The 40863-nt window shown below is 44.3% G+C and carries 42 protein-coding genes and 1 tRNA gene (1 of these 43 cut by a window edge); 21 read left to right on the forward strand and 22 right to left on the reverse strand.

Features of this window, described 5'->3' with window-relative positions:
- The 17 genes from GMES_RS19795 to GMES_RS22895 form a co-directional block, all read right to left on the reverse strand.
- A protein-coding gene (locus tag GMES_RS19795; protein WP_006994591.1) for a hypothetical protein crosses the window boundary here: on the reverse strand, positions 1-198 show its 5' portion. 87 nt of this gene lie to the left of the window's left edge; the window shows 198 of its 285 coding nt (coding positions 1-198); it begins with the start codon at positions 196-198; its stop codon lies beyond the left edge, outside the window.
- Between the two features lie 96 nt (positions 199-294).
- Entirely contained in the window at positions 295-1224 is a 930-nt protein-coding gene (locus GMES_RS19800) for a peptidylprolyl isomerase (RefSeq protein ID WP_052013439.1), read from the reverse strand.
- Positions 1225-1321: 97 nt separating this feature from the next.
- A complete protein-coding gene (gene lipA / locus GMES_RS19805) occupies positions 1322-2284 on the reverse strand; it encodes a lipoyl synthase (protein ID WP_006994594.1) in 963 nt (320 codons plus the stop codon).
- Positions 2277-2930 carry a lipoyl(octanoyl) transferase LipB gene (gene lipB, locus GMES_RS19810; RefSeq protein ID WP_006994595.1) on the reverse strand — a complete coding sequence of 218 codons (654 nt, stop codon included), beginning with the start codon at positions 2928-2930 and terminating at the stop codon, positions 2277-2279. The genes lipA and lipB overlap by 8 nt, the downstream gene beginning before the upstream one ends.
- 59 nt (positions 2931-2989) lie before the next feature.
- Positions 2990-3256 (reverse strand): DUF493 family protein YbeD, encoded by a 267-nt coding sequence (gene ybeD, locus GMES_RS19815; protein WP_202807752.1) that lies wholly within the window; start codon positions 3254-3256, stop codon positions 2990-2992.
- A 17-nt stretch (positions 3257-3273) separates the two neighbouring features.
- Entirely contained in the window at positions 3274-4446 is a 1173-nt protein-coding gene (locus GMES_RS19820; RefSeq protein WP_006994597.1) for a serine hydrolase, read from the reverse strand.
- A gap of 182 nt (positions 4447-4628) precedes the next feature.
- Positions 4629-5594, reverse strand: coding sequence for a septal ring lytic transglycosylase RlpA family protein (locus GMES_RS19825; protein WP_006994599.1), 966 nt, complete (start codon positions 5592-5594; stop codon positions 4629-4631).
- Positions 5584-6702 carry a lytic murein transglycosylase B gene (mltB, locus tag GMES_RS19830; RefSeq protein ID WP_052013440.1) on the reverse strand — a complete coding sequence of 373 codons (1119 nt, stop codon included), beginning with the start codon at positions 6700-6702 and terminating at the stop codon, positions 5584-5586. The genes GMES_RS19825 and mltB overlap by 11 nt, the downstream gene beginning before the upstream one ends.
- A 50-nt stretch (positions 6703-6752) precedes the next feature.
- Complete coding sequence (gene rodA, locus GMES_RS19835) at positions 6753-7877, reverse strand: rod shape-determining protein RodA (protein ID WP_006994602.1); 1125 nt, start codon at positions 7875-7877, stop codon at positions 6753-6755.
- A gap of 15 nt (positions 7878-7892) precedes the next feature.
- Entirely contained in the window at positions 7893-9824 is a 1932-nt protein-coding gene (gene mrdA, locus GMES_RS19840; RefSeq protein WP_006994603.1) for a penicillin-binding protein 2, read from the reverse strand.
- Between the two features lie 2 nt (positions 9825-9826).
- A complete protein-coding gene (gene rlmH, locus GMES_RS19845) occupies positions 9827-10297 on the reverse strand; it encodes a 23S rRNA (pseudouridine(1915)-N(3))-methyltransferase RlmH (RefSeq protein WP_006994604.1) in 471 nt (156 codons plus the stop codon).
- A 46-nt stretch (positions 10298-10343) separates the two neighbouring features.
- A complete protein-coding gene (rsfS, locus tag GMES_RS19850) occupies positions 10344-10661 on the reverse strand; it encodes a ribosome silencing factor (protein ID WP_006994605.1) in 318 nt (105 codons plus the stop codon).
- 38 nt (positions 10662-10699) lie between these two features.
- Complete coding sequence (nadD, locus tag GMES_RS19855) at positions 10700-11359, reverse strand: nicotinate-nucleotide adenylyltransferase (RefSeq protein WP_006994606.1); 660 nt, start codon at positions 11357-11359, stop codon at positions 10700-10702.
- On the reverse strand, positions 11356-12378 hold the full coding sequence (gene holA / locus GMES_RS19860) for a DNA polymerase III subunit delta (RefSeq protein ID WP_006994607.1): 1023 nt from the start codon (positions 12376-12378) through the stop codon (positions 11356-11358). The genes nadD and holA overlap by 4 nt, the downstream gene beginning before the upstream one ends.
- Positions 12378-12899 (reverse strand): LPS-assembly lipoprotein LptE, encoded by a 522-nt coding sequence (locus GMES_RS19865; RefSeq protein ID WP_006994608.1) that lies wholly within the window; start codon positions 12897-12899, stop codon positions 12378-12380. Before GMES_RS19865 ends, holA begins: the two co-directional genes overlap by 1 nt.
- Before the next feature lie 15 nt (positions 12900-12914).
- Entirely contained in the window at positions 12915-15527 is a 2613-nt protein-coding gene (leuS, locus tag GMES_RS19870) for a leucine--tRNA ligase (RefSeq protein WP_006994609.1), read from the reverse strand.
- A gap of 186 nt (positions 15528-15713) precedes the next feature.
- Entirely contained in the window at positions 15714-16016 is a 303-nt protein-coding gene (locus GMES_RS22895; protein WP_226990349.1) for a hypothetical protein, read from the reverse strand.
- Between the two features lie 356 nt (positions 16017-16372).
- On the opposite strand from GMES_RS22895, the gene GMES_RS19880 reads away from it, so the two are divergent.
- Together GMES_RS19880 and GMES_RS19885 are read left to right on the forward strand one after the other, a co-directional pair.
- Positions 16373-18760, forward strand: a complete 2388-nt coding sequence (locus GMES_RS19880; RefSeq protein ID WP_006994611.1) for a Lon protease family protein — start codon at positions 16373-16375, stop codon at positions 18758-18760.
- Positions 18761-18846: 86 nt separating this feature from the next.
- Complete coding sequence (locus GMES_RS19885) at positions 18847-19338, forward strand: FKBP-type peptidyl-prolyl cis-trans isomerase (protein ID WP_006994612.1); 492 nt, start codon at positions 18847-18849, stop codon at positions 19336-19338.
- Positions 19339-19453: 115 nt separating this feature from the next.
- On the opposite strand, the gene yhbY is transcribed toward GMES_RS19885, so the two are convergent.
- Positions 19454-19750: a ribosome assembly RNA-binding protein YhbY gene (gene yhbY, locus GMES_RS19890; RefSeq protein ID WP_006994613.1), complete on the reverse strand. Its 297-nt coding sequence runs from the start codon at positions 19748-19750 to the stop codon at positions 19454-19456.
- A gap of 95 nt (positions 19751-19845) precedes the next feature.
- Here yhbY and rlmE point away from each other — a divergent pair, with 95 nt between their 5' ends.
- From rlmE to rplS, 12 genes are all read left to right on the forward strand, one after another.
- Complete coding sequence (rlmE, locus tag GMES_RS19895; protein ID WP_006994614.1) at positions 19846-20475, forward strand: 23S rRNA (uridine(2552)-2'-O)-methyltransferase RlmE; 630 nt, start codon at positions 19846-19848, stop codon at positions 20473-20475.
- Positions 20476-20527: 52 nt separating this feature from the next.
- Positions 20528-22498 carry an ATP-dependent zinc metalloprotease FtsH gene (ftsH, locus tag GMES_RS19900; protein ID WP_039987870.1) on the forward strand — a complete coding sequence of 657 codons (1971 nt, stop codon included), beginning with the start codon at positions 20528-20530 and terminating at the stop codon, positions 22496-22498.
- 85 nt (positions 22499-22583) lie between these two features.
- On the forward strand, positions 22584-23417 hold the full coding sequence (folP, locus tag GMES_RS19905; RefSeq protein WP_006994616.1) for a dihydropteroate synthase: 834 nt from the start codon (positions 22584-22586) through the stop codon (positions 23415-23417).
- Positions 23410-24753, forward strand: a complete 1344-nt coding sequence (glmM, locus tag GMES_RS19910) for a phosphoglucosamine mutase (RefSeq protein WP_006994617.1) — start codon at positions 23410-23412, stop codon at positions 24751-24753. Before folP ends, glmM begins: the two co-directional genes overlap by 8 nt.
- Before the next feature lie 128 nt (positions 24754-24881).
- A complete protein-coding gene (gene tpiA, locus GMES_RS19915) occupies positions 24882-25631 on the forward strand; it encodes a triose-phosphate isomerase (RefSeq protein WP_006994618.1) in 750 nt (249 codons plus the stop codon).
- 9 nt (positions 25632-25640) lie between these two features.
- Complete coding sequence (gene secG, locus GMES_RS19920) at positions 25641-26012, forward strand: preprotein translocase subunit SecG (RefSeq protein ID WP_033187421.1); 372 nt, start codon at positions 25641-25643, stop codon at positions 26010-26012.
- Between the two features lie 12 nt (positions 26013-26024).
- A tRNA-Leu gene (locus tag GMES_RS19925) sits at positions 26025-26109 on the forward strand.
- 101 nt (positions 26110-26210) lie between these two features.
- Positions 26211-27383 (forward strand): ABC transporter ATP-binding protein, encoded by a 1173-nt coding sequence (locus GMES_RS19930; RefSeq protein ID WP_033187595.1) that lies wholly within the window; start codon positions 26211-26213, stop codon positions 27381-27383.
- Positions 27384-27873: 490 nt separating this feature from the next.
- Complete coding sequence (gene rpsP, locus GMES_RS19935; RefSeq protein ID WP_006994621.1) at positions 27874-28125, forward strand: 30S ribosomal protein S16; 252 nt, start codon at positions 27874-27876, stop codon at positions 28123-28125.
- Between the two features lie 30 nt (positions 28126-28155).
- Complete coding sequence (rimM, locus tag GMES_RS19940) at positions 28156-28686, forward strand: ribosome maturation factor RimM (RefSeq protein WP_006994622.1); 531 nt, start codon at positions 28156-28158, stop codon at positions 28684-28686.
- Complete coding sequence (trmD, locus tag GMES_RS19945; RefSeq protein WP_006994623.1) at positions 28686-29483, forward strand: tRNA (guanosine(37)-N1)-methyltransferase TrmD; 798 nt, start codon at positions 28686-28688, stop codon at positions 29481-29483. The genes rimM and trmD overlap by 1 nt, the downstream gene beginning before the upstream one ends.
- Positions 29476-29835, forward strand: a complete 360-nt coding sequence (gene rplS / locus GMES_RS19950) for a 50S ribosomal protein L19 (protein WP_006994624.1) — start codon at positions 29476-29478, stop codon at positions 29833-29835. The genes trmD and rplS overlap by 8 nt, the downstream gene beginning before the upstream one ends.
- Positions 29836-29903: 68 nt before the next feature.
- On the opposite strand, the gene GMES_RS19955 is transcribed toward rplS, so the two are convergent.
- Positions 29904-30287, reverse strand: coding sequence for a VOC family protein (locus GMES_RS19955; RefSeq protein ID WP_006994625.1), 384 nt, complete (start codon positions 30285-30287; stop codon positions 29904-29906).
- Positions 30288-30377: 90 nt separating this feature from the next.
- Between GMES_RS19955 and soxR the strand changes: the two genes are divergently transcribed.
- The 4 genes from soxR (at position 30378) to GMES_RS19975 (ending at position 33419) form a co-directional block, all read left to right on the forward strand.
- A complete protein-coding gene (soxR, locus tag GMES_RS19960; RefSeq protein ID WP_006994626.1) occupies positions 30378-30833 on the forward strand; it encodes a redox-sensitive transcriptional activator SoxR in 456 nt (151 codons plus the stop codon).
- Positions 30834-30943: 110 nt separating this feature from the next.
- Positions 30944-31855: a 23S rRNA (adenine(1618)-N(6))-methyltransferase RlmF gene (rlmF, locus tag GMES_RS19965; protein ID WP_039987882.1), complete on the forward strand. Its 912-nt coding sequence runs from the start codon at positions 30944-30946 to the stop codon at positions 31853-31855.
- Positions 31856-32047: 192 nt separating this feature from the next.
- Complete coding sequence (locus tag GMES_RS19970) at positions 32048-32638, forward strand: sugar O-acetyltransferase (protein ID WP_006994628.1); 591 nt, start codon at positions 32048-32050, stop codon at positions 32636-32638.
- A 10-nt stretch (positions 32639-32648) separates the two neighbouring features.
- A complete protein-coding gene (locus GMES_RS19975) occupies positions 32649-33419 on the forward strand; it encodes a DNA-J related domain-containing protein (RefSeq protein WP_226990350.1) in 771 nt (256 codons plus the stop codon).
- Positions 33420-33480: 61 nt separating this feature from the next.
- Here GMES_RS19975 and GMES_RS19980 read toward each other — a convergent pair whose 3' ends face one another.
- Positions 33481-35709 (reverse strand): M3 family metallopeptidase, encoded by a 2229-nt coding sequence (locus GMES_RS19980; RefSeq protein ID WP_006994630.1) that lies wholly within the window; start codon positions 35707-35709, stop codon positions 33481-33483.
- A gap of 433 nt (positions 35710-36142) precedes the next feature.
- Between GMES_RS19980 and GMES_RS19985 the strand changes: the two genes are divergently transcribed.
- The 3 genes from GMES_RS19985 to GMES_RS19995 are packed head-to-tail and all read left to right on the forward strand — an operon-like array spanning position 36143 to position 39074.
- Positions 36143-37234, forward strand: coding sequence for a 3-deoxy-7-phosphoheptulonate synthase (locus GMES_RS19985; protein WP_006994631.1), 1092 nt, complete (start codon positions 36143-36145; stop codon positions 37232-37234).
- 11 nt (positions 37235-37245) lie between these two features.
- Positions 37246-38373 carry a bifunctional chorismate mutase/prephenate dehydrogenase gene (gene tyrA / locus GMES_RS19990; RefSeq protein WP_006994632.1) on the forward strand — a complete coding sequence of 376 codons (1128 nt, stop codon included), beginning with the start codon at positions 37246-37248 and terminating at the stop codon, positions 38371-38373.
- Positions 38374-38402: 29 nt separating this feature from the next.
- A complete protein-coding gene (locus GMES_RS19995; protein WP_006994633.1) occupies positions 38403-39074 on the forward strand; it encodes a YoaK family protein in 672 nt (223 codons plus the stop codon).
- Between the two features lie 51 nt (positions 39075-39125).
- Here the strand turns inward: GMES_RS19995 and pheA are convergent, their stop codons facing one another.
- Entirely contained in the window at positions 39126-40325 is a 1200-nt protein-coding gene (gene pheA, locus GMES_RS20000; protein ID WP_006994634.1) for a prephenate dehydratase, read from the reverse strand.
- Positions 40326-40533: 208 nt separating this feature from the next.
- Positions 40534-40863 (reverse strand): response regulator (locus GMES_RS20005; protein ID WP_039987872.1); only part of this gene is annotated, 330 nt, incomplete at its 5' end.

A 40863-nucleotide genomic window follows, 5' to 3' on the forward strand; every position in this document is an offset into this window, starting at 1 on the left:
TTCATCTTTGCGAATATCGTTGTCGCTACTGAAACTCTCCGTCATTGGCTGGGCATCTTCTTGCTCTATAAAGCTCACTTCCACTTTACTTGCTAGCGCACTGGTTTCGCCAAAATATTGAATACTGATCATAGGGTATCCGTGAAAGCCACGTTTGACCCGCTTTTCGATACGTTTTTGCGCTTTATCTAGGTTCATTTGTCATCCGGCGTGTAGATAGATTTTAAAATAGGCGACATTAGTGTGTTGTTGCTACCGCATTTTGTGCTGCCATGAATACTATAGCAATGTGTATTATTCTACTATTCGAGTTTTCAAGTTGTAATAGCACACATCTAAATTGCCATTACCTCTGAAATGAAAAAATTCATTCTCCAGTGTGCGACCGCGCGCTAAGCGTGTGGCAACGGCGTCAGAGTGCTCATTTTGCACCTGGACGTTAACACGCTGCTGCACTGGGACATCATTGGCAAGCCTAGCCCACACTATTTTAGTGCGCTTTGTAGGGTCTTCAATTACCCCGCTGGAAACATTGACAGAGGCGCGTTTAATACGTTGTACATGGTGCATACCATAAATCACTTTTCCCAGCACGCTCATGTTCCTATCAAGATGCCTTGGGGCTTGTCCGATGGCGATATAAAACTCTGAACTTGCGGTGTTAAGTTCATTGTTACGACCAAATGCAACCACGCCCGGGCAGTGCAATAACCACTCTTGGAGGGTTGATGGGTCGCGCCCTGCGGCAAAACCGTTTAAGAAACCTGTTTGCGGGGCCATAAACTCGCCAGATTGCACTAATACGAATGGGTCATTGCTAGAGTCGCCTGATCCATTATAAGCACGAGTCAATTCAGCGGGCAGTTGCTTAGCATGTTCATGAAGCCTGCTTTGTGTGACATCCCCTCCTTGAGCTACAAAACCGTCTATCACGCGATAGAAGTCTAAACCATCGTAAAAGCCGTCTTTGATCAGACTCTTAAACTGCCCAACGTTGATAGGGGCCATGAACGGTGCCAGCTGCACAATAACGAGCCCTGAGTCCAATTGCATATAAACCAAATTTGTTAATTCAGGTGTTCGCCATTGAGGTACGACGTGGGTTGAATTTTCTGTATTGGCTAAGCCGGCTGCAGGGCTCTTCATTTGTGAGGAAGCAGAAAATAGCGAAACGAATAGAGTGAAAATACTAAGTGTGATGGCGGTGAAGGTGTATCTACGCATTTTTATATTTATCTATTGGCGCAACAAGTTACATTATAGAAACAAAAAACTCGCCGATTGGCGAGTTTTGTTTTATATGCAAACTGTAGTTTGACAATTACTTAACTTCTACACCGGCTGCTTGCTTATCAGCATGGTAGCTTGAACGCACCATAGGGCCACATGCTGCGTGAGTAAAGCCGATTTCTTTCGCGATCACGCCAAGCTCGTCAAACTCCGTTGGATGCACATAACGCTTTAATGGGAAGTGATGCTTACTTGGTTGTAAATACTGACCAAGGGTAAGCATTTCAACATTGTGCGCGCGTAAGTCTTTAAGTACTTCTGCGATTTCTTCTTTGTTTTCACCCATGCCCATCATTAAGCCTGATTTGGTGGGGATATCGGGGTGTTGCTCTTTGAATTTCTTCAGCAAATCAAGTGACCACTGATAGTTTGCCCCAGGGCGACATTCACGGTATAGGCGGGGAATGGTTTCCAAATTATGGTTAAACACATCTGGCACGCCGTTCTTAAGGATCTCTAATGCTTTGTCCATACGACCGCGAAAATCAGGTACAAGTACTTCAATTTTAGTGGTTGGACTGTGCTCGCGAATAGCGTTTATGCAATCAACAAAGTGCTGGGCGCCACCGTCACGTAAATCATCACGATCCACTGAGGTGATAACCACATATTTAAGTTGCATTTCAGCGATGGTTTTTGCCAACTTGATGGGCTCTTCTGCACTTGGAGGCAGGGGCTTACCATGAGCAACATCACAAAACGGACAGCGACGGGTGCATATATCGCCCAAAATCATAAAGGTCGCAGTACCATGGTTAAAACACTCAGCAAGGTTGGGGCAGCTTGCTTCTTCGCACACCGAGTGCAAATTGTTTTTACGCAATGTCTTTTTAATATGATCGATACGATCCGTGGTGCGCGGTAAGCGAATTTTAATCCACTCTGGCTTGCGCAACATCTCTGCCTTTTCAGTGGGCATGATAGTGATCGGGATATGTTTTACTTTTTCATCATCCCGGAGTTTTTCTCCGGCTTGTGGACGTGCGTTACTCATCAAAACCTTCTTTGTTTTCGACGCTTGCAATACCAAGCAATGAACATAATTTTTCGGCGATAGCTGGGCCAGCAACAGCGAGTGAATCTGGTCCGCCTAATTGGGTGCAATCTACCATTTCTAGGCCGGCATAACCACAAGGATTAATTCGTTGAAAGGGTGCTAAGTCCATATTGACGTTCAGGGCAAGGCCGTGAAAGGAACAACCTCGGCGAATACGTAGGCCAATTGAACAGACCTTTTTACCATCAACATATACACCTGGGGCATCTGCTTTAGGGTAGGCGTCTACCTTGTAATCTTTTAATGTATCAACAATGCAGCTCTCTAACGCGCTAACCAAGGTGCGCACCCCTAAGCCATGTCGCTTTAGGTTTAGCAGGACGTACATCATTTGTTGGCCAGGGCCGTGATAGGTGACTTGACCTCCGCGATCGACCTTTACGACTGGGATATCCCCTGGGGCAAGAAGGTGCTCTTCTTTACCGGCTTGGCCTTGTGTAAATACAGGGGCGTGTTCAACTAGCCATATTTCGTCTTGGCTGCTGTTGTCCCGTGAATCAGTAAAGTCTTGCATGGCTTGCCAAATCGGCAAATACGCTCGGCGGCCGAGCTGGCGAATAATGACGGGGGCTGTGTTGTTCAAACCTTAGTGGTGTCCTATAGAAGAATAGCGTACCGGCAAGTACGCTATATAACTTACTTTTAGAGAACTACACGAACCAACTCGAGCTTAGAGAGCTCAGTATAGATGGTTTCCATGTGCTCTTTGCTTGTTACACGCACACTGATTGACAACGAATGATAGTTGCCTTTTGAGCTTGGTTTCACACTGGGTGAATAGTCACCAGGAGCATGGTTTTGCAAGCAGTTGATTACATGATCTGGTAACCGCTCATCCGCTACACCCATGACCTTAAAGGTCTGGTGGCAAGGAAAGTCGAGTAATTTATCAAATTGGGTTTGCATAATATTCTGCTCAATTTGTCTTAGCTGTCAAAGCCAAGTTGCAGTTTAACGAAGTCTACTAGGCGATCAATCATACCGCCTTCTTTCACTTCTTGTAATGTAACCAAAGGATATTCGGCTACGTCTTCACCGTCTAATTGCAAGAATAACTTTCCAACTACTTCACCTTTAGCCAAAGGTGCTTCTAATTTCTTATCAAGCTCGAAGTTGGCTTCTAAATTTTTGCTCTGACCGCGAGGAATGGTAATGGGGGTGTCTTGTGAAATACCAAGATCTACCGTCTCTTTATCGCCCATAAATATGCGGTGTGATACAAAGCTCTCGCCTGCCTGATACGGGGTGATAGTTTCATAGAATCTAAAACCATATTTAAGCAGTTTTTTGTTTTCAACTTTACGTGCACGCTCGCTATCAGCGCCCATGACCACTGCGATTAAACGCATGTCACCTTGGGTAGCTGAAGACACCAAGCTATAACCTGCATCTGAGGTATGGCCCGTTTTTATGCCATCAACATTCAGGCTTTTATCCCACAATAAACCGTTACGGTTGTATTGCTTAATGTTGTTGTAGGTAAACTCTTTTTCGCTGTAAACCTTATACTCGTTTGGCACATCTGTGATCAATGCGCGGGCTAAGGTCGCCATATCACGGGGGGTAGTGTAATGGTCAGCATCTTGTAGACCATGGCTGTTTACAAAGTGAGTTGACGTCATGCCTAACTTTTCAGCGTGCAAATTCATCATGCTGGCAAAAGCATCTTCGCTACCGGCAATGTGCTCAGCCATTGCCACGCATGCGTCATTTCCAGACTGCACTATGATGCCGCGATTTAAGTCGCCCACCGAAATTTGTGTACCTACTTCAATAAACATCTTAGATGAATCAGGAAAGTTCTTGGCCCAGGCATTTTCTGAAATCGTGACCATGTCAGTGTCTTTAATATTGCCATTGGCAATCTCTTTACCAATCACGTAGCTTGTCATCATTTTGGTCAAGCTGGCTGGCGGTATTTGAATATCAGAATTTTGCTCAGCAATCACCTTCCCGGTTTGAAAATCGACTAAAATAAAGCCTTTAGCTGATACAGAAGGTGCGTCAGGTATGATAACCGCTGCACTCGCCGCATGAGAGAAAAAGGAAAGGGAGAAGCAGCTAAAGATGGCTAATATGAGTGTCTTGGTGTTTCGCATGGACCTACCGTAATGTGATATTTGTTAAGAAAGTGATGTTTGACGTTTCGCGCCTAAAACGATGGCTAATATATCAGTTTTTCAATGACTTTGCTGCGCTGGCAACAAAAATTGTTACACAAAACAAAATCGGTAAAAAGCGCTCATAAGACAATACCTTGGTCGAAAAGTTTAACCTAGGGTTAATTCGAAGGATAAAACTTGTAAGCGTCGCTATATCCGCTTTTACGCAGCTGATTTAAAATCCCTAATGCTTCGTGCTCAGACGTAAATGGCCCAAGTCTTAAGCGATATAATCCTTCTTCAAGTGGGGCAACAAAAGGCACTTGATATAAACTTGCCAGCGCGTTACCAATTTTGGTTATTCGCTGATCGTTACTCAAGGCTGCTATTTGAATGAATACCTTTTCTTGAGTTGGTATCTCTGTGGGCGTCACTATTGGCGTTGCAGGTGCGGCACTGGAGGAATTCATCGCTGGTGATGTAGCCGATGCTGTACCTAAAGCGGGTACGCGGGGCACTTGCGAAATTTGTACGCTGTCGTTCAGCACCGCATCATCTTTTAACGGAGTTGGTGGCTCAGACAAGCGGTCACCCACTGTCTGCATACCTGCTTCGTCAATATGAATGACCTCTAGTTTAACTTGGGTGGTACCTGTGCTTAACATACCGAGTTTCATTGCAGCGGCATAAGATAAATCGATTATTCTTTTGTCATGAAATGGCCCGCGGTCATTGACTCGGACTATAGCTTCGCGGCCGTTTTTCAAATTTGTTACTTTTACGTATGACGGCAGTGGTAATGTTTTGTGAGCACCACTCATGGCGTACATGTCGTAGCTTTCACCGTTGGATGTGAGGTGTCCATGAAATTTCTGACCATACCAAGAAGCGCCGCCGGTTGCTGAATAACCTTTGCCGGTTTTGAGTGGCGTATAGTGCTTTCCTAATACTGAATAGCTGCGCAGATTCGCAAGTGCGTAAGGCTCATACACAGGTTCGGCATCATCAAATTTTATTCCATCCTTAATCGCGCTAGGGGCGGAATCTTTATGCTGGCTGTAGCGGCTACTATTTGAACTCGGCGAATTGGAGCAGGCCGCTATGAATGTGAGCAGCATGATTAAAAACGCGTACTTAAGGCTCATCTTGTGAACTCCGCTGTGCATCTTCGTTTAAAGAGTTGATGCCGCTGGCTAATTGTTGGCTAAATTGAAACGCGACCATTGCATACAATTTGCTGTGGTTATAGCGAGTAATCACGTAAAAATTTTTCAATCCGATCCAATAGTCGTGCCCGCTACTTTGGGCAAAATCAAGTAACTTAGCGCTACTATTATCTGCGATGCCATCCCACTGTTCTTGAGCTTTTTCGATCCCGACGCTTTTTGCTGTTGCGGCATCAAGGCTAATATTTGCTTGGCGCAACTGGGCAAAGGTATCACGATACTTAAGAGATTTTCTTAACCAAGGCTTTGCGTTTTCAGGCGTTACGTTTACGGGAAAAGCAACCGACTCACCGCGTTGCCAACCGTTACGTTTAAAATAATTTGCGATACTGCCAATAGCGTCCACTGGGTTATTCAGTAAATCGCGTACGCCGTCGTTGTCAAAATCAACTGCATAATGGCGATAACTAGATGGAATAAATTGCCCCCAGCCCATTGCACCTGCGTAAGAGCTCTGTATCTGTGTGGCATCAAACTCCTCTTCATTCGCTAACAATATTAACTGAGCCAATTCCTTTTTAAAAAATGAGGCACGGGGCGGATAGTGAAAGCCTAGAGTGTAGAGGGCATTAAGCGCTGAGTAGGTACCTTTATAGGTACCATAAAAAGACTCGATACCTAAAATAGCGACGATCATCTCTGCCGGTACGCCATATTTTTCCTCTGCGCGGGCTAATGTTTCCCGGTGAACTTGATAAAATTCGAGGCCTTTTTGTAGTCTTTTTTCAGTCAAAAATATGGGGTAATACTGATGCCAAGGCTTTGCTTCCCAAGGCCGTTTTATCGCATCGATCACTGCTTGGTCTTTTTCAGCTTGATTAAGCAGATGCTGCACCGTTTCGTGATGTAAATTGTGCTCTGTTACTAAGGAATCCAAGAAGGCAGTTTTTGCCTCAGGCAGAGGTTGTGCATGACTCGTTGTTGCCAATGCTAGTAGATGAAGAGCAAGCAATACATGGAGTACGCGGCGAAAAAGACGATTACATAAAGTTGAGAATGACACATTAGCTCCACAAAGTGACAACATTAATTTACCAACTTACTCACTAAGTACATTAGCAAATCTATATATAAGTGTTAACGGGACAATAACCGTTTTTGGGTGGCGATGGCCATCAAAATGCCAAAACCCGCGAGTAGGGTTACCATGGATGTCCCTCCATAACTTACTAGCGGCAAGGGTACTCCGACTACGGGGAGTATGCCTGACACCATTCCCATATTAACAAATACATAGACAAAGAATGTTAGCGTGATACTGCCTGCGAGTAACTTACTAAAGGCATCTTGAGCGCGGTTTGCGATGATCATGCCGCGGATAACAATGAAAGTATAAATGGCCAATAAGCCGACCACGCCCCAAAAACCAAATTCTTCACTAAATACTGCAAAAATAAAATCTGTATGCCGCTCGGGTAGAAATTCTAATTGAGATTGTGTGCCTTGCAACCAGCCTTTACCCTCGGCGCCGCCTGAGCCGATGGCAATTTGTGATTGAATAATATGGTAGCCAGACCCTAACGGATCGCTTTCTGGATTGAGGAAGGTTAATACGCGTTGTTTTTGATAGTCCTTCATGAGGAAATTCCACATGATAGGGCTGAAAATGGATACCGCTAAAGCAATACCACCGATGAATCGCCAACTCATACCGGCTAAAAAAAGTGCGAATATCCCTGAGCTAGCAATCAATAAAGAGGTGCCTAAATCAGGTTGTTGCGCAATCAACAACGTGGGAACGCCTACTAATATAAAGCCAAATAATATGTGCCTTAATTTTGGCGGAAGGTTAAACTGACTGATGTACCACGCTACCATCATGGGGACGGCAAGCTTCATGATTTCTGAAGGTTGAAAACGCACTACGCCTAAGTCCAACCAGCGCTGAGCGCCTTTTCCTACGTGGCCGAATACGATCACCGCAACTAACATGGCGATCCCGAGTATGTAAAAATAAATGGATAACTTTTGGTAGGCTAAAGGGGGGATTTGCGCCACGGCCAACATGACCCCAAGAGCCAGGCCGAGTCGAATGAGTTGACGGTCAATTAGCTGCCAATCTTGGCCCCCTGCAGAATATATCGTTACTAAGCCAACGGCCATCAGTGCCAGTAGCCCGATAAGTAGCGGCCCGTCACAATGTATGCGATTAAGCATAGAACGCTTATTAGGGTCAAGCTTGGTGCGTAGCATCATATTCATAACAATGGTCAGTGCCTAATGAGTGTGTGAAGTGGTTTGATGGGCGACGTCTTGCGATACTTCGCGCTCTTTTACGTCTGGTTTAGGCGTAAATTCTCGCTCTTCAAAATATTTATCCATCATCATTCTGGCTAGAGGAGCGGCTTGTGAGCTACCGCCACCGGCATTTTCGAGTACCACGGTAACGGCAATTTCCGGTTTTTCATAGGGCGCAAAACCCACGTACATGGCGTTATCGCGCAAGTTTTCAGCTAAGCTCTCGGCATCGTATTTGGCGTCCTGGGCGATGGCAACAAGCTGGGCTGTCCCTGTTTTACCTGCGGAAACGTAAGGCGTATCAACAAAGGCTCGTCGCGCTGTACCAATTTTACGATTGACTACGCCGTACATAGCATCTAGGACAGTGTCCCAGTTTTTATCATTTTTAATGTCCATTGGGCGGCGTTCTTTGCTGCCCTCAAGAACGACTTCATTGTTAACGTATTTCCCGCGCAATATCTGGGGAATATAACGATGCCCATGATTCACTAAAGTGGTGATAGATTGTGTTAATTGAATAGGAGTGACGGTCCAATAACTTTGGCCAATGCCAACTGGAATCGTATCACCGATGTACCATGGCTGATTGAATCGAGCACGCTTCCAGCCGCGGCTGGGCATGTTCGCATCTGACTCTTCGTGTAAATCTATGCCGGTGTAATCGCCGAAACCAAATTCAAACATGTTGTCGCTGATTTTATCTATACCTAAGCGATAAGCCAGATCGTAAAAGTAGATGTCACAGGATTGTTCTATGGCTGAGGTTAAATCAACCCAACCATGTCCCCAGCGTTTCCAGTCTCGCCACACGTGTTCTACATTTTTCAAGCGGTACTTGCCGTTATCGAAAATGCGAGTTTGCGGGGTGACAGTCTTTTCTTCTAAACCCACTAAGGCTAAATGAGGCTTTATGGTTGAAGCAGGAGGATACTGACCTTGCGTGGCGCGGTTAATCAGTGGGCGGCCATTTGAGTTTAATAACGCGCTATAATTTTTACTGCTTATACCGTGCACGAATAAGTTGGGATCGTAGCTAGGGCTACTGAACATGGCCAACACACCGCCGTCATTTGAATCAAGCATTACGATGGTACCTTTGTCACCATCTAAAATGCGCTCTGCTTCTTGTTGCAGTTTCAAATCGATATTTAGGATGATATCTTGCCCTGGAACGGGAGGACTGAAGTTAAGCGTGCGGATCACGCGTCCTTGATTGTTAACCTCTACCTCTTGATAACCTACCTGACCATGAAGAATATCTTCGTGGTACTTTTCAACCCCAAGCTTTCCTATGTCATGGGTCGCGGCATAGTTTGCTTCAAGGCCCGCTTCGCTGAGCTTTTGCAGGTCTTTTTTATTAATTTTTGATACGTAACCCAGTACATGGGTTAGCGTTTTTCCGTATGGATAGTGTCGTGTTAAGCGAGCTTCTACACTCACTCCTGGGAACTTGTGTTGATTGGCAGAAAAAAGAGCGACTTCTTCGGGGGTCAAGCGTTTACGCAAAGACACCGGCTTGAAGCGCCGATTACGTTTTATTTCTCGATAAAAGTCGGTGATTTCGTCTTCGTCCACATCGAGCAATACGCTCAACAGGCCAAGCGTTTTCTCTAAATTTTCTACTTTCTCAGGGATGACTTCTAAGTTAAAAACGGGACGGTTTTCAGCCAACAGAGTGCCATTTTTGTCGTAGATTAACCCGCGGTTCGGCGCTACTGGTAATATTTTTATTCGATTGCCATTAGAGCGCGTTTGGTAATCTTCAAAGCGGGTGATTTGCAGGTAGTATAGGTTGCTCAATACCATGGCGATCATCATAAAAATGACCAACATAGCGATGACCGTGCGCCGAGCAAAAAGGTTTGCTTCAGCGGTGTGGTCTTTAATCGTTACTCGATGGCGGGCCATGGTTATTCTCGATGATACGGGTGGTTGGTATTCACCGACCAAGCCCGATACAAGCTTTCAGCGACAATGATCCTGACTAAAGGGTGGGGCAAGGTTAGCGAAGATAGAGACCATTTTTGTTCAGATGCAGCAATACACTCTGGTGCTAGGCCCTCAGGGCCACCAATGAGTAGGCTGACATCACGCCCATCCATTTGCCACTTTTGCATATTGCTCGCAAGCATAGGGGTATCCCAAGGTTTACCCGTCACTTCAAGGGTCACAATGCGATTGCCTTTGGGAATTGCTGCCATAGTCAATTCGCCTTCCTTGTGCAAAATACGTTTTATGTCCGCATTTTTACCGCGCTTGCCAGCAGGTATCTCTGTAAGGCTAAGGGGCATATCAGAAGGAAAACGTTTAACGTATTGTTGGTAACCTTGTTCGACCCAACTTGGCATTTTACTGCCAACGGCTATTAGTTGAATTCGCATGGTGTTATCTACTTTGCAATGTTACAGCTAGTGCTTCGACGGGGAATTAGCCCCAAAGTTTCTCTAACTGATAAAAATCTCTGGCGTCGTCTTGCATTACGTGTAGCACTACATCACCTAAATCAACTAATACCCAATCGCCGACTTCACGGCCTTCAATGCTCAGTGGCGGGTTACCCGCTTGTTTGGCTTCAACAACTACATTTTCGGCAATGGATACCACATGTCGTTTTGAGTTTCCTGAACATATCAGCATGGTTTCTGTCACGCTTGATTTTTCTGATACGTCTAAATCTATGATATCTCGACCTTTTAGGTCTTCAATTTTTTCTACCACAAAGGCTTTTAACTGTTGGTGATCCAAAGGGATTCCTTATATTGAACGGACGAAGTCTCAGTTTATCAGAAAGTGGTGCTTGGCTGATATAACTTATGTGTTTGTATGTATCGACGTACCTTCGGATCGAGCATGTCGTCTGTTGGTAAGTTGTTAATTATATGCCGGCGTATCTCGCTAGACGATATGTCCAGCTCCGGTGTGTCGGCAAGAAATATTTTACCATGTAATGCATTGTGCAGGGCATTATTCGTGGTGACCTGTCGCTCTGCTAGTAAAGCTTTCAACTCTTCACTTAAGGGCGTTTTAGTCCCGGGACGACAACACACCACAAAATGGCAATAATCAAATAGTGCTTGCCATTCATTCCAACTCAGCAACGAATGCAGGGAGTCCATACCGATAAAAAAGCAAAGTGGGTGCTTTGGGTACTCTTTACGCAATGCTCGCAGGGTGTGAATGGTGTATGAAGGCGTATCGCTGTGTATTTCCCGCTCATCAATATACAACTGCGGGTACTGCTCAATGGCTAATTTTAGCATGGCTAAGCGGTGCTGACTGGCACTTGGGGTATGATTTTTGTGCACAGGTATGTGACACGGTAACATCGCCACAGATTGCACACCAGCTTGCTGTGCTGCCACGATAACGGATTGAGTGTGGCCGTAATGAACAGGATCAAATGTCCCACCAAATATGCCTAATGCTGGTCGTAAGTTATTCAAATTAAAGCAAAGTTCTCTAAAGACATGGGAATAAATAGCAAACACAAGTGACAAAGTTCAACATATGGGCGCTCCACTTGGGATTGCTTCAGTGCGCTGTCCATGATGTTGAGCTTATGCTGAAGTTGTTGCATATGAATAGGAGATAAGCGCTGTAAGGCTGATAAATACATACCTTGGCGATTCTTCCAAATACGATGTTGATTCCAGTTTATGGCCTGTCCTGCTTGTTTGCTGGCTTGCAGAGCGCGTAATGTTTGCCATTCGCGGGTTAGCGCCCACATAATAATATTCGGCTCTACGCCTTCACTTTCAAGGCGATATAGCATTTTCACTGACTTTTGGCTGTCACCTGCGAGCAACACATCTATCAATTGAAAGACGTTGTACCTTGATTGATCCACCACGGCCTGCTCAACCTCTTCTAACGTTGGGTTGCCGTTAGGGTAGAGTAAGCAGAGCTTTTCAATTTCTTGACTGGCGGCGAGTAGATTACCTTCACAATACTCCGCTAGCAGTCGGGTCACATCTGGCGTGACTTGCAAACCTTGAGTACGCATTTGCTCCATTAGCCACTGCTGCAGCGCGTTACCTTCTAGGGGGTAACAGGGGACATATGTACCGTGTTTATCAATGGCTTTAAACCACTTACTGTTTTGCACGTCCTTGCCAATTTTGGCTCCATGAATAACCAATAGAATATCAGGATTATTTTGTGCACTCAGCTCGGTCAGGATTTTGCTACCTTGGGTACCAGGTTTCCCTGTGGGTAATTCGAGCTCAATATACTGACGAGCAGAAAATAACGATAGCGTTTGCGTTGCTTCGAGTAAAGTTGACCAATCGAACTGCGCATCGGCAACTAGGGTTTGTCTTTCGTCAAATCCTTGCTCAGTAGCCACCTCGCGTATTTGGTTAATCGCCGTCAGCTTCTGCTGGGGCTCATCACCAAAAATAAGATAAAAGGGCTGCAGGCCCTCTTTCAACGTCGCGTTAAATCGATTGGGGTAAACTTGCATTAGGGCGTGATGACAGCTGTGTTTACTATGGTGCGCTGAGCAATCGATATTTGGTGGATAATACGGATTGCCGCTTGTTTGCGCATTTCAGATAACACCAGCTCAAGCTCACGAGATTTTGCCAATACGGCATCAGGATCGTCTTGGTACTCACGCTTGATCTCAAACTCGAGCAATTGAGCATCGCTGTTGGCGAACTGTAATTCATAGCGAACGGTGTAAATCAATTCATACTCAGCCACTTGACCGGTGCTGAAAAGTGATAGTAAACGTCTGTCAAGAACATCGCTCAACAGGTATATGCTAGTGGTGTTAGAGGTGCCCTTCACGCTTGAGTCAATCACCTCAACACTGTAGGGCTTGAGTTCATTGCGAAGGGCGCGCTCTAACGCCGAGTGTGCTTCACTTGAGCCTACTCTTAACTGAGAAACACTTGCGGGTAGCTCATAATTACCACGCAATGAAAAACCGCAACCACTGATAACGAGGCTACAGAATAAGCAGATGATGAGGTTTCGCATTGCATTTTTCACTCGTTAGTTGGCGACAATGTTGAGCAATTTACCAGTAATGTAAATCACCTTGCGTATGGTTTTACCATCAACGAACTGTTGCACATTTTCTTGAGCTAAACCAAGAGCTTGTACTTCTTCTTGGCTGGCATCTGCCGCCACAGTAATTTTAGAGCGTACTTTACCGTTGACTTGCACGATGATCAGCTTTTCATCTTCTACTAACGCTGATTCATCAACCACCGGCCAAGGCGCAGTCTCAATATCATTCTTGTGGCCTAGGTCGTGCCACAAAACGTGACACATATGTGGTGCAATGGGGTTAAGTAATAACACTACAGATTCAATGGCTTCGCGCAGCACAGCTTTATCTTGAACGTTGCTTTGTGGTGCTTTTTGCAAACTATTGAGTAATTCCATAATTGCCGCGACAGCAGTGTTAAAGGTTTGGCGACGACCTACATCATCTGTCACTTTTGCAATGGTGCGGTGTACGGCTCGGCGCAAGGTTTTTTGATCGCCGGTAAGATTTGCCTTGTCGATAGCCGGTGCAGTATTGCCATCAAGGGCATCAATATGATCTTGAGTCAGCTTCCATACGCGCTTGATAAAGCGATTAGCCCCTTCGACGCCTGAGTCTACCCACTCCAATGTTTGCTCAGGTGGCGCGGCAAACATAGTGAACACACGAATTGTATCTGCGCCGTATAAATCAATCACATGCTGGGGGTCGATACCGTTGTTTTTCGACTTTGACATTTTGGTCATGCCGCCGTGCTCAACTGGCTTACCATCAGCTTTCAAAGTCGCCTGAGTAATGCGACCTTTTTCGTCTTTGACTGTGTCAACATCTGCAGGAGAGAACCACTCTTTCTTACCGCTCTCATCTTCTCTGAAGAAGGAATCAGCGAGTACCATACCTTGGCATAATAAACGTTTATAAGGCTCATCAGAGTTCACGAGTCCTTCGTCACGAAGTAGCTTATGGAAGAAGCGTGAATACAATAGATGCAAAATAGCGTGCTCAATACCGCCCACATATTGATCTACCGGTAACCAGTAATTGGCTTGATTCGGGTCGAGCATGGCATCTTGATTTTGGGCACTACAGTAGCGGGCGTAGTACCAAGAAGATTCCATAAAGGTATCGAATGTATCGGTTTCACGTAGCGCAGGTTGGCCGTTATATTCCGTTTTTGCCCATTCAGGATCGGCTTTTATCGGCGAAATAACGCCGTTCATTTGTACGTCTTCAGGCAATTCAACGGGCAGCTGATCGCTTGGAACAGGAACAGACTCACCGTTTTCAAGGTTCAACATCGGGATAGGGGAACCCCAGTAACGTTGACGAGATACGCCCCAGTCACGCAAACGGTAATTGACTTTTTTGCTACCCGCACCGAGAGCTTCTAGTTTGGCTGCAATGGCATCAAACGCTTCTTGAAACGCTAAGCCATTAAATTCACCAGAGTTAACAAGCACACCTTTTTCGATGTATGCCGCTGTGGCTAAATCACATTCTTGTGGCTCATCTGCACTGGGCTCAACCACCTGCTTAATAGGTAGGCCGTATTTTTGGGCAAACTCCCAATCACGCTGGTCATGACCAGGTACAGACATGACCGCACCTGAGCCATAGCCCATTAGCACGAAGTTAGCGACCCACACTGCCGCTTTTTCACCGGTCAACGGGTGAATAGCGAACAAGCCTGTGTCACAGCCTTTTTTCTCCATAGTGGCAAGCTCAGCTTCGGCCACCTTGGTATTTTTACAAGATTCAATAAACTCGGCTAGTTCTGGTCGAGTCTGTGCGGCGTGCAAGGCAAGAGGATGCTGCGCAGCAACGGCTACGTAAGTTACGCCGTAAAGTGTGTCAGGTCGTGTGGTGTAAACATCGAAACTGCTGATGTCAGCTGCGTTCTCACTAAGGTTAAAGGTGATATCTACACCTTCTGAACGGCCAATCCAGTTCTTCTGCATGGCACGTACTTGTTCAGGCCAGTCTTCTAATTGCTCCAGATCTGTCAATAATTCTTCAGCGTAATCGGTGATTTTGATGAACCATTGAGGGATCTCTTTTTGCTCCACTAACGCACCAGAGCGCCAACCTCGACCGTCAATAACCTGTTCATTGGCTAATACAGTGTGATCAACGGGATCCCAGTTAACGGTAGAGTTCTTCTTATAGACTAAGCCTTTCTCATACAGACGAGTGAAGAACCATTGTTCCCAGCGGTAATAGTCTTTTTTACAGGTAGCGACTTCACGATCCCAGTCATAACCAAAACCCAGCAATTTTAGCTGGTTTTTCATGTAATCGATGTTTTGATATGTCCACTTCGCAGGCGCGGTATTGTTGTTTAATGCGGCGTTTTCAGCCGGTAAGCCGAATGCATCCCAACCCATTGGTTGTAATACGTTCTTGCCATTCATTCGTTGAAAACGGCTAACTACATCACCTATGGTGTAATTACGCACATGACCCATGTGCAAGCGCCCACTTGGATAAGGGAACATGGACAAGCAGTAGAATTTCTCTTTATCTTCTTGTTCAGTTGCTTTAAAAGTTTGATTGGTTTCCCAAAGCGCTTGTACCTCTTGTTCGATTTTCTGAGGTTCGTAAATTTTTTCGGCCATTAAAAAGAGTTTCCGCGAAGATAAGATGTATTAAATAAGATAGCAGATAAGAATACCCTAACGGTTTGCTGGGTCACAATAGCTGAACTGGGTTTTAGCGCTAATTATCGTAAAAAATAATGACTTAACGCTAAATCCGCGATGTTAATTTGATTTTAGCTGTTCAACAAAACGCGCTAGGGCGTTTTATTGGCTGTTTTGTACCCTATCAACAATAGGCGCCAATTTGGCGAAATCACCTTTGATAACCCCGTGAGCTTGGTATGTGAGAATAAGCTTAGTGATGTTGTTGTCTTGCTGGGTAAATTGCCAATTCAGCGCGCCGTGAACTCCCATTCCTCGCAAAGGCCCTAAGCCGCCTGCCATACGCAGCAAGCTGTTTACCTGAATAAAACTGATACGCATATGCTCAGCTGAGTTATCTCCTGTGCTTTCACCAAAGTGACCACCCGCTGCAGGTTGCAGGTTGCAGGGGCAACGTTCCTTCATTTCCCACTATGTGTGATCTTTAGGCCACCACTTATCAATCTTACCCGCTAACGCGTCTCATATTAGCTCCTTTGGGGCGCTAAAACCGTGTTCGTTCAAGTGAGTTAAGTGCACAAAACTCGTTGAAGAAAAAGAGACTACGGAAATTCCCGTGAAGATAAATTTTTTTATGTGCGTAAAGTGAGGCATGCTATTCCTGTTTTTTGTTATTATATTTGAATCGAATATCAGCTTATTAATCAATGCAATAAAGTGCTACTTAATAGGTTTATCACATACTTTAGTACGCTAAAGTGAGAGTTTCAGTATGAGTAAGTGTATTTTCCTTGCTCGCATAAGGACAACGCCAGTTAAACATGCATCTTAAATACGCTTTGAGTTTAAAAGAAATTACCGCCAAGCCTAGTCGCCGATTGATTAACCACGCACTTAAAGATGACAAAGCGCTGCAAGCTACGTTCATTGGGCAGGCTAGGGCGCGCGAAGCATTGGACTTCGGTTTAGGCCTAAACGCCAAAGGGTATAACTTGTATGTGATGGGGGAGCAAGCCACCGGCCGGTTTACCTTAGTGCATGAATATATCGCTAAGTATGTGCAAAAAGTGCTCACGCCAGATGACTGGTGCTACATCAATAATTTTGAAGACGAGCGTGAACCCTTTGCGTTGCGTCTACCCCCAGGGGAAAGTAAGCGCCTCGTAAAGGAAATGGGCAAGTTGGTAGATGAATTGCTCGATACATTTCCCGCTGCATTTGATAACCCAGGTTACCAGCGCAAAAAAGTAGCCATAACCCGAGAGTTTGATCAGCGTTATGATCACGCCATTGACTCTGTTGAGCAACTTGCACAAGCTCAAAATGTGGCTTTGTATGAAGAAAATGGCAATATCAGTTTTTCACCTATTGTTGATGGAAAGCCCATTACCGATGCGGATTTTGCCAAGCTAAGTGATGAGGAGCGTCAGCGCTACTATCAGTTAATTGATGAATTGGAAAATCGCTTAGGCGAGGCATTAATTGAACTGCCTAAGTGGAAACGAGCGTCTTCAGAGCAGCTTAGGCATCTTAAAAAGGACACAGCAGAGCAGGGCATTAAACCCTTACTTAAAGAATTGGAACATCTTTATGCGTCTGATTTAGGCATTTTAAAGTTTCTACGGCAATTAAAACCTCACTTGGTCGAAACGATAGTGGAGATTTTGGCAGATGATAAAAAAGACGATAAACATGACGAATACGATCGTCGTTCCGTACTTGAAGAACAATATTTACCTAATATTCTGGTCAGCCATGAGTTAAATAGTGGTGCACCGGTTATTTATGAAGCCAATCCTACGCATCAAAACTTGTTTGGCCGTGTTGAATATACCAATGTTTCAGGCTCGGTTTTTACTAACTATCGCATGATCCGCCCGGGAGCGTTGCACCGTGCTAATGGCGGTTATTTATTGCTAGATGTAGACAAGTTGATTTTACAGCCATATGCCTGGGAAACGTTGAAGCTAGTGCTCAAATCTGGGTATTTGAAAATGGACTTGCCACAACCAGATGTGGGCATGGTCAATTCAATCACGCTGAATCCGCAACACATCCCCATTAACGTTAAAGTGGTGCTGCTTGGTTCCCGGGAGTTGTATTACAACTTGCAAGATTTTGATGATGAATTTTATGAAATGTTCCGGGTATTGGTCGATTTTGATCATGAAATTCAGTTAGACAAAAAAACACTTTATGACTTTGTCGGCAGAGTAAGGCATCAAGTGTCACAATTGGGATTAAGCAGTATTTCACCTAAGGCAATGTATCGTCTTGTAGAATACAGTTTACGTATGGCAGAGCATCAACAAAGATTGTCAGCGCGCTTCTCAGATGTCATTGAATTGCTCAACGAGAGTCTTTATTTCTGTCGCCAGGGTCACGCATTAGACTTAGATGTGACGCATATTGAAGCGGCGTTGAGTGCTAAGACGCGCCGAACTGGCCGCGTAAGCGAAGCAGTGCTTGACGACATCAAACAGGGACAAATCTTGATTGCGACCGAGGGCGTGGATGTAGGTAAAGTTAATGGCCTCACTGTGCTTGAAGTGGGGGATAGCTTATTTGGTACCCCAGCGCGCATTACGTCTACCGTGTATGCTGGGGCGAACGGTGTTGTTGATATTGAACGAGAAGTTGAACTCGGCCAGCCTATCCACTCCAAAGGGGTTATGCTATTAACGGGCTATTTAGGCCATAAATATGCGCAGCTATTCCCGCTGACCTTATCAGCCAATATCGCTATTGAACAATCGTACGGTCATATAGACGGCGATAGCGCCTCGCTAGCGGAATTGGTGGCGCTGATCTCAGCCCTGACCAACATTCCTACCCGCCAAGATCTCGCCATAACAGGCTCAATCAATCAGTATGGCCAAGTGCAATCGGTAGGTGGAGTAAATGAAAAAATTGAAGGCTTTTTCAAACTTTGCCAACACCGGGGATTAACCGGAAATCAAGGGGCGATTATTCCTAAGTCGAATCAGATTTCCCTTATGTTAGATAAAGAGGTCGTTGCGGCGGTGAAGTTAGGCAAATTTCATATATGCGTCGTGGAAACAGTTGATCAAGCACTTGAGTTATTGATGAACAAAGAAGTGGGAGTGATGAATACTAAAGGGCGCTACCCCAAAGGCACCATAAATTATATGGCAGTGAGTAGTTTGCTCAACATCGCTAACGTGGTCAATGGCGCAGATGATGAATAGGCGTGATTAACATGCACTATTTAGATGCCACTTTTGAACTGCTTTGATAGACTGCCGCGAAAATTATTGATAACTAGAGATAGAACATGCAAATCGAAAAAGACACAGTTGTACAGTTTAAATATACCATTACCGAACTAGATGGTACTGAGCTTGAGAATAACCGCGATGCAGAGCCCGTAGCTTACCTTCATGGGCACGACAATATGATGCCAGGCGTTGAAAGCGCTTTAGAAGGTAAAAGTGTCGGCGATACTTTTTCAGTAGAGCTTGAACCTGCGCAAACCTATGGTGAAATTCGTGATGATGCACAGCAACGTATTCCTATGAAGCATCTGCAAGACGATAAAGGGACGAAAAAGTGGAAAGCGGGCATGACTGCGGTAGTAAACACCGAGCAAGGTCAACGTGAAGTGACGGTACTTAAGGTAGGTAAATTTATGGTGACCGTGGATTTGAATCATCCGATGGCGGGAAAAACACTAAACTTTGCTTTAGAGGTAGTTGATGTACGCCAAGCGACACCTGAAGAAATTCAGCATGGGCATGCTCATGGCGTTGGCGGTCATCACCATTAATAGGTGCTTCGATTGATGCATTTTTTGATTAAGGCAATGCGTCAACCTAAGCAAGAGCCCGTTATCTCGGAAATGATCAATTGCGAGATGATAAAGGGCTCTTCATGATGGTGTGCTATTTACGGGGCAACTCGATTTTCTTCTCGTCACTTTGGCGGAATAAGACCAGTGTATGCCCAATGGTTTGTAGCTTTTCAGCTTTCGTTTCACGGATAATGGCATCCATGATTAAGCCTTTTTCTTCTCTGTCGTCAGTAGGGACTTTAACTTTAATGAGTTCATGATGGCTAAGAGCGCCTTCAATTTCAGCCAGTACGCCTTCAGTTAATCCATTTGCACCAAGTTGAACTACTGGCTTAAGTGAATGTGCGAGGCCTTTAAGGTGTTGTTTTTGCTTGTTTGATAGAGTCATTGAGTAATATTTCTTACAATTATATTGAATGTGAACAGTTGAAAACCAGTATTCTAGCGCCATCTTCCAAGTATTCCTAATGACAAACGAAGCCAATGGGTAAAAATAAGCAATCTGAAAGCAGTAAACGCTGGTTAAAAGAGCACTTTGACGATAAATATGTCATTCAAGCAAAAAAACAAGGTTTGCGCTCCCGTGCGGTGTTTAAACTTGAAGAAATTCAAGCAAAAGACGGTCTAATAAAACCCGGTATGACGGTGGTTGACTTAGGTGCTGCTCCTGGTGGCTGGTCGCAATATGCGGTTAAGCAAGTTGGGGATAACGGCCATGTTATAGCGTGTGATATTTTGTCGATGGACCCATTACCTGGTGTTGATTTTTTGATGGGTGATTTCCGTGAAGAAGCTGTATTGGATGCGTTATTGAACAAAATCGGCGGAAAAAACGTAGATGTAGTGATGTCTGATATGGCGCCGAACATGACGGGCAATGATACAGCAGATCAGGCGAAATCCATGTATCTAGTCGAACTGTCACTGGATATGTGTCGTCAGGTCTTAAAGAAAAACGGCAGTTACACCGTAAAAGTGTTTATGGGGGAAGGTTTTGACCAATTCTTTACTGAAGTCAAAAATGCTTTCAAAGTAGTCAAAACACGTAAACCAGATTCATCTCGTGCGCGTTCCAGAGAGGTTTATCTGGTAGCGACGGGCTTTAAATTATAGTAGTCTCAGGCGTGAGCTACGCAACAGAATTGAAATAACAGAGGTCAACAACTTGAGCGACATGGCAAAAAATTTAATCTTATGGTTGGTCATAGCTGTCGTTTTGATGTCAGTCTTCCAGAGTTTTTCTCCGGGGGAGTCATCAAAGGTACAAACGGATTATACAACGTTTCTTAAAGAGGCAAATCAAGGACAAATCCGTGAAGTACGTATAGATAGTGAATCACGTGAAATCAAAGGAACAAAGCGTTCTGGGGAAAGTTTCTCTACTTATATCCCTTACTTTGATGATCAGCTTATTTCAGATTTGGTGAAACAAGATGTAAAAATTCTTGGTGAGCCGCCTGAAGAGCCTTCTTTACTTACCTCTATTTTCATCTCATGGTTTCCTATGTTGTTGCTCATTGGCGTGTGGATATTCTTCATGCGTCAAATGCAAGGCGGAGGCGGCGGCCGTGGCGCTATGTCATTCGGTAAAAGCAAAGCGCGTTTGATGGGCGAAGACCAGATCAAAACGACCTTTGCAGATGTAGCAGGCTGTGATGAAGCGAAAGAGGATGTAGTTGAACTTGTCGACTTCCTGCGTGACCCAAGCAAATTCCAAAAGTTAGGCGGACGTATTCCTACAGGCGTGCTGCTAGTGGGTCCTCCAGGAACGGGTAAAACCCTTCTGGCTAAAGCCATTGCTGGTGAAGCGAAAGTACCATTCTTCTCAATTTCAGGTTCTGATTTCGTTGAAATGTTTGTGGGTGTAGGTGCATCTCGTGTACGTGACATGTTCGAACAAGCGAAAAAGGCCGCACCATGTATCATATTCATTGACGAAATTGATGCTGTTGGTCGCCAACGTGGTGCCGGCATGGGCGGTGGTCATGACGAACGTGAACAAACATTGAACCAGATGTTGGTTGAAATGGATGGCTTCGGAGGGAATGAGGGTATTATCGTTATCGCTGCGACTAACCGTCCTGACGTACTTGACCCTGCATTGTTGCGCCCAGGTCGTTTTGACCGTCAAGTGCATGTAGGTTTACCGGATATTCGTGGACGCGAGCAGATCCTAAAAGTTCATATGCGCAAAGTGCCTTTAGGAGACAATGTTGAACCGTCTTACATCGCTCGTGGTACGCCTGGTTTTTCTGGGGCTGATTTAGCCAACCTAGTAAACGAAGCTGCATTATTTGCTGCCAGAAGTGGTAAGCGCACCGTTTCAATGGAAGAGTTTGATAAAGCCAAAGACAAGATAATGATGGGCTCTGAGCGCAAAAACATGGTCATGTCAGAGGAAGAGAAAACGAATACTGCTTATCATGAAGCGGGACATGCAATTGTTGGTCGCTTAGTACCAGAGCACGACCCTGTTTACAAAGTATCGATTATCCCACGTGGACGAGCGTTGGGCGTGACCATGTACTTGCCTGAGCAAGATAGATACAGCCATAGTAAACAACACCTTGAAAGCATGATCTCAAGTTTGTTTGGTGGCCGGATCGCAGAAGCGCTTACGCTAGGTGAAGATCGCGTAACCACTGGTGCATCAAATGATATTGAACGTGCTACCGACATTGCGCGCAAGATGGTGACACAATGGGGCTTGTCTACCAAGATGGGTCCTATGCTTTATGCTGAAGAAGAGGGTGAAGTGTTTCTTGGACGCAGCATGGCGAAATCCAAACATATGTCAGATGATACAGCCCGTGCTATCGATGCTGAAGTGAAGTCTCTAATCGACCGAAACTATTCACGTGCAGAGAAAATATTGACCGACAACATCGATATTTTGCACGCCATGAAAGATTGTTTGATGAAATATGAGACCATTGATGCCAAACAAATTGATGATCTGATGGCGCGCACAGATGTTCGTCCTCCTGCTGATTGGATCGAAGATTCAAAAAATGACGATACTCCTCCAACAGGCGGTGCATCAGTCAGCGAAGAGCCAAAAGGCGATGCTGACGAAAAAGCAGAGACGAAGAAATCTGATCCTACGGTTGGTAAACCAGGTGATGCTACTCACTAATTAGATGAGTCGTTAATACAACGCTTTGTTGAGTGATCAACAAAGCGTTTTTTTTAAGCTCAGCTTAGGTATACCAATTACATTCATGAATTTTCGCCATAAAACACTAAAGCTTGATTCCCCTAAAGTGATGGGGATTTTAAACGTCACGCCTGATTCTTTTTCAGACGGTGGTCAATATGCGCCTTTAAATAAGGCTATTGAACATGCAGCAGAAATGATTGCATCCGGCGCTGACTTTATAGACGTGGGTGGCGAATCCACTCGCCCAGGTGCGGCTGACGTTGCTGAGCAGGAAGAACTCGATAGGGTAATACCTGTCATTGAAGCCCTTAATAAACGTTTTGACGCGGTCATTTCAATTGATACTAGTAAGGCTGCGGTAATGAAAGCCGCTGTGAATGCAGGTGCGGGGCTCATTAATGACGTGAGAGCTTTGCAAGAGCCTGACGCTTTAGAGGTTGCACTAAGCGCTCAAGTACCCGTTTGTTTGATGCATATGCGTGGTCAGCCTCGTAGTATGCAGGATGCGCCTCATTACGATAATGTATGCAATGACGTGCAAAATTTCTTAATGGCCCGAGCCAAGGTTTGTATTGAGGCAGGTATCAGAAAAGAGTGTATTTTATTCGATCCAGGTTTTGGGTTTGGTAAAAGTTTGAACCATAATTATCAGTTACTTGCGCAGTTGGAAAATTTGCACAAATTGGGTTACCCCTTACTGGTAGGTATGTCTAGAAAATCTATGATAGGCCAGCTTCTTAATCGTCCATTAGAAGAACGACTAGCAGGCAGTGTAGCGCTGGCGACTATTGCTGCGCTTAAAGGTGCGCAAATTATTCGTGTACACGATGTAAATGAAACGGTTGATGCAGTCAAAATTGTATCTATGTTACAAAGGGAAAATAAAAATGAGTGACAGAAAATATTTCGGAACCGACGGTATTCGTGGCAAAGTCGGTGAGAACATGATTAACCCAGAGTTCGTTATGAAACTAGGCTGGGCTGCAGGTAAAGTGCTTGCTGGAAGTGGCACGAATAAAGTGCTTATCGGAAAAGATACGCGCATTTCTGGCTATATGTTGGAATCAGCGCTAGAGGCCGGCCTTTCTGCTGCGGGTATTAATATCGGTTTACTTGGGCCTATGCCGACCCCTGCTATCGCTTATTTAACTAAAACTTTTCGTTCAGAGGCAGGTATTGTTATTAGTGCATCACACAATCCCTATTACGATAATGGCATTAAATTTTTCTCTGCTGATGGCACTAAATTAGATGATGACATTGAGCTTGCGATTGAAGCCGAAATGGAAAAACCTATGCAATGTGTCGCATCTGACAAATTGGGTAAAGCCGTACGTATTGCCGATGCTGCTGGGCGCTATATCGAGTTTTGTAAAGGCAATTTTCCATCAAATCTTTCTTTGAAAGGGTTGAAGATCGTTGTGGATTGCGCTCATGGAGCAACCTACCACATAGCACCTAATGTATTGAGTGAGCTAGGCGCTGAAGTCATCGAAATTGGAACAGAGCCCGATGGATTAAATATCAATCGTAAAGTAGGCGCCACCTCGATGAAAGCCATCGTTGATAGTGTGATCAAAAATAAAGCCGATCTTGGATTTGCCCTAGACGGTGATGGAGACCGCATCATGCTCGTCGATCACCACGGAAACGTGATTGATGGTGACCAAATTGTTTATATCGTTGCGCGTGATGCCCTCAAGTCTGGCAAGCTCAAAGGCGGAGTGGTTGGCACTGTTATGAGTAACTTAGGACTAGAAGTCGCATTGAGTACTCTTGGTGTACCATTTGAACGTAGTAATGTGGGCGACCGCTATGTGCTTGAACTGCTTCGCCAAAAAGGCTGGTCGATCGGCGGTGAGGGCTCTGGTCATGTGTTAAATTTAGATGCTGCATCTACTGGCGATGGTATTGTGGCCGGCTTACAAGTATTGGCCGCGATGCTAAATGCGAATATGACCTTGAATGAATTGAGTCGCGGTATGACCAAATTCCCGCAAACCTTAATCAACGTGCGGTTTAACGAAGGTGATACACCATTAGCTGCCGATGAAGTTAAAAACAGCGTGCTTGAAGCCGAGGTTGCGCTTGGCGAAAGAGGCAGGGTACTGCTGCGTAAGAGTGGTACAGAACCACTCATTCGCGTCATGGTTGAAGCGAACGATGGGACTGATTCTCGCAAGTGGGCAGAACATATTGCAGACGCCGTACGCAAGGCAACTGGGCAATAAAACGGCAATATTAATTAACTGTCGATATTTACTGAATAAACTCGTTAAAATTCAACTCTGCTACTTGTATATTGGTAGCAGGTTGGTTAATATCTCGCGCGCTTTTCACTGGCACTACAGGAGTTAGGATGCAAATGAATAACCGTCGACCTATAGTCGCAGGTAATTGGAAAATGAACGGCAATCTTGCGTTAATTAAGCAAGTTGAAGACACATTTTCTAAGGCTGATGTATCTCATGTAGATGTTGTGGTTTGCCCACCGTTTCCTTATTTAGGTGGATTCAACGACAGTAATTTTGCCTTAGGCGGCCAAAATATCAGTCAATTTGAATCTGGTGCGCACACCGGCGAAATCGCCGTGGGCATGTTGAAAGAAATGAAGTGCCAATATGTTATATTGGGTCATTCAGAACGACGTGCTGATAACAACGAGTCAAATGAATTGGTTGCCGACAAAATTGAGCTGGCTTTAGCCCATAAGCTCATCCCTTTGTTTTGTGTCGGTGAACCAGAAGATGTGCGTGAAAGCGGTCAATTATTCGATTTTATCGCGGCACAAATTGATGCGGTAATAAATAAAGTGGGTATTGCAGCATTTAACGATATTGTTATCGCCTACGAGCCTATTTGGGCAATTGGAACTGGCAAAACTGCTAGTCCCGAGCAAGCACAAGAAGTACATGCATTTATACGTCAACATTTGGCAAAGCAAGATAGCAAAATTGCTAACCAATGCGTGATTTTATACGGTGGAAGCGTCAAAGGCAGTAATGCTGATGAATTGTTTTCACAACCCGATGTTGATGGCGGTTTGATTGGCGGAGCCAGTTTAAATCCAGAAGATTTTTTAAGCATTTGCTTAGCGGCAAAGCGATAGAGGCGACAGATGTTTTACGAAGTTTTGATTGTAGTTTATTTAATAGTAGCGATTATGTTGATCGGCTTTGTTCTTATCCAACAAGGCAAAGGAGCAGACATGGGCGCTTCGTTTGGTAGTGGCGGTTCAAACACTGTATTTGGTTCAACGGGTTCAGGTAATTTTCTGACGCGTACTACTGCGATATTGGCTACATTCTTTTTCGTGATCAGCCTTATTCTAGGTAATCAAACTGCAGATAAAGAAAAAGCAGTTGATGACTGGCAGAATATTGAAGTTCCTGTGTTAGATGAGCCTGCTCAATCTACAGCAGCACCTGTTGAATCTGATGTACCCGTTACTACATCAGACGCACCAGCGAGTGATGTTCCTCAAAGCTAAAAAAATTACCACGCGGATGTGGTGGAATTGGTAGACACGCAGCCTTGAGGGGGCTGTGGCTTAGGCCGTGGGAGTTCGAGTCTCCCCATCCGCACCATTTTATGAAAAAGGCTGTAACGTGAGTTACGGCCTTTTTTTATGGCACGTGTTTTCGTTAATTATCTTCGTCAATCAGCGCGTAAATTGGATATTTTATTCATGAGTCAAATTAGCCTACAAAATATTTCTACGGTACTAAGCAGCACGACGAACAGTTTTCGTTTCCCGCCAGTATCCGCAGAATTTGCAGTGGGAGAATTTGTCGCTATTGTGGGGCCTTCTGGGGTAGGGAAGTCGACTTTACTTAGGCTGATTGCCGGCTTAGAGCACCTTACGCAAGGAAGTATCTTGTTCGATGGTGAGCCAGTTGAGCATTTACCTACTCAGCAACGCAATGTTGGTATGGTCTTTCAAAATTACGCTTTGTTCCCCCACCTAAACGTAGCAGACAACTTGGGATATGCTCTGAACGTCAAAAAGGTTAAGCAGTCACAAGTGACCCATGAGGTTGCCCTCGTAGCTAAGCGTTTAGCCATTAGTGACCTACTCGGCAGATACCCTAAACAACTATCAGGAGGGCAAAGACAACGCGTGGCTATTGGTAGGGCTATGCTGTCAAAGCCGCAATTATTTTTATTTGATGAGCCATTTTCTAATCTTGATCCTGAACTGCGAATAGAAATGCGTCAGCAGTTAAAAAGACTGCATTTGGGGTTAGCCACGACCACCCTGTTTGTTACACATGATCAACATGAAGCTATGGCATTAGCTCAGCGTATATTGCTTTTGAGTCATAACGGTGTGGAACAATTTGACACCCCTGAGAATATCTACCGTTCACCCAATAACGTTTATGTGGCTCGCTTTTTTGGTGAGCCTAAAATCAATTTATTTGACGTTAAGGCTAATAATCAAGGATTACAACTAACAGGAAAGATTGAGCATCGTATTTTTTGTGATGTGCCCGAAGTGCTGTACCGGCAAAAACTACTAATGGGAATAAGACCAAGGGCATTCAGGGTTTCACTTCTGCCCATCCCTCAAGGGATCCAAATGAACGTCGCTAAAGTAGAGTACTTAGGCGATGTTCAATATCTCTATTTGTCACCCTTGATTAATTCGTCGCAGGTCGCTGAGTCTTCACCGCCTGTTGACTCGGCTCCTTTGATGAATAACGTCGAAAACAAAGCAAATGGCGATCTCGATCAAGGAGGTCATCTGGTGGTCGTTTTATCGAGTGAAGCTGTGGATGTAGGCCAAGAGATTTATCTTACTTTTGCGCTGGCAGACACGCTCTTATTCGATGAAAATGAAAAACGTATTTCGCTTTAACTAAGCCTGTATACCCTATGCTATACAAATTTGGGTTTAAGTGTGCGCATTAGAGTCGCGAAATAGTCCTGTAAGCTTACTGGGTAAAATCTGAAATGGTACATTGCTGACATCTTCGGGCTGGGCCTGTGAGCCAATTAATACGGTGTTGAATGCTATTGATGTAAAGTTTTACTAGCTCCGCAAGCATCCGCTTTGTCTAACTAGTTTGCTAAAAATGCTTAGCAAAAAATCAGCAGCCCCTTAATCCAAATACTTAATGTTCAAGCACCAACTCTATTCGGTATCCGCGCGAATTTAAGCAATCAACTCATGGTTTACTCGCAAGGTAGATAACTGAATTAAATCAATTGCCTGTTCTTTACTAACTAGACTTGCAATCAAGCCTAAAATCCGTACAATACGGCGTCCTTTTATCTAGCAGTAAATCGTTAGATAGCTAAAAAGGTACATAAGTTAACGTTAACGCTACAACGAGTTTGAGGCATTTATGGTTACTATTCGTTTACAGCGTGGTGGCGCGAAAAAGCGTCCATTTTATCAAGTAGTGGTTGCTGACAGCCGTCGTTCACGCGATGGTCGTTTTATTGAAAACATCGGTTTCTTTAATCCTACAGCACAAGGTCAAGAAGAGCGTTTACGTCTTGATCTAGACCGCGTAGAGCATTGGGTAGGAAATGGCGCAGGCCTTTCTGACCGTGTTGCTCGCTTGGTTAAAGATGCACAAAAAGCAGCTGCTTAATTGCAATTGCAAAGAAAGATTGAGGTATAAATGAGTCACGCGTCTGACACATTAGTGATGGGCAAAATCGGCGCACCTTACGGTGTTAAAGGTTGGGTCAAAATCACTTCATATACCGATGAATTAGACGGTATTTTTAGTTATACCCCTTGGCTTGTGGGCCAAGAAGGGAATACTAAAGAAATCGTTGTTGACCAATGGCGAACCCACAATAAGGGATTGGTTGCCAAACTGGTTGGGGTTGAAACAAGAGACGATGCTGAAAGTATCAAAAATCTCGACATTTCAATTAAAGCTCAACAGCTACCTCAATTAGATGGTGATGAATTTTATTGGAGAGAGTTGGTCGGCATGCAAGTCGTAACCGAACAGGGTTACAACTTAGGTGTCGTGAAAGAATTATTCGAAACGGGTGCGAATGACGTCATGTTAATCAAAGCCAATTTGAAAGATGCTTTCGGTCAAAAAGAACGCATGGTGCCTTACTTAATCGACCAAGTCGTTAAGAAAGTGGACCGTGAGGCGAAAACCATACAGGTTGATTGGGATCCGAGCTTTTAATGAGTTCAGATACACAGCGTTGGTTTGGGGTAGTGAGTCTGTTTCCTGAAATGTTTCAGACTTTTACCGAACAGGGCGTAACAGGACGAGCTGTAAAAAGCGGTAAGTTGAAAGTAGATTTCTTTAATCCAAGAGATTTTACTCACGACAAACATCGTACTGTTGACGACCGACCATACGGTGGTGGTCCAGGAATGCTGATGATGGTTCAGCCTCTATTAGACGCAATTCGTGCAGCCAAACAGGCTGCCGAGAAAAAAACTAAGGTGATTTATCTCTCGCCTCAGGGGAAAACATTAACACAACGTGGTGTGAAGCAGCTTTCTGAAAATGAAAGTGTGATTCTAGTCGCCGGTCGCTACGAAGGTATCGACGAGAGAGTAATAGAAGCTGAAATAGACGAAGAATGGTCTGTTGGTGACTATATTCTCAGCGGTGGTGAACTACCTGCGATGATCTTAATGGATGCGGTCGCAAGACTGGTACCTGGTGTATTAGGGCATGCACAATCTGCCGAGCAAGATTCGTTTAGCGACGGTTTGCTAGATTGTCCGCACTATACCCGACCAGAAAACTTGAACGGCCAATCAGTTCCTTCTGTATTGTTGAGCGGTGATCATCAAAAAATCAAACAGTGGCGTGATAAACAGTCGCTAGGTAGAACCTGGCAACGACGCCCTGAATTATTAAACGACCTAGCTCTGACTGAGGAGCAGCAACGTTTGTTAGATGAATATCAGCAAGAGTTGTTGCAGCAAAATGGCAGTTATTCTGGGATGAGAGGATATGATGAGTAAAGTCAATCAAGATATCATCAAGCGCATTGAAGAAGCACAGTTAAAATCTGATGTTCCTGCATTTGGCCCTGGTGATACAGTTGTTGTTCAAGTACGCGTTAAAGAAGGCGAGAAAGAGCGTCTTCAGGCATACGAAGGCGTTGTAATCGCTAAACGTAACCGTGGCCTACACTCTGCTTTTACAGTTCGTAAGATTTCTAGCGGCGAAGGTGTTGAGCGTACGTTCCAAACCCACAGCCCTGCAATTAGTTCAATTGCTGTGAAACGTCGTGGCGATGTTCGTCGTGCTAAGCTTTATTACTTGCGTGACCGTTCAGGTCGTTCTGCACGTATCAAAGAAAAGCTTAACTAATATTAATTTTGCGTTACCGTTAACTTATAAAAAAGCCCGCATTTTGCGGGCTTTTTACTGCCTGGTACTTAACTCGAATAACTCACCACTTCAGCTTCAATACTTTCGCTGAGCATAAAGTAAAAACGCCTTCCCGGCTCATAATCCCCATGGTTAAACGTTTTAAACCCTAATGTTGTGACACATTTTTCTACGGTATCTAGTTCATTGACCAAGATCCCAAGATGATTCACTTTGCCTATGTTGCGATGATCGATATCGCCGTTTTTAAAGTGTTTTGGCTTATACAAAGCCAAGTAAGCCGTTTCTGATCCCACATGCACGGTATAACCGTCATCTTTAGCAGGGCCTGACCAACGAATATGCCAGTTAAATAACTGACAAAGTATTTCTGCCGTTTTGTCAGGGTCGGTGACGGTTAAATTAACGTGTTCAAACATAGCTGGGCGCATAATTATTCCTCTTCGTGACTGGATTATTGTATGGCGACAGCTTAATATCTAAAGCTAACTTTAGATCAAGAAAAAGTTGAGTTTATTTTTATGCCACAGGAACCACTGGTCAGTATTGGCTTTATCGCAAAGCGCACTGGTAACGCGGTTTCCTTGATCCGCTACTATGCCAACCAAGAAATTATTCCGTCCGTTCGCACTCCTGGTGGCAGCCGAGTCTTCCCTCGTTCAGTCATACGCAGGGTGTCCTTTATTCTCATTGCACAAAATATGGGTTACAGCTTGGATGAAATACGCCAATTATTAAACGCATTGCCTGATAACCGAACACCGACAAAAGACGATTGGACCTCCTTAAGTGAGGTATTTAATCAGCGTATTGAGCAGCGTATTGCTGAGCTTACCCAGCTTAAATCGTCATTAGCGGGATGTATTGGTTGTGGCTGCCTGTCTTTAGACAAATGTCGTCTGTACAATAAAGAAGATAACATCGCGACAAAAGGTGCGGGGGCGAGATTTTTATTAGACGATAGGCCGAATTTATAACCGCATAATGGCGAGCAATTGAATGCTTAATAAACATGACAAGAATTAAAACACTAAAGGCAAAAAAGTTGGCTGTGAACAACAAAGACGCACCAAACACTAGCGCTACAATGCATCCACGTAATGTACACCGAAACGGTTACCCAATGTCAGCGTTGTGTCAAAGTTACCCTATACTTGAGGCACATGTGGTTAAGGCGAAGAGCGGTCAGCAGAGCATTGATTTCTCGAAAGCGGCGTCTGTTAAAGCGCTTAATGCAGCACTGCTTATTCATTATTACGGGTTGAATATGTGGGATATACCCGACGGGTATTTGTGCCCGCCGGTGCCAGGCCGAGCAGACTATATTCATGGCCTTGCTGAGCTGTTAGCCAAAGAAAATAAGGGAGTTGTACCCACAGGTAATAGTATAAAAGGGCTAGATGTTGGCTTAGGCGCTAATGCTATTTACTCGATTATCGGTAGCCAAACCTATGGCTGGCGCTTTGTGGGCAGTGATATTGACGACGTTGCCCTGAAATCAGCGACGGCTTTAGTTAATAACAATCCTAAATTGAAGCCCTTACTCGCTGTGCGTAAACAGCATGACAAAGCTCAGATTTTTACCGGTATCATTCAGCCCGACGAACATTTTGCGTTTAGTCTGTGCAACCCACCGTTCCATAAATCTGCTCAAGAGGCTGCCACGGGAAGCCTGCGAAAAGTAAAGGGACTTGGGCGTCATAAGCAGAAACACAACAACACAAGTAAAGCACAACCGATAACGGCAAATAAACTTAACTTTGCCGGGCAAAGCAACGAGCTATGGTGTGAAGGTGGCGAATTGGCATTTATACAGCGAATGATCAAGGAAAGTGTCGAGTATCAATCTCAGGTTGAGTGGTTCACCTGCTTAGTGTCAAAAAGTGCGCATCTTAAAGCCATCGAAACCAGTGTTCGCTATTTTGGGGCTAAGCAGTTTATGAAAATTGAAATGGGCCAAGGCCAAAAAATAAGTCGGTTTGTGGCATGGAAGTTCTGAGACTGGAGAATAAAGCAGTAAAGAGTGACGCAGTAAAAGGTCAGACACTAGAGTACAAAGGGTGTCTGTATTTCATTCTTGCGTCAATCGAGTATTAGGTCCGAAAACACTAAGCAAAATAGCGTTAACTATACGGCGATACTTATCTTATGTCGCGATAATGGAACCAGAACCATAAAAGCAGGAGTAGCAATGGAAAAGTTGACTGAAAAAGAAAAAATGTTAACAGGCGAGTTATATTTTCCGAGTAATAAAGTGCTACAGCAAGACAGAGCCAAAGCGAAAGCCGCATGTCAGCAGTTTAATTTAGCATCTGAGGCTGAGCGAAAACCCGCAATGAAAACCTTGCAAAGCATATTTGCGGATTCACCTAATTCATGGATAGAGCCAACTTTTCACTGCGATTACGGTTACAACATTCGTGTGGGCAGAAACTTTTATGCTAACCATAATGTGGTTATTTTAGACGCTGCCGCTGTTACCTTTGGCGATGATGTGATGCTTGCCCCTGGCGTGCTCATCTCCACTGCGTCGCATCCACTTGATGCTAAAAGACGTAACAAAGGCTTGGAAACGGCACGACCAATCACTATTGGCAACAGTGTGTGGATAGGCATGGGGGCAAAAATTTTGGATGGGGTGACGATAGGTGACAACGCAGTTATTGCTGCAGGGGCAGTGGTGAATAAAGATGTTGCTGAAAATACTGTAGTTGCGGGTGTACCAGCTGTGGCTATTCGCCAAATTGATAACACGACATTAGATGAAGGATGTGCCAAATAGTGAGCTTAGCTTGAGCCATATTTCAGTGAAAGACAAACGCCAAAGGGTTACACCGTCTTTAGTTAGTTCTGTTGAAGGATTATTGCTTGCCCATCCCCTAGGGATAAGTGAGTACGACTTGCTTAAACGGTTACAGACTTCATTTGGTGATTTTCAGGTGGCCTCGGCTGCTAAATTTGAGCAGAGGACCGCCGAATACGCCTTTGAGGGGTCAAACGATACTTCTAGTGAGCTCTCGTCTGTGCAACCAGTTCAGCATAGCGCCGAGCTATTTTCATCGTTATCATTGAGTGAGCCCTTAGCTCTATTTCGCACCCACTTTGTTCTCTTTAATGCGTTATATCAGCTACGGCAAACTTGGCGAGAGCAGGGTATTGGTGATATCGATATTTATACCCTTAATATTCGACCTTTACCGCTTAATGCGCAGGGCAGCAAAAATAGTCTTTCGATAGCCGATCCATTGGCGGAATATTACTTGGATTGGGATAACTTCACCGAAACCTCCCAAGCTGAGGTGGAAGCGTTACTGGATAACTTTTGGCTAAATTATCAGCAGGAAGAGACCCCCTCAGAGTTACAAAAGAGCGGTGATACACAACAGCTTGAGAAAAGTTATGCCGTGCTAGCGCTTCCTATTAATGCGCCATTAAAGGCAGTGAAACGCCAATATTTGAAGCTTATTCATCAGCACCATCCTGATAAAGGCGGTGACGTGCATAGCGCACAGACGTTACAGGGAGCATATGCTTACATACTTAAAAATCAGGGGATTAGATAGGCTTAGGAGAGACACAAAAAAGCCCTGCTAAACAGGGCTTTGTATATTTATTGAGTTGTGTTTACTGCGCTTTCATTGTTTTTAACTGCTCATCAGTGAGCAAACCACGACGCTCAAGCAAGGGCCATACTTTTGGATCTTGGCCTCTGAAGCGACGATACATGATCATCGGGTCTTCAGTGCCGCCAGTTTCAAGAACATGTTCACGGTAGCCGCTCGCAGTGTCTTGATCGAAAATGCCGTTTTGGCTAAACACTTGCCATGTATCAGCGTCATAAATGTTCGACCAGATATAGCCATAATACCCTGATGCATACCCGCCAGAGAATATATGCGAGAAATAGCCTGTGCGATACCTAGGAGTAATTTGTGGGATCAACCCAATCTCATCCATTGCCGCTTTTTCAAATGCATCTGCATCCTGTTCTGTGGCCGTTTCAAGGGTGTGCCATTTCATATCCAGTAATGCTGCCGCCATGTACTCTGTGGTAGCAAAACCTTGATTGAATTTACCTGCAGCTTGAATCTTTTCAATCAAAGTTTGAGGGATCACTTCACCGGTTTTATAGTGCTTGGCAAACTGCGCCAATACTTCGGGCTCCATCATCCAGTTTTCCATCACTTGCGACGGATACTCTACGTAATCACGTGGTAATGAGGTGCCCGTTTGTGACTGATAGTAACCATCGGACAACAAGCCTTGTATAGCGTGGCCAAATTCGTGAAATAAGGTCGATGCTTGATCAAACGTAAGTAGAACCGGCGCGTCGCCTACAGGACGTGGGTAGTTAAGCACATTGTAAATAATCGGCTTAACGTTCTCGCCAAACATTTTTTGCTGTTTACGGTAGGAGTTCATCCAAGCGCCACCACGTTTGCTTTCGCGTACGTAGTAATCCGTCATATAAACGCCAATGCTAGAGCCGTCCTTGTCGAACACTTCGAAGGTACGCACATCTGGGTGATATTTGGGAATATCTTGACGTTCTTTAAAGGTCACTCCCCATAGCTTTTCTGCGGTATAAAAAACGCCTTCACGGGTTGCATCAAGAGAAAAGTACGGCTTAGTTTGCGCTGCGTCCAGATCGTAACGGGCTTTGCGAATTTTTTCAGCATAATACCACCAATCGTAAGCAGCGAGCGTGAAGTCACCGCCTTCTGCTTTGATCATATCTTGCATATCTGCGACTTCGTTTTTCGCTTGAGCTAATGCCGCTGGCCATACTTGGTCTAATAAGCCATAAACATTTTCAGGGTTTTTCGCCATGGCTTTTTCAAGTACAAAATCCGCATAGGTTTTATAATCAAGTAATTGGGCTTTTTGGTAACGTAAGGAGGCAATTTTTGAGGCTAACTTTTTATTATCGTTAGCATTTTCGTTGTCACCACGTTGAATATAACCCTCGTATAAGGCTTTACGTAAATCACGATTTTCAGCGTAGGTCAAAAAAGGATTTTTACTAGGGCGATGAGTGGTAAATACCCATTTACCGTCGTGTCCACGCTCAGTGGCCGTTACTGCGGCAGCAGCAATAATATCCTCGGGTAGTCCAGCTAAGTCATCTTTCGTATCGATAACTAATTCAAAGGCGTTGGTTTCAGCGAGTAAATTCTCACCGAATTGAACTGATAATTTAGATAATTGGCTGTTCAAATCACGTAGTTTCGCTTTATCTACTTCACTTAGGTTAGCGCCACCCCGCACAAATGATTGATAGCTATCAGCAAGCAAGGTTTTCTGATCCACGCGCAAGTCGAGGCTGTCTCTTTGCTCATATACTGATTTAACGCGGGCAAAGAGTTTGGCATTAAGATAGATGTCATCATTTAACGCTGATAAGCGAGATGACATCTTTTTAGCAATGCCCTGCATTTCTTTGCTGGTATCAGTACCGTTTAGCGCGTAAAAAACAGTCGCTACATGATTAAGAGCTTGGCCTGATTTTTCCATCGCTTCGATGGTATTTTCAAATGTGGCAGCTTTACTAGAATTAGCGATGTCGTCAATTTCTTGTTGGTTTTGGACAATGGCAAAATCAAATGCAGGCTCGAAATGTTCAACCTTTATTTTTGAAAATTCAGGCACGCCAAATGGCGCACTTGACTCCGCTAGCAAGGGGTTATTATTTGCGATGTCACCGTTTTGTTGAGATGTTCTTTGCAGCTGAGTAGTGTCTTGCTGGGCAGTCTTTTGGTGCGCTGCGTCCTGATTTGCCTGGCTTGCGGTGTCGGGTTGACACGCAGCAAGCAAAACAGCCAATGCAACTGGGCTGAGTAATGCTTTTTTCATAGGGATCCCTGAGTTAAATACTTTTGACGACTATGTTGTCGTTCGATTTTGTTTATTGTGATGTCTCTTACCGGTGCACTGTCATGCTTGGGTAATACTAAAGACTATCGCGATATGCTATGTGACCGCAAATTTGTTGACCTATACTGGTGTACGCAAAGTGTAAGCGTTGATGTGCAGCTATAAGCGCTGGTGATGAGTGTGATTTTTCTAGGGTGTTTTGCGCGTATTTTGAGCTAACAGACGAATAAATTAATTAATTCTTGCGAAAAAAATTATCAAATGTTAAAAAGTCAATCAAATTACATAAAAAGTTAATTTGCAGTTGTAATTATATGTTTACATTTAATCGGCCGCTTGCTTTAAACATGTTATTTCCAGTTCGACTGCCATGCAGTTCGTGTTTTACCCTTTACCTTGTGAGTCTAAGATTATGTTACGCGACAACATCAATAATATTAACGTTACCTCTGAACAGGTACTTGTTACCCCTGAAACCTTAAAGAGTGAGCTTCCCGTTACGGACCACGCTTTATCTGTGATCCAATCTTCACGTCAAATTATTTCTGACATTATTCATCGTCGTGATCATCGATTTCTGGTTATCAGTGGACCATGCTCAATACATGATATTGAAGCCGCAAAAGAATACGCACTTAAACTTAAAGAGCTACACGAGTCATGCAAAGACACGTTATACATAGTGATGCGGGTGTATTTTGAGAAACCACGTACGACCGTCGGTTGGAAAGGACTGATCAACGACCCACATATTGATGATACGTTTGATATTGAAACAGGTTTACGTAAAGCGCGGGAGTTACTCATTTGGTTGGCGGAGCTTGAAATTCCAGTTGCTACAGAAGCGCTTGACCCGATTAGCCCTCAGTATTTAGCTGAGTTATTCAGCTGGTCGGCAATTGGCGCGCGTACTTCTGAGTCACAAACTCACCGTGAAATGGCTAGCGGCTTATCTATGCCTGTAGGTTTTAAAAACGGCACAGATGGTAGCCTAGGTATTGCTATTAATGCACTACAATCGGCCGCATCAGGTCACAGTTTCATGGGGATAAATGGCGAAGGGCAGGTGAGCGTGATCCAAACTCAAGGTAATCCTGATGGCCATATTATTCTTCGTGGTGGTAAGCAACCAAACTATGATTCTGTTTGCGTGGCAGATTGCGAAGAAGAAATGCGCGCTGCAAAATTAAGTGCTGGTTTAGTCGTGGATTGTAGCCATGCGAACTCTAGTAAAGACTACCGCCGCCAGCCATTGGTAGCACAAAATGTGGTGAATCAAATACTCGGTGGTAACCAATCAGTGATTGGCATTATGTTAGAAAGCCATTTAAATGCGGGCAATCAAAGCAATAAAGGTAAGACGCCTAGTGAGCTAGAGTATGGTGTGTCTATCACCGATGGTTGTATCAATTGGGAATCAACAGATGAGTTAATTAACCACATGCGTGATAAACTTATTACTGTATTGCCTTTGCGGTTAAATAAACTTAACAGCCCAAATTAAAAGGAACTTGAATGCCAACCGAACTAGAAATATTACGCGACCAAATTGATAGCCTAGATTCTGAGCTAGTGGGGCTGTTAGCAAAGCGTGCTGCGCTGACTGAACAGGTTGGTGTGTATAAAAGTAAGGTTGGTTTGCCTATTTATGTTCCCGCTCGTGAAGCCGAATTAATTGAGCAGCGCTGTGAACAAGCTAAAGCGTTAGGTGTTCCTCCTGCATTAGTCGAAGACTTATTGCGCCGAATTATGCGTGAGTCGTATCACACGCAAAATAAACGTTATATGTGTTGTGCTCCGCAGGTTAACAATATAGTTGTTATTGGTGGTGGCGGTGCGTTAGGGCGTATTTTCGTGGATATGTTTACCCGAAGCGGTTATAAGGTCGATGTTCTTGAACAAAAAGATTGGCCTAGGGCCGACGCAATGTTCGCAACAGCAAGCTTGGTGCTTGTGGCGGTCCCTATTCAATTAACCGAACAAATCATTGCTAAGCTAGATAATCTGCCTGAAAGTTGCATTTTAGCCGATATCACCAGTACCAAAGCAGTGGCATTGGCTGCCATGTTAAAAGCCCATAAAGGGCCGGTGGTTGGCTTACACCCTATGTTTGGGCCTGATGTATCCAGTATGGTCAAACAGGTTGTGGTTGTATGCCATGGCCGCGAGGAAGACAAATACCAATGGTTATTGCAGCAAATGCGTGTTTGGGGAGCTGCACTACAGGAAACTGATGCTCAAGAGCATGATGATTCAATGGTGTTTATTCAAGTCATGCGCCACTTCTCTAGTTACGTGTTTGGTGCGCATCTGCTGACTGAAAACCCTTCGCTTGATCAACTTATTTCGCTCAGTTCGCCAATCTACCGATTGGAACTGGCTATGGTTGGGCGCTTGTTCGCCCAAGATCCTGCCTTATACACGGATATCATTTTTAATAACAAAGACAGCGTTGCTGTACTCACCAGTTTTAGAGATACCTTTGATCACGCTTTAGATATGCTCAAAAAAGGTGATAAAGGCTCGTTTATTAAATTGTTCTTTAAGATTGGCGCTTGGTTTGGCGATTATTCAAAGCAATCGTTGGTAGACAGCAAAAAGTTACTTCTTAAAGCGAACGATGATCGTACAATAAGCGAGTAATACTCATCCATTAATAGTGTTTTAATATCATGATTTCACGGTTACCAAGGTGGGTGGAGTACGGCGCATTTATATTGGCTATGATAGCCGGTACTGTGAATGCCGTGGGATTATTAGGCTTTACCCACCAAGCTATATCTCATCTATCAGGCACCGCAACGCTTATTGGGGCAAGTTTAAGCCATGTATCGTTAAAAGAGTCGTTTCACCTTTTCGCTATTCTGCTCAGCTTTATGCTGGGGGCAGCTTTCTCTGGCTTTTTCTTACGTAATCGTACTCTCAAGCTATCTCGCCATTATGACTTTTTACTTTTCACGGAGGGATGCCTTTTATTGCTATCCATTTGGTTACTTAGAGAGAATTACGCTGCTGGTCACTATACTGCATCTGCCGCATGTGGTTTGCAAAATGCTCTGGCAACCACCTACAGCGGAGCCATTATCCGGACCACTCACATGACAGGGATTTTTACCGATTTGGGGATCATGTTAGGCGAACGGTTAAGACAGAAAAGCTTTGATAAGCGCAAAATGATATTGTTCTTATTGCTAATCAGCGGGTTTATTAGTGGCGGAGCGATTGGCACCAGTTTATTTACCTACTTCGGTTTTAACGCGTTGTTAATGCCGGCATCACTATGCTTTGTTCTGGCACTGAGCTACCGCGTTTATCGCAATAAAATGAAAAGAAGGCGCTATTAGCGCCTTCTTTATGTTAAATAGACCCACCTTCTAGGTGGACAATTGCCTTAACTATTCTTCTTTAAGGGCATTGACTGCAGCAATTTTGGTTGGGTTTATTTCATCATTGGGATAGCAGCCCAATATTTTGAAATAACGAGTGGTATTTTTAAGCTCCTCGAGGGCGACTTGCATGGGCCCATCTTGGATATTCCCTTCAACATCAATGTAAAACATCTCCTCCCAAGGGTTACCGGTAATCGGCCTAGATTCGAGTTTAGTCATATTAATGTTGTTACTTTTGAGCACCATTAGGGCCTCTACAAGCGCACCAGACTTTTGTACCGTAGACATGACTAAGGTTGTTTTGGCAGGAACTTGCAACGGCACATTAACCGGTTGACGAGCAACCACGAAGAAACGGCTGTGATTCTCTTTTTGATTAGCAAGGTTAGACTTAATAGCATGTAATCCATATAAAGCACCGCCTGCTTCACTGCCTATAGCGGCCACTGACTCGCTTTGTAATTCATTCACCGTCATCATGGCTGTTGATGTGGCGTCACAGGTTATGACTTCCACATTGCCGAGCTCAGCTAAAAAGTGACTGCACTGGGCAAATACCTGCGGATGCGCATATAAGGTTTTAATGCGGTGAACGTCGGTATTTTTAGAAACTAACAATGCATGTTTAATCGGATGTGTTAACTCGCCAATGATCGACAGATGCGTATGTTGTAATTGGTCGTACACTTCATTGATACTACCAGACGATGTATTTTCAATCGGCAATACGGCGTAGTCAGCTTCGTTGGTTTCTACTTTTTTGATGATTTCGCCAAAGCTTTGGCAGCCGATCTCTAAAAGCTCACCCGGGCGACGAGAAAAGTACTTTTGTGTCGCAAGATAACTATAAGAGCCTTTGTCCCCTAAAAACGCCACACGGTTAAGAGGAAGACTACTACCCGGATTCGCTCTTTCAGCTAACAACGCTTGCTGATTAAGTACTGAATCTTCAATGATCACATGAAACAACTGAGTCACATAATGGGCATCTAGACCGTGACCTTGACCGCGCTTAATCAAACTGACGAGCAGCTGTTCTTCGCGCTTATGATCCCTTACTGGAATATGATGGGTTATTTTAGTTTCAGCCACTTGATTGGTACATTGCTGGCGCTCTGCAAGCAGTTTAAGTAACTGCTGATCAATTGAGGTAATTTGTTCTCTTAGTTTATCTAGCTCCACGACCGACATTTTACTCACTTCCATAAACAGGTTAAAAGGCCTTTTTGGTAAGGCATAAGTTCTTTGTACATAAATGATTTAACACAGGCTTGGCGCGCTGAAACTACTATCAGTTAGGCTATTGAATCTATTAACTCAGACGCCTGATGTCAATCATTACCTTATGCCAAAATGGCCTTTAGACGCGTAAAACTCTATAAACTGGTTAAAAACCTAAGTTTTGCCCGCGAAATTACTCCTCAAGAAGGGAAATAAGTAGCATCTTAACTTGTTCCACTTCAAAAGGTTTATCGCACAAAGCATTCACCCCTGTCTGGTGAATGTTGGCCATATGCAAGCTATTAACAGATTCAGAAGTCACCATAATAATGGGAATATGAGAGGTTTCAGTGTTAAAACGGATGAACTCTGATAATTCTCTACCATCCATTTCCGGCATATTGTAATCAGTGACCACTAAATCAAAGGTGTGCTCTTTAAGTTTACTTAACGCCGTTGCGCCATTCTCGGCTTCGATTATTTGCTCAATCCCCAGTCCTTGCAGAACACGTTTTATATGATT

Source organism: Paraglaciecola mesophila KMM 241, from assembly GCF_000315015.1.
GTDB lineage: Bacteria > Pseudomonadota > Gammaproteobacteria > Enterobacterales > Alteromonadaceae > Paraglaciecola > Paraglaciecola mesophila.

Excerpts from the sequence above, each read along its gene's own strand:
- GMES_RS19985 (WP_006994631.1), top strand. The coding sequence starts at position 36,143 with ATGTTACGCGACAACATCAATAATATTAACGTTACCTCTGAACAGGTA.
- lipA (WP_006994594.1), bottom strand. The coding sequence starts at position 2,284 with ATGAGTAACGCACGTCCACAAGCCGGAGAAAAACTCCGGGATGATGAA.
- rpsP (WP_006994621.1), top strand. The coding sequence starts at position 27,874 with ATGGTTACTATTCGTTTACAGCGTGGTGGCGCGAAAAAGCGTCCATTT.
- leuS (WP_006994609.1), bottom strand. The coding sequence starts at position 15,527 with ATGGCCGAAAAAATTTACGAACCTCAGAAAATCGAACAAGAGGTACAA.
- GMES_RS19800 (WP_052013439.1), bottom strand. The coding sequence starts at position 1,224 with ATGCGTAGATACACCTTCACCGCCATCACACTTAGTATTTTCACTCTA.
- mltB (WP_052013440.1), bottom strand. The coding sequence starts at position 6,702 with ATGTTGTCACTTTGTGGAGCTAATGTGTCATTCTCAACTTTATGTAAT.
- rplS (WP_006994624.1), top strand. The coding sequence starts at position 29,476 with ATGAGTAAAGTCAATCAAGATATCATCAAGCGCATTGAAGAAGCACAG.
- rlmH (WP_006994604.1), bottom strand. The coding sequence starts at position 10,297 with ATGCGAATTCAACTAATAGCCGTTGGCAGTAAAATGCCAAGTTGGGTC.
- rlmF (WP_039987882.1), top strand. The coding sequence starts at position 30,944 with ATGCATCCACGTAATGTACACCGAAACGGTTACCCAATGTCAGCGTTG.
- rlmE (WP_006994614.1), top strand. The coding sequence starts at position 19,846 with ATGGGTAAAAATAAGCAATCTGAAAGCAGTAAACGCTGGTTAAAAGAG.
- mrdA (WP_006994603.1), bottom strand. The coding sequence starts at position 9,824 with ATGGCCCGCCATCGAGTAACGATTAAAGACCACACCGCTGAAGCAAAC.
- GMES_RS19930 (WP_033187595.1), top strand. The coding sequence starts at position 26,211 with ATGAGTCAAATTAGCCTACAAAATATTTCTACGGTACTAAGCAGCACG.
- rodA (WP_006994602.1), bottom strand. The coding sequence starts at position 7,877 with ATGAATATGATGCTACGCACCAAGCTTGACCCTAATAAGCGTTCTATG.
- GMES_RS22895 (WP_226990349.1), bottom strand. The coding sequence starts at position 16,016 with ATGAAGGAACGTTGCCCCTGCAACCTGCAACCTGCAGCGGGTGGTCAC.
- GMES_RS19865 (WP_006994608.1), bottom strand. The coding sequence starts at position 12,899 with ATGCGAAACCTCATCATCTGCTTATTCTGTAGCCTCGTTATCAGTGGT.
- GMES_RS19995 (WP_006994633.1), top strand. The coding sequence starts at position 38,403 with ATGATTTCACGGTTACCAAGGTGGGTGGAGTACGGCGCATTTATATTG.
- secG (WP_033187421.1), top strand. The coding sequence starts at position 25,641 with ATGTTTTACGAAGTTTTGATTGTAGTTTATTTAATAGTAGCGATTATG.
- holA (WP_006994607.1), bottom strand. The coding sequence starts at position 12,378 with ATGCAAGTTTACCCCAATCGATTTAACGCGACGTTGAAAGAGGGCCTG.
- rimM (WP_006994622.1), top strand. The coding sequence starts at position 28,156 with ATGAGTCACGCGTCTGACACATTAGTGATGGGCAAAATCGGCGCACCT.
- GMES_RS19825 (WP_006994599.1), bottom strand. The coding sequence starts at position 5,594 with ATGAGCCTTAAGTACGCGTTTTTAATCATGCTGCTCACATTCATAGCG.
- GMES_RS19970 (WP_006994628.1), top strand. The coding sequence starts at position 32,048 with ATGGAAAAGTTGACTGAAAAAGAAAAAATGTTAACAGGCGAGTTATAT.
- tyrA (WP_006994632.1), top strand. The coding sequence starts at position 37,246 with ATGCCAACCGAACTAGAAATATTACGCGACCAAATTGATAGCCTAGAT.
- soxR (WP_006994626.1), top strand. The coding sequence starts at position 30,378 with ATGCCACAGGAACCACTGGTCAGTATTGGCTTTATCGCAAAGCGCACT.
- GMES_RS19980 (WP_006994630.1), bottom strand. The coding sequence starts at position 35,709 with ATGAAAAAAGCATTACTCAGCCCAGTTGCATTGGCTGTTTTGCTTGCT.
- glmM (WP_006994617.1), top strand. The coding sequence starts at position 23,410 with ATGAGTGACAGAAAATATTTCGGAACCGACGGTATTCGTGGCAAAGTC.
- yhbY (WP_006994613.1), bottom strand. The coding sequence starts at position 19,750 with ATGACTCTATCAAACAAGCAAAAACAACACCTTAAAGGCCTCGCACAT.
- folP (WP_006994616.1), top strand. The coding sequence starts at position 22,584 with ATGAATTTTCGCCATAAAACACTAAAGCTTGATTCCCCTAAAGTGATG.
- GMES_RS19885 (WP_006994612.1), top strand. The coding sequence starts at position 18,847 with ATGCAAATCGAAAAAGACACAGTTGTACAGTTTAAATATACCATTACC.
- pheA (WP_006994634.1), bottom strand. The coding sequence starts at position 40,325 with ATGGAAGTGAGTAAAATGTCGGTCGTGGAGCTAGATAAACTAAGAGAA.
- GMES_RS19820 (WP_006994597.1), bottom strand. The coding sequence starts at position 4,446 with ATGCGAAACACCAAGACACTCATATTAGCCATCTTTAGCTGCTTCTCC.
- GMES_RS19955 (WP_006994625.1), bottom strand. The coding sequence starts at position 30,287 with ATGCGCCCAGCTATGTTTGAACACGTTAATTTAACCGTCACCGACCCT.
- trmD (WP_006994623.1), top strand. The coding sequence starts at position 28,686 with ATGAGTTCAGATACACAGCGTTGGTTTGGGGTAGTGAGTCTGTTTCCT.
- GMES_RS19880 (WP_006994611.1), top strand. The coding sequence starts at position 16,373 with ATGCATCTTAAATACGCTTTGAGTTTAAAAGAAATTACCGCCAAGCCT.
- tpiA (WP_006994618.1), top strand. The coding sequence starts at position 24,882 with ATGCAAATGAATAACCGTCGACCTATAGTCGCAGGTAATTGGAAAATG.